40 protein-coding genes (1 of these 40 running past the window's edge) are annotated in these 57,671 nt (G+C 69.3%); 18 read left to right on the top strand and 22 right to left on the bottom strand.

Features of this window, described 5'->3' with window-relative positions; translation table 11 throughout:
• Nucleotides 1–346: 346 nt before the first annotated feature.
• Together nucS and B7R22_RS00525 are read right to left on the bottom strand one after the other, a co-directional pair.
• Nucleotides 347–1,042 (bottom strand): endonuclease NucS, encoded by a 696-nt coding sequence (nucS, locus tag B7R22_RS00520; RefSeq protein ID WP_116409884.1) that lies wholly within the window; start codon nt 1,040–1,042, stop codon nt 347–349.
• A 38-nt stretch (nt 1,043–1,080) separates the two neighbouring features.
• Nucleotides 1,081–2,409 carry an MFS transporter gene (locus B7R22_RS00525; RefSeq protein ID WP_116409885.1) on the bottom strand — a complete coding sequence of 443 codons (1,329 nt, stop codon included), beginning with the start codon at nt 2,407–2,409 and terminating at the stop codon, nt 1,081–1,083.
• A 67-nt stretch (nt 2,410–2,476) separates the two neighbouring features.
• Here B7R22_RS00525 and B7R22_RS00530 point away from each other — a divergent pair, with 67 nt between their 5' ends.
• Nucleotides 2,477–3,607, top strand: a complete 1,131-nt coding sequence (locus B7R22_RS00530) for a LacI family DNA-binding transcriptional regulator (protein ID WP_253258793.1) — start codon at nt 2,477–2,479, stop codon at nt 3,605–3,607.
• Between the two features lie 51 nt (nt 3,608–3,658).
• Here the strand turns inward: B7R22_RS00530 and B7R22_RS00535 are convergent, their stop codons facing one another.
• From B7R22_RS00535 to B7R22_RS00600, 14 genes are all read right to left on the bottom strand, one after another.
• Nucleotides 3,659–4,138, bottom strand: a complete 480-nt coding sequence (locus B7R22_RS00535; RefSeq protein ID WP_116409886.1) for an LpqN/LpqT family lipoprotein — start codon at nt 4,136–4,138, stop codon at nt 3,659–3,661.
• Nucleotides 4,139–4,193: 55 nt separating this feature from the next.
• Entirely contained in the window at nt 4,194–5,303 is a 1,110-nt protein-coding gene (locus tag B7R22_RS00540; protein WP_116409887.1) for a WXG100 family type VII secretion target, read from the bottom strand.
• A gap of 82 nt (nt 5,304–5,385) precedes the next feature.
• A complete protein-coding gene (locus B7R22_RS00545; protein ID WP_116281296.1) occupies nt 5,386–5,652 on the bottom strand; it encodes a WXG100 family type VII secretion target in 267 nt (88 codons plus the stop codon).
• A gap of 142 nt (nt 5,653–5,794) precedes the next feature.
• Nucleotides 5,795–6,001 carry a hypothetical protein gene (locus B7R22_RS00550; RefSeq protein WP_116409888.1) on the bottom strand — a complete coding sequence of 69 codons (207 nt, stop codon included), beginning with the start codon at nt 5,999–6,001 and terminating at the stop codon, nt 5,795–5,797.
• A 71-nt stretch (nt 6,002–6,072) separates the two neighbouring features.
• Nucleotides 6,073–10,632, bottom strand: coding sequence for an FtsK/SpoIIIE domain-containing protein (locus tag B7R22_RS00555; protein WP_116409889.1), 4,560 nt, complete (start codon nt 10,630–10,632; stop codon nt 6,073–6,075).
• A gap of 3 nt (nt 10,633–10,635) precedes the next feature.
• Entirely contained in the window at nt 10,636–11,394 is a 759-nt protein-coding gene (locus B7R22_RS00560) for a hypothetical protein (protein WP_253258794.1), read from the bottom strand.
• Nucleotides 11,391–13,016, bottom strand: coding sequence for a serine/threonine-protein kinase (locus B7R22_RS00565; protein ID WP_116409890.1), 1,626 nt, complete (start codon nt 13,014–13,016; stop codon nt 11,391–11,393). The genes B7R22_RS00560 and B7R22_RS00565 overlap by 4 nt, the downstream gene beginning before the upstream one ends.
• Nucleotides 13,013–14,506, bottom strand: coding sequence for an FHA domain-containing protein (locus B7R22_RS00570; RefSeq protein ID WP_116409891.1), 1,494 nt, complete (start codon nt 14,504–14,506; stop codon nt 13,013–13,015). The genes B7R22_RS00565 and B7R22_RS00570 overlap by 4 nt, the downstream gene beginning before the upstream one ends.
• 1 nt (nt 14,507) lies before the next feature.
• The gene (locus tag B7R22_RS00575; protein WP_116409892.1) at nt 14,508–15,374 is read right to left on the bottom strand and encodes a PP2C family protein-serine/threonine phosphatase; all 867 of its coding nucleotides are present in this window, start codon (nt 15,372–15,374) and stop codon (nt 14,508–14,510) included.
• Nucleotides 15,371–16,615, bottom strand: coding sequence for an RDD family protein (locus B7R22_RS19410; protein WP_216363341.1), 1,245 nt, complete (start codon nt 16,613–16,615; stop codon nt 15,371–15,373). Before B7R22_RS19410 ends, B7R22_RS00575 begins: the two co-directional genes overlap by 4 nt.
• A 62-nt stretch (nt 16,616–16,677) precedes the next feature.
• The gene (locus B7R22_RS00585) at nt 16,678–19,005 is read right to left on the bottom strand and encodes a transglutaminase-like domain-containing protein (RefSeq protein WP_172582127.1); all 2,328 of its coding nucleotides are present in this window, start codon (nt 19,003–19,005) and stop codon (nt 16,678–16,680) included.
• An 83-nt stretch (nt 19,006–19,088) separates the two neighbouring features.
• Nucleotides 19,089–20,630 carry a DUF58 domain-containing protein gene (locus B7R22_RS00590; protein ID WP_116409895.1) on the bottom strand — a complete coding sequence of 514 codons (1,542 nt, stop codon included), beginning with the start codon at nt 20,628–20,630 and terminating at the stop codon, nt 19,089–19,091.
• 126 nt (nt 20,631–20,756) lie between these two features.
• Nucleotides 20,757–21,734, bottom strand: coding sequence for an AAA family ATPase (locus B7R22_RS00595; protein ID WP_116409896.1), 978 nt, complete (start codon nt 21,732–21,734; stop codon nt 20,757–20,759).
• A 23-nt stretch (nt 21,735–21,757) separates the two neighbouring features.
• Nucleotides 21,758–28,015 carry an Ig-like domain-containing protein gene (locus tag B7R22_RS00600; RefSeq protein ID WP_116409897.1) on the bottom strand — a complete coding sequence of 2,086 codons (6,258 nt, stop codon included), beginning with the start codon at nt 28,013–28,015 and terminating at the stop codon, nt 21,758–21,760.
• A 157-nt stretch (nt 28,016–28,172) separates the two neighbouring features.
• On the opposite strand from B7R22_RS00600, the gene B7R22_RS00605 reads away from it, so the two are divergent.
• Nucleotides 28,173–29,045, top strand: a complete 873-nt coding sequence (locus B7R22_RS00605) for an MBL fold metallo-hydrolase (RefSeq protein ID WP_116409898.1) — start codon at nt 28,173–28,175, stop codon at nt 29,043–29,045.
• Between the two features lie 241 nt (nt 29,046–29,286).
• Here the strand turns inward: B7R22_RS00605 and B7R22_RS00610 are convergent, their stop codons facing one another.
• Complete coding sequence (locus B7R22_RS00610; RefSeq protein ID WP_116409899.1) at nt 29,287–30,618, bottom strand: MATE family efflux transporter; 1,332 nt, start codon at nt 30,616–30,618, stop codon at nt 29,287–29,289.
• A gap of 148 nt (nt 30,619–30,766) precedes the next feature.
• On the opposite strand from B7R22_RS00610, the gene B7R22_RS00615 reads away from it, so the two are divergent.
• Nucleotides 30,767–32,797 (top strand): M13 family metallopeptidase, encoded by a 2,031-nt coding sequence (locus B7R22_RS00615; RefSeq protein ID WP_116409900.1) that lies wholly within the window; start codon nt 30,767–30,769, stop codon nt 32,795–32,797.
• Nucleotides 32,798–32,883: 86 nt separating this feature from the next.
• Entirely contained in the window at nt 32,884–33,792 is a 909-nt protein-coding gene (locus tag B7R22_RS00620; protein ID WP_253258795.1) for a serine hydrolase, read from the top strand.
• Between the two features lie 158 nt (nt 33,793–33,950).
• Here B7R22_RS00620 and B7R22_RS19415 read toward each other — a convergent pair whose 3' ends face one another.
• Complete coding sequence (locus B7R22_RS19415) at nt 33,951–34,967, bottom strand: GNAT family N-acetyltransferase (RefSeq protein WP_216363342.1); 1,017 nt, start codon at nt 34,965–34,967, stop codon at nt 33,951–33,953.
• A 227-nt stretch (nt 34,968–35,194) separates the two neighbouring features.
• Nucleotides 35,195–36,553: a glutamyl-tRNA reductase gene (locus B7R22_RS00635; protein ID WP_116409902.1), complete on the bottom strand. Its 1,359-nt coding sequence runs from the start codon at nt 36,551–36,553 to the stop codon at nt 35,195–35,197.
• A gap of 169 nt (nt 36,554–36,722) precedes the next feature.
• Here B7R22_RS00635 and hemE point away from each other — a divergent pair, with 169 nt between their 5' ends.
• The 9 genes from hemE (at nt 36,723) to B7R22_RS00680 (ending at nt 44,633) form a co-directional block, all read left to right on the top strand.
• A complete protein-coding gene (hemE, locus tag B7R22_RS00640; RefSeq protein WP_437184121.1) occupies nt 36,723–37,874 on the top strand; it encodes a uroporphyrinogen decarboxylase in 1,152 nt (383 codons plus the stop codon).
• A 5-nt stretch (nt 37,875–37,879) separates the two neighbouring features.
• On the top strand, nt 37,880–39,607 hold the full coding sequence (locus B7R22_RS00645) for a protoporphyrinogen/coproporphyrinogen oxidase (RefSeq protein ID WP_172582128.1): 1,728 nt from the start codon (nt 37,880–37,882) through the stop codon (nt 39,605–39,607).
• 45 nt (nt 39,608–39,652) lie between these two features.
• Complete coding sequence (locus B7R22_RS19630) at nt 39,653–40,012, top strand: YtxH domain-containing protein (RefSeq protein ID WP_253258796.1); 360 nt, start codon at nt 39,653–39,655, stop codon at nt 40,010–40,012.
• A 12-nt stretch (nt 40,013–40,024) separates the two neighbouring features.
• Nucleotides 40,025–40,459: a phage holin family protein gene (locus tag B7R22_RS00655; protein WP_116409904.1), complete on the top strand. Its 435-nt coding sequence runs from the start codon at nt 40,025–40,027 to the stop codon at nt 40,457–40,459.
• Nucleotides 40,452–40,811: a DUF3618 domain-containing protein gene (locus B7R22_RS00660; protein WP_116409905.1), complete on the top strand. Its 360-nt coding sequence runs from the start codon at nt 40,452–40,454 to the stop codon at nt 40,809–40,811. Before B7R22_RS00655 ends, B7R22_RS00660 begins: the two co-directional genes overlap by 8 nt.
• A gap of 111 nt (nt 40,812–40,922) precedes the next feature.
• Entirely contained in the window at nt 40,923–41,651 is a 729-nt protein-coding gene (gene hemQ / locus B7R22_RS00665) for a hydrogen peroxide-dependent heme synthase (RefSeq protein WP_116409906.1), read from the top strand.
• Nucleotides 41,652–41,746: 95 nt separating this feature from the next.
• Entirely contained in the window at nt 41,747–42,910 is a 1,164-nt protein-coding gene (locus tag B7R22_RS00670) for a ferrochelatase (protein ID WP_116409922.1), read from the top strand.
• Nucleotides 42,907–43,854 (top strand): hydroxymethylbilane synthase, encoded by a 948-nt coding sequence (hemC, locus tag B7R22_RS00675; RefSeq protein WP_116409907.1) that lies wholly within the window; start codon nt 42,907–42,909, stop codon nt 43,852–43,854. Before B7R22_RS00670 ends, hemC begins: the two co-directional genes overlap by 4 nt.
• Nucleotides 43,851–44,633 carry a uroporphyrinogen-III synthase gene (locus B7R22_RS00680; protein WP_116409908.1) on the top strand — a complete coding sequence of 261 codons (783 nt, stop codon included), beginning with the start codon at nt 43,851–43,853 and terminating at the stop codon, nt 44,631–44,633. Before hemC ends, B7R22_RS00680 begins: the two co-directional genes overlap by 4 nt.
• A gap of 123 nt (nt 44,634–44,756) precedes the next feature.
• Here B7R22_RS00680 and B7R22_RS18985 read toward each other — a convergent pair whose 3' ends face one another.
• The gene (locus B7R22_RS18985) at nt 44,757–44,897 is read right to left on the bottom strand and encodes a hypothetical protein (protein ID WP_172582125.1); all 141 of its coding nucleotides are present in this window, start codon (nt 44,895–44,897) and stop codon (nt 44,757–44,759) included.
• On the opposite strand from B7R22_RS18985, the gene hemB reads away from it, so the two are divergent.
• From hemB to B7R22_RS00695, 3 genes are read left to right on the top strand one after another with little or no spacing between them, the layout of a single operon-like run.
• Nucleotides 44,896–45,897, top strand: coding sequence for a porphobilinogen synthase (gene hemB / locus B7R22_RS00685; protein WP_116409909.1), 1,002 nt, complete (start codon nt 44,896–44,898; stop codon nt 45,895–45,897). The two genes, B7R22_RS18985 and hemB, sit on opposite strands and share 2 nt — an antisense overlap.
• 34 nt (nt 45,898–45,931) lie before the next feature.
• Nucleotides 45,932–47,263 carry a glutamate-1-semialdehyde 2,1-aminomutase gene (gene hemL / locus B7R22_RS00690; RefSeq protein WP_116409910.1) on the top strand — a complete coding sequence of 444 codons (1,332 nt, stop codon included), beginning with the start codon at nt 45,932–45,934 and terminating at the stop codon, nt 47,261–47,263.
• Between the two features lie 4 nt (nt 47,264–47,267).
• Nucleotides 47,268–47,654 (top strand): hypothetical protein, encoded by a 387-nt coding sequence (locus B7R22_RS00695; RefSeq protein ID WP_116409911.1) that lies wholly within the window; start codon nt 47,268–47,270, stop codon nt 47,652–47,654.
• Nucleotides 47,655–47,711: 57 nt separating this feature from the next.
• On the opposite strand, the gene B7R22_RS00700 is transcribed toward B7R22_RS00695, so the two are convergent.
• Both B7R22_RS00700 and B7R22_RS19420 read right to left on the bottom strand, forming a co-directional pair.
• On the bottom strand, nt 47,712–51,119 hold the full coding sequence (locus tag B7R22_RS00700; protein WP_116409912.1) for a tetratricopeptide repeat protein: 3,408 nt from the start codon (nt 51,117–51,119) through the stop codon (nt 47,712–47,714).
• 77 nt (nt 51,120–51,196) lie between these two features.
• On the bottom strand, nt 51,197–53,290 hold the full coding sequence (locus B7R22_RS19420) for a hypothetical protein (RefSeq protein ID WP_116409913.1): 2,094 nt from the start codon (nt 53,288–53,290) through the stop codon (nt 51,197–51,199).
• Nucleotides 53,291–53,416: 126 nt separating this feature from the next.
• Here B7R22_RS19420 and B7R22_RS00710 point away from each other — a divergent pair, with 126 nt between their 5' ends.
• Both B7R22_RS00710 and B7R22_RS00715 read left to right on the top strand, forming a co-directional pair.
• The gene (locus B7R22_RS00710) at nt 53,417–54,925 is read left to right on the top strand and encodes an LssY C-terminal domain-containing protein (protein WP_116409914.1); all 1,509 of its coding nucleotides are present in this window, start codon (nt 53,417–53,419) and stop codon (nt 54,923–54,925) included.
• A 197-nt stretch (nt 54,926–55,122) separates the two neighbouring features.
• A protein-coding gene (locus tag B7R22_RS00715) for a PA14 domain-containing protein (protein WP_147305256.1) crosses the window boundary here: on the top strand, nt 55,123–57,671 show its 5' portion. Its footprint extends 4,396 nt past the window's final position; the window shows 2,549 of its 6,945 coding nt (coding positions 1–2,549); its start codon is at nt 55,123–55,125; the stop codon falls past the right edge of the window.

Raw genomic sequence — 57,671 nt, forward strand, 5'->3', positions numbered from 1 at the left:
CCGCAGCAGACGTCAACGACGACCCCGACGATACCAGGTCCAGAAACTCGTCCAAAACCACACGACTCACACGAACCATGCAACGCACCAATCAGATCAGACGTTGCAACGACCATATGACTCCACCCACCGTTTTAGGGCACAAATCGACTCCCCGAGGGGTTGGGTGGGGTGGCGCCGCGCTGGTGCCGAGCAGGGTCGGGTGGGGCGGCGGGCGGGGCGGTGCCGCGCGCAGCGGTATCGGGTGGTGGCGGCGGCGTGTATGTTGCCCCCACCGTCGGTAGGGGCCGAGCGTCAGCCGCGAAAGTACTCCCATGGTGCGCCGCAGAGGCGGCGGCGCACGAGACTAAAACAGCCGTGAGTCGCTGTCGTCGAGGCCGCGCATCGCGTCGTAGTCGAGCAGCAGGGTACGCATTCCGCGGTCGTGCGCGAGCGTGCGCGCCTGCGGTTTGATCTCCTGGGCCGCGAAGATGCCGGTGATGGGGGCGAGGTGCGGGTCGCGGTTCATCAGCTCGAGGTAGCGGGTGAGCTGCTCGACGCCGTCGATGTCGCCGCGGCGTTTCAGCTCGACGGCGACCGCGGCGCCGTTCGCGTCGCGGGCGAGGATGTCGACCGGCCCGATCGCCGTCATGTACTCGCGGCGCACCAGCACGTGGCCCTCCCCGAGGAGTTCGATCTGTTCGGCGAGGAGCTTCTGCAGGTGGGCTTCGACCCCGTCCTTCACGAGCCCGGGGTCGACCCCGAGATCGTGCGACGAGTCGGTGAACACCTCGTGGATGGAGACGACGAGGAGATCAGCCGTCTTCGCGTGGGTGACCTTCCAGAGTTCGGTGATGCCGGCGTCCCGCTGCTCGTCGTCGGGTTCCATCACCTGCAGGGTGCACGGCGGGCTCATCCAGTTCAGCGGTTTGTAGGATCCGCCGTCGCTGTGCACGAGGATGCTGCCGTCGTTCTTCAGCATCAGCAGGCGGGTGGCGAGCGGGAGGTGGGCGCTCAGTCGACCGGCGTAGTCGACGGCGCATCGGGCTATGACAAGTCGCACACAGCGAGTTTAGGCGTTACGCGTGAGCGCCGTGAGCGTCATCCGCGCGCGAACCGGCCGGAGCGCTCGCGGGCCGCCGGGGCGGCGAAGGCCGCGACGATCAGCAGCACCAGAATCACGTACAGGGCGTTCAGGATGCCGAACTGCTGCCCGAGGAATCCGATCAGCGGCGGGCCGGCGAGGAAGGCGAGGTAGCCGATCATCGCGACGGCGCTGACGCTCGCCGTGGCCTTCTCGGGGTCGTCGGAGGCGGCCGACATGCCGACAGGGAAGCCCAGTGAGGCACCGAGGCCCCAGAGCACGGCGCCGACCACGGCCATCCAGAGGCTCGGAGCGAGGATGAATCCGAGCAGGCCGATCGCGCCGAGCAGGGCCGACCAGCGGAGGATCGGTACCCGGCCGAACCGGTCGAGGACGGGGCCGCCGGCGACCCGGCCGACCGTCATCGCCGCGACGAACACGCCGAAGACGATGGCGCCGGTGGTGTTCGACTGGTGGTGACCGTCGACGGTGGCGATGGCGAGCCAGTCGTTCGCGGAACCTTCGGCGAAGGCCATTCCGAGCATGATCAGGCCGATCAGCAGGAGGCGGGTGTCGGCCCAGACGGCGAGGCTCTCGCGGAGACGCTGCTTCAGGGGGAGCTTGGCGCCCGCGCCCGCGCCAGTGCCAGTGCCAGTGCCAGTACCCGGGCCCGCGCCGGCCGCGGCTGCTGCTGGCGCGACCTCCGCCTCGGTCTCGACGTGCTGCGGGAGGAAGCGCACGGCGACGATGCCGATGAGGGCGATGAGCGCAGCGATCACGGCGAGGTGCCAGATGACAGGCACCGCGAGGGCGGATGCGCCGGCACCGAGGGCCGCGCCGGCCACCGTTCCGAGGCTGAAGAAGGCGTGCATCAGCGGCAGGAGGGTGCGCCCGATGGCCCGCTCGGCGGCAGCGCCCTCGAGGTTCATCATCACGTCCATGGCGCCGTTGCCGAAGCCGAGCACGGCCAGCGCGACCATGCCGAGGGCGAGCTCGGGAACGAACGTGGCGGTGATGCCGATGCCGGCGAGGCCGATTGCGACGAGCACCATGCAGAGCGCGATGCCCGCGCGGGGGCCGAGGAGGTGCAGCAACTGCTGCGAGGCGACGAGGCCGAGCACTGCGCCCACGGCGAGACCGAGGATGAGCAGGCCCACCTGCGAGGTGTCGAGGCGAAGGTCGTCGCGCACCGCGGGCAGACGGGAGACCCAGGTGGCGATCGCTAGGCCACTCAGCGTGAAGATGACGAACACGGCATTCCGCCAGGGCTTCAGGCTCACGGATGCCGTGGCCTGGCTGAGGGGAGCCGTGACGTTCGGCGATGCGGACTCGGCCGACGGTGACATGGGGTGAAGTTCCTTGCTGTGACGGGAATCGAATCGATTCGATTGCGATTCGACTACGCTAAGGGATGTGAGTGCAAACAATCAACCTCACCCCGATGGCGGACTGGATTCGGGGCCCTCGGAAGCTACGGCCGACGTATCGCCGGTCGAGCATCCGCGGGCCACGCTCGCCAACGTGGCGAAGCGGGCGGGAGTGTCAGCGTCGACGGCGTCGATCGCGTTCAGTGGGGTCGGTTCCATCTCGGAGGCGACACGCGAACGCATCCTGAGAGCCGCTGACGAGTTGCGCTACTTCGGCCCCGACCCTCGGGCGCGGTCGTTGCGGCAGGGGCGCTCGGGGATCGTCGGCGTTGTGCTGGAGGATCGCGTGATCCACTCGTTCCGCGACCCGATCACCATCGCGGTGCTCGACGGCATCTCCCAGGAACTCGGCAACGAGAACGGCGGGATGCTTCTGCTGACCTCGACGGGCATGGGTGAGTCGAGCATCCAGAGCGCCGTGTTCGATGCGGCGGTGTTCCTCGGCTGCAGCCCCCGGCTGACCCGGTCGATCGAGGTGATGCGGCAACGGAACATTCCGATGGTGGCGATCGAGGGGCAGCATTTCGACGGCGTTCTGAGTGTGGCACTCGACAATCGTGAGGCGGCGACCCGGCTTGCGCAGCATGTGTACGACCTGGGGCACCGAGATGTGGCGGTCGTGACGCTGCCGATGGATGCGGTTCGGGAGCTGCGCGCGCTGACCGAGGTGATCGTGGCCGACGCGACGACGGCGGTGTCGATGGAACGGCTGGCCGGTGCGCGCGAGGTTTACCCGAAGCTCGGCGGATATGTGGCGGCGAACTCGTCGAGCGACGATGGGTTCGCGGCGGGGCTGCTGGCGCTGGGCGGTGCGGGCGGCGGGTGGAGGCGGCCGACGGCGATCATCGCGCAGAGCGACCTGCTCGCGGTGGGGGTGATCCGGGCCGCTGAGTCGCTCGGGTTGCGGGTTCCTGGCGATCTGACTGTGGTCGGGTTCGACGGCGCGCGAATCGAAGGCCTCAGCGACCACGACCTGACGACGATGGTGCAGCCCGCGACGGAGAAGGGCCGGGCCGCCGGGCGTGCTGTGACGGAGCTGCTGGCGGGCGGGCATCCACCCGACGCCCACTTCACCTGCACCCTGCACCTCGGCACGACTTCCGCCCCGCCGGCCTGACCTGACCAGCCCCGCTCCGCGGCCCCCACCCTCCCCTCGATGAGCGCGGGGTCAGGGGTGCGGGAGGGCGGCGGAGGACTGGATGGCGCGGAGCTCGCCCCAGAGGGTGGTGGCCTGCTCGCCGGTGGCCGTCGCCGTGATCTGCACGAGGTCGGTGACGGGTCCGTTCTCGATGATGGCGATGCGCACGCCCTGCATGAGGGTGCCGACGCGGGCATCCGTGTAGCTGAACTCGATGCGGAAGCCCTCGCCTCCGAGCACGGGCAGGGTGTCGCGGCCGAGCTCCACGCCACCCTCGATCGAGGTGACCTGCGCAGTGACTTCCGCTGTGGCCTGCTCGAGCGTGTAGCCGGCGCCGAACCGGGAGACGGCGACGATCACGTTCGGGCGGAACTCGCCTGACGGCACGGCGCGTCCGGCGGCGAGGACCGCCCCTGCAGCGCCGAACGAGGCCCAGTCGTCGGGCAGCTCGAGGCTGATCGACGGGTAGGCGGGGGCGGAATCGCTGGGGAATACCAGGGTGGATGTCACGGTGAGACCTTTTTTGCGGGTGGACTGGGGAGCTGGGTGCCGACGAAGCGACCGGCTAGAAGCCGAAGACGTCGCCGACGTTGTCCACGATGTCCTTCGGACTGAAGGTGAGCTCCTGGGAGAAGCCGCCGCCGATGCCGAAGGTGACGCCGGCGTCCCAGCCGAGCTGGACCTTGTCCCAGGTGGCGTCGGCGTCGACGTTAGCGTGGGCGCCGATCCCGGTGCTGACCTCGTAGCCCACCTTCTCACTGATGCCGCCGGCGGTGATCGTGCCGTCTGCGCCGACTTTCGCGCCAGCGAACACTTCGCCGCCCGCGTTGACTCCCGCGCCCTGCGGTCCGATGGTTCCGCCGGCGTTTCCGTCGACGGCTGCGCCGCCAAGGGCGTTGATGTTGCCGCCAAGGCTGCTGAACTCGTTCAGCTTCACATCGCCCGTGGCGTTGAATTCCTCGCCGACCATTCCGCTGGCGTCGGACTTCGCGTAGTACTGGCCGTCCTTCGTGACGCCGGCGTGGGCCCCGGCGTCGCCCTTCACGCCGTCGAACCGGTCGACGCTGCCGCTGCCGACGATGTCTCCGGCGCGGAAGTTGCCGTGCGCTTCACCGCCGACGCCCCAGCCCCAGCCGGCAGTGGCGCTGTGGTCGGTGGCACCGTTCGGGCCGTAGGTGGTCTCTCGGTTCGCGTGGCCCTCGCCGTTCTGCACGGAGAGCGAACCGCCTCCGGTAGCGCCGTCGCCCTTGATGGGGCCGGTGGTTCCCCACGAGACCTTGTCGGGGGTGATGCGGATGCCCCCGGGCAGTGTGGCGGAGGGAGTACCCGATCCGGGGCCGGAGCCCGGCGCTGAACCCGATCCAGAGCCGGCGCCGGAGCCGCCGCCCGCCCCGCCCACACCGTCTGTCGAGGCCGCGTTCTGCTCGTCGGCGTTCCGCAGGAGATCGGCACTGCCCGCCGAGAGCGCGCGGATCGCGGACTTCAGGCTCGAGGTGTGCGAACCGTTCCAGTCGCTTCGGAAGCCCTGGGCATCCGGACCCTGCCAGGCGTGCGCAGCGTTCACGTTCGTCGTCAGAGTCGACGTCAGGCCCGCCAGGCGGGTCGCTGCCGTGTCGAACTGCTGTGCAAGGGTGCGGAGGGATGCGACATCTGCTCCGTAGAAACCACCGGCCATTCCAACCACTCCTTCTGTCTTTCGCCGAATCCGGAGACGACGAAGGCGGGGACCAACGATCGGTCCCCGCCTTCGGTCGGTGCTAAGCGTTCGAAGTTGCTTCCTGGTCGGACGCGTTCTTCGCCGACTTCTGCGACGCGTCTTCGAGAGCGGCGATGACCTGTTTCAGCGCGGCGGTGTGCGTGGTGTTCCACTCGCTGCGGAAACCTTCAGCATCCGGACCGGTCCACTGCACATTCTGAAGCGCGCTGGTCAGAGTGGTGAGAATCTGCTGCACCTGCTGCGACTGTGTGTTGAGCTGTTTGCTGAGTGAGCGGACCTGCTCGACGTCAAGACCCCATACGGCCATTTTTCTCTCCTTTGTTGGCGCGAGACCGGATGCTCCGGTTCCCCCTGAATCCTGTGAGGTGTTTCTCTCACGTTTCAACAGTATGGGAGGGCCGCCGTCTGGTCGATGGGGAGAACTCCCCATGCGCGGGGGCGCTGCTCGGTCAGAACCCGCCGGGCCCCGCACCGTTGCCGCCGCCGCGATGGATGCCCGCGTCGAACTCACGGCTGAGGGAGTCCTTGTGGCGGGGAAGGTCCCGCGGATCGAGCTTCTCCTGGAACTCCTTCGCCCGGTGCTGACGCACGAGCAGGACCACCACGAGCAACACGAACAGCGCTGCGAATCCGATCACGAACCAGAACAATGTCATGAGAACCTCCTCAGGATTCAGTTCAACGCTAGCCCGCCTGGCGAGCGAAGTCCACCGTGCGGGCCCGGGCCTCAGGCGTTCGCGAGGGCGATCTGCACCTTAGTGACGCGGCCCTGGTGCACGAGGAAGCCGCGTCCCGGCGGGAAGTCTGTGCGCTTGAAGCGGCCGAGCGAGGTGCCGAGCAGGGAGTCGCCGTCGAGTTCGCCGGGCACCAACAGGAGGCCGCGTTTGGCGGTCTTGAAGGGGCCGGCGAGAGTCCAGGCGCCCGACCAGGTCGAGGATTCGCTCTCGCCGATGACGAAGACGTCGTCGCGGAGGGCCCGCTTCACGAGGCGGTCGACATCGGCCTCGAGGGGGGATCCGTTCAGCTCGCCGATGTTCTCGAAGACGAGCACGAAGTCGGCCGCCGCGAGCGAGCCGGCGTCGAGCTGGGCGGCGACGTCGTCGGCGAAGGCCGAGAGCTGGGCCGGGTCGGAGATCGAGAGTGCCCAGAACGGCAGCTTCGAGAGGGTGGTGGGGCGGGGCGAGACGTGCACGAGCCGCACGGCGGGGCGGGCCCGGTGGATGGCGGTGGCGATGGTCGCGAGGGCGTTCGACCGGCCGCTGCCCGTCGACCCCGCGACCAGGAATCCGCCGCGCTGGGCGACTCCGAACGGGGCGAGATCCTCGTCGCGGAGGCCGAGGGAGGGGTGAGCGGATGCGCCGGGGCCGGCGAGCACAGGCAGTTCCGAGAGCGACACGGCGTCGGCGAGGCGGCCGACCGGGGTGGCGGGCGCGACGCCCTGGCGGCGCATCGAGTCGGCGAGCCGCGCGATCTCGCGAGCCTGGATGGCGATGTTGGAGTCGCCGCCGAGCACGGCGATCTGCACTTCGTTTCCGGCCATCAGGCCGCGGCCCGGAGGCGAGACAGCGGAGAGGGCATCCTTCGGCGCGCCGACGAGCGAGTAGTCGTCGGGGTTGGCCATGCGGAGCACGATACGGCGCTGGATGGTCGAGCCGAGCGAGGCGGGCACGGCGTTCGGGCGGTCGCCGGCGACGACGATGTGCACGCCGACCTGGCGTCCGTCGGTGGCGATCTGCGAGAACACGGTGAACCAGGCGGAGTGGCCGCCGAACTCGTACTGTTCGCGGAACGCGCCGATGCCGTCGACGAGCACGAGGATGCGCGGTTCGGCAGCAGCGCCGGGCTCCGACGCCATGGCGCGGTACTCCCCGATCGAGCCGGCCCGTACTGCTGCGTAGCGGGTGGACCGATCGTCCACCAGATCGCGCAGCATGCGGAGCAGTCGGATGACACGTTCCTGGTCGTCTCCGGCGATGATGGCGCCGACGTGTGGCAGTTCTTCGAGCATGGCGAGGCCGCTGGAGCCGAAGTCGAGGCCGTAGACGTGCACGGGTCCGCCGCGCGGGGTGACGGCTGCGGCGACGGCGATGCTCCGGAGGGTGGCGCTCTTGCCGGAGCCGCCGGTGCCGTAGACGGCCATGTTGCCGTCGCGGTCGGGCTCGTAGAAGACGGTCGGCTGGGCCTGGTTGTCGGGTTCGTCGATCACGCCGAGCAGCAGACGTTCGTCGGTGCGCGGGTTCGGCAGGAGCGAGAAGTCGTAGAGCGGGGCGAGTTCGTCGAGCCACGGCTTCCGGGGTTCGGGGATGCGCGCGAGGGCGGAGGCGGCCGTGATCGACGTGACCAGCCGTGCGATGTCGTTCGGCCCCTGGTCGGTGAGGGGGGCGGCGTCTTCAATCGCGGGGGCCTCCCACGCGACACCGGATCCGAAGTTCATCTCGACGATGTCGATGCGGGGCACGGGGGGTTCGTCGGTGGTCCAGCCCCCGGCGTAACCCGTCTGGAAGGCGGCGATGCGGCCGGGCCCGGTCTTGGCGGCGCCCCGACCTGGGATCGACTGGTCGAAGTAGGCGGCGCTCGGATTGCCGAGGATATCGCTGGAGTCGTCGGCGTCGGCCATCCGTAAGGCGATCCGGAGGTTGGTGTTGGCACGCAGGTTGTCCTTGATGACGCCGGCCGGGCGTTGCGTGGCGAGGATGAGGTGGAGGCCGAGCGAGCGACCCCGCTGCGCGACATCCACGACGCCGTCGACGAACTCGGGCACCTCGCTGACGAGGGCGGCGAACTCGTCGACGACGATCAGGAGGCTCGGCGGTGCATCCGGGTCGCCCGTCTTCTCGAGCGAGGCGAGATCCTTGGCCTTCTTGCTGTTCAGCAGGTGCTCGCGGTAGCGGAGCTCGGCCCGAAGCGACGTGAGCGCTCGGCGCACGAGGTGCGGCGAGAGGTCTGTCACGAGGCCGACGGTGTGCGGCAGGCCCACGCAGTCGGCGAAGGCCGCGCCGCCCTTGTAGTCGACGAAGAGGAAGGTCGCGCGGTCGGGCGAGTGCGCAGCGGCCATGCCGAGCACCCAGGACTGCAGGAACTCGCTCTTGCCGGCGCCCGTCGTTCCGCCGACGAGGGCGTGCGGGCCCTGGCTGCGGATGTCCAGGTAGAACGGTTCGGTGCCGGTGTGCCCCACCAGCGCACGGAGGTTGCCCTCCTTCGAGCGACGGATGTGCGGGGACCCGTCACGGCGGCTGATCGAGTTGCTTTCGCGCCACCGGTCGAGCACGGCATCCGGAGCCTCGGCGAGCTCGGTGCCCGCGAGGGCGAGGTAGGAGACCGACTGGGGGAGGTCGGAGGCGTCGTCGATGGGCGCGCCGACGTCGACGACGGGGGCGAGCTGCTTGGCGAAGCGGTGGGCGAGGGCTCCGTCGACGACCTCGCAGACGACAGGGAAGGTGTTCTCGCCGAGTCTCACCTGGCCGGCGGTTGCGCCCTCGGGCGACTGCTCGATGCTCACGAAACTGCGGCAGGCGGCGGGCAGGCTGCCGATCGCGGGGGCCGACCAGACGATATGGATGTTCGCGTCAGCGCCGCGCTCGACGAGGCGCGTGAGGCGGCCGCGGTCGACGGGCGCGTCGTCTTCGATGACGAGGATGACCGCCGGGACGAGGGGCGGAACCTGTTCATCCTGCTTCCGAGGCCCGCCCGCAGTGGCGCCGGCCGCCCGGCTGGAACCGATTGCGACGCCGCTGACGGAGCCCCCGGCCGGGCCGCCGGTGTCGACGGGACCGCGAAGCGAGACGGCGTTGCGGGTGCGCTTGGCGACGAGTTCTTCGAGCCGAGCGAGAAGGGCGAGGCCGCTGCCGGCGTTGTCGGTGAGGTGGTCGCCGCTCAGCGGGCTGTGCGGCGACGAGGTGTGCGGCAGCCACTGCAGCCACTCCCAGGTGGCGCGGGAGGTCGGCGAGACGAGGGCGCAGACGACGAGTTCGGCGGGCGAGTGGAGGCCTGCCAGCTGGGCGACGAGCGACCGGGCCACGCCGCCCCGCAGCTCGGCGGGGCCGGCGACGCCGAGGGCGCCCGCGCTCCGCAGCTCGACGACGACCGGCACGTCGTCGATCACCGCGAACTGCTCGGCGACCTCCTCGAGCTGCGCCCAGTACTCGGGCAGGGAGTCGTTGTTCGAGGGCAGGCCGACCCGGTCGCGGCTGAAGGCGCGGCCGATGCCGAGCCGCACGGTGAGGAAGGCGTCGTGTTCGGGCCGGTGCGTCCAGAGCGGTGACGAGAGGCGGAGGGCGGCCTCGACGGTGTCGGTGACGGCCGGTGCCTCGGTGAGGCGCACCGCCCGCTGCACGCGCTGGCGGTCGTGCAACCGGCCCACGTAGGTGTTCAGCGACTGGGTGAACGCTCTGATCGCGTCGCGCAGTTGCCGCCGGGTGGTGATGCGATGGTCGATGTAGGTGCCGATCATCAGCAGGGGGCTGAGGGCGACGAAGACGACACTCAGCAGCGACTGCGTGATGGCGAACAGCACCGCGCCCATGATGAGCGGGGCGATGAGGGCGATGATCGGGAAACGCTGTGCCTGCGGCCGGGTGGGCGGTGCGGGTGCCGGGTATTCGGCGCCCGGATAGCGCGCGACGACCCGCGGCGAACGGTTGTACTCGATGACCGGGGTGGAGGGCGCGGCTCCCCCGAGGCGTTGCAGCGGGATGACGCTCACCGCGGTGTCTCCGAGAACGACGACGTCTGCGGGGCCGAGCACGGTTCGGGCGACCTGCTCGCCGCCCATCAACAGCCCGTTCGCGGAGTTCAGGTCGATGATCTCGACGTTCTCGCCGATGTTGATGCGCGCGTGGCGTTTGGAGACGAGAGTGTCGCTGAGGCGCACATCGATGCCGCGCTCGCGGCCGATGTGGCTGGAACCGAACGGCAGCTCGAACTCGGCACCCGCGTCGGGACCGCTCAGAACGCGCAGGGTCGCTGCCGCGGGTCCTCGGCCCTGGCCGCTCGAGAAACTGTCGCTGAACTGGCGGAGCTCGACGACGGAGCCGGAACGGAACCCCGATTCGAGAAGGTTCGACTCGGGGTCGAGCAGGCGCGGCTCACCGGTGGGGCCTGTGACCTGGAGGGTGAGACGGCGGGGCCGGAGGGGAGTGGATGTCGCGGCTCCGGCTGCGCCGGCGTTCTGCGGGTCTGCGGCGAAGAGCGCATCCGCGATGTTGCTCACCCGCGTGGTGGCGTCGGCGGTCAAGGCGAGGTCGGCGGTGCTCCCACCGGGGCGCTGCAGGGTGATCTTGATTCGCACGGTCTACAGTCTCGCGTTCCGGTCGGTGGGGGTGGAGGATCCCGGTGCCTGCGGCTCGTCGAGCAGCGGAAGCTGGTCGCGCGTCACGATGCGGGAGAGCACGGCGTACTCGACGAGCCGCGCCCGGCGGTTCGTGGCAAGGGCGCCGACCCCGCCCCGCAAGCCGTCGACGCCCGAGCGAGCGAGCTTGTCGCACACGTTGTCGAGCTTGCGGTTGAACCGGCTGATCGCCCAGCCCAGCCGCTCGGCGGCCGCAGCCGACGAGGGGATCTCGCTGGTTCCCGATCCGTCGCGCTTCAGCATCGGTTCCGCCAGGGCGAGGATCAGCAGCCTCTGCGACGACGTGAACGCGATCGCACCGAAGGTGGTCGCGCCGTCCCCGTCGGGCACGGTCGAGGTGTCGATGAACGGGGGGAGCGAGGTGTGCACGGCGAACTCGTAGCTGGTCGGCCCCGCGGTGAAGACCACGGTGGTGAGCCGGAAGACGATCGGCAGTCGCGCCCCCGGGGCCAGCCAGGCCTGCACGCCGCCGGCGGAGTCCGACATCGACGCCGACAGCCGCGAACCCACGTTGTTCAGCCACCACAGGCCGTCGCTGAAGGTGATCTGCAGGAAGTGGCGGTGCAGGTACTGGTTGTCGTCGATGTCGAGGTCGGCATCCCGCCCCACGGTGAACGCGGTGTTTGGGTCGAGGCGATACCACTCGCCGCAGTACTCGACCGAGGCCTGGTTCGTGTCGGTCACCTGGTTCGTGTCGGTCACGGCTGGCACTTCGTCACGGGATCGGAGGCGCGGCCATCCGTTCGACGGATGATGACCTCGATGCAGACCTGGCCCGATGCCGCGGCGGGAACGGTGACCGTCGGGTCGGTGACGGGGGCGAGCTTCGGTTCGAGGCCCGGACTCACAGTGCCCCAGAGAAAGACATCGCCGTCCTCCGGTTTCGGATTCTGCCACGTGAAGACGATCCCGGCCGCTGACGTCTGGGCGGCGATGCCGCTCACGGCGGGCACCCGTTCGGCGGGCTGGATGTCCACCGGCGCGTCTGCGCTGGACGTGACCTGGGCGGCCGGACTTCCGCCTCCGGCGTTCAGGGCGAAGACGATTCCGAGAACGATGACGACCACGAGGAGGGCGGCGCCGCCGACGAGGAGCGGGAGACGCGAGCGACGGGCTGGGGCTTCGGGGAGGGGCGCACCGGCCCCGCCCGGCTGCTGATCGCGGCGCACCGTCTCCTCGACGGTCGGGGCCGGGGCCATGGCAGCGGGTGCCCGGCCGACAGCGGGTCCGGGTGCGGAGCCGAAGGGGGAGCCCACCGTGGGTACGGCGCCCCGGCGTTCGACCGTCTGCTCGAGCGTCGGCTGGGGCTGGGGCTGGGCCGGGGTCACGGGCGCGGCGGGAGCGATCGGGGCACGCGTCGTGGCGGGTGCCACCGGGTCGATCGTGACGATACCGCGGATGCGCGTGTTCCCGTCGTCCTCGTCTTCCTCCACCTGGGCGGGGAGCGCGTCGTCGAGCACATCGGCTGGCGTCACGCTGAGGCTCAGTTCGAGCTGCACCTTCTGAAGGGCCCGCGCGAATTCGAGGGCCGAGCTGTAGCGATCGCTCGCCCGCTTGCTCATCGAGATGGCGAGAACCTGCTCCAGCGAGTCGGGAACGTCGGCACGGCCCGTCAGCTCGAGCCGCGCGTTCTGGATGCGCGCGATCAGGTCGAGGCCGGCGTTCGACGCCCCCGTCTGCTCGAACGGCGACCGACCGGCGAGAAGGGTGTAGACCGTCGCTCCCAGAGAGTAGATGTCGGCAGCACGGCCGCTGGCCGGGGTCTGGTCGAACACCTCGGGCGGCGACCACGGGATCGACATTCCGACCGATTCCCGTTCGGCACCCCCCACAAGTGCGACGGATATTCCAAAGTCGGTGAGGGCGGGGCGGTTGTATTCCGTTGTGAGAATATTCGCCGGTTTGATGTCCCGGTGCAGGATGCCCGCCCGGTGCGACGTCTCCACAGCGCCTGCCACCTGGATTCCGATACGGAGCACCTCGGCCACACCGATCTTCTCGCGCCGGTACCGGGCTCCGAGGTTGGGACGGGGGCAATACTCCATGGCGAGGTACGGCCGGCCGTCGGCCGAGATGTCCGCCTGGTAGATGGTGACGATCGAGGGGTGGGTCGAGAGCTGCGCCATCAGGTTGGCTTCGGCGTCGAAGCTCGTGCGGGCGTTCGCCGACAGGGTCTCGGGCAAGAGCACCTTGATCGCGACGCGGCGGCGGGGCATCCGCTGCTCGTAGAGGAAGACGTCGGCGAACCCACCCGATCCGAGCAGTTCGACATAGCTGAAACCGGCGATCTCGGGCGGGAGCGACGGCGGGCGGCGTGCGCTCACGAGAGGCCTTCGACGGTGAGCGTGACGCCGTCGCCGATGTCGATGACGTCGCCTTCGAGCAGCAGCATCGGCTCGCGGGGGGTCAGGCGGGCCGGTGGAGTGCCCTCCCGGTGCAGCACGGAGCCGTTCGTCGTCTCGAGGTCGACCGCGAGCACGTGCCGACCTTCGATCCGTACCTCGAGGTGGTTGCGGGAGATGTCCTGCTGGGGGCTCGGAACGGTGACGAGCGTAGGCATCCGGTCAGCGTCGACGCGGTTGGCGCGCGGCCGCCTGCCGATGATGATCGTGCGGTCGAGGGTGACGGTGTCTCCGGTGGAGAGGTGGATGCTGCCGTGCGACGGATGGTCGGCTGAGGCGCTCGCGGCGGTGTCGGGGTCGTCGGTTGCGGCCGCGTCGTCGGTTCCGGATGTGGCGCCGCCGAGGCGGCGCATCGCGTCGAGTTCGGACACGGTGACGGTGAGTCCGTCGTGGTCGACGTCGACGTCGATGGCAGTGTCGCGGTCGGTCTCGGTCTCGGTCTCAGCCTCGATGGCGGATGCCGGGGCAGGCGCGCCGATGGCGGGCGAGAATCCGGGCACGCGGTCGATCAGGCCGGTGGCGGGCGGCGCCGTCCAGTCGGCGGGTGCGGGTGGGGTGGGCGCGGGCACGATCGGGGCGGGCGGAGCAACCGGAGCGGCAGGAGCGGAGGGTTGCGACTCAGGGGCCTCGGTCTCGTCTTCGTCGTCGATCTCGCGCACCGCAGCAGACTCGATCGACTTCACGACAGTCGCACCCCACAGATGGTCGTATGCCTCGTCGGGAATGTCGGTGCGGGTGTCCTCGATCGCGTCGGGAAGGGGCTCGTGGACTTCCTCGACCGTGGTCGGCTGGATCGGCTCGACCGGCTCAACCGTCTCGGAGGGTGACGACAGCGTGGTGGTCGTCGTTGCGGGATCGGGTGTCGTCGGGGGCCCGGAGGGGGCTGAGGGCGGGGGTGTTGCGAACGCTTCGGGGGCGGCCGCAGGTGCGGATGCCCCTCCGGGTGGCGGCACCAGTTGCACCCGCACGGACTCGGCGAGAACCACACCGCTCCGAATAACGAGGCCACCGCGGGACACCTCGGGGCGAACATCCGGAATCGCTCTTGCTGCACCCAACAGGAGCGTCTCCGCTCCCGTGACGACGCGCTCGCTCCAGGTCGTGATGTCTCTGCCCGACACCGTCAGCGGGGCAGCGCCAGGTTCGGCGACCGAGATGGCGAGGGTGCCGCGTACGGCAAGACGCACCTCGGCGCCCGAGAAGATCGCCACGGCGAAAGGTGGGATCGCGGCGAGGCTGGTGCCGAACGCCCCCGTCAGGGACTCGAGCACGGCTCCGAGTCCGTGGCCGCCGTCGAGTGCTGCCCAGACGGTGTCGGCGAGGTCGGCAGGGAGGTCGCCGGGCAGCATCGCCACGCCGTGGTCGCTCACGACAGCGAGCCAGGTTCCGGGCAGATAGGTCTGTCGGGGCATGTCAGGGTGCCTTTCCGGCGGAGAGCGGGGACCGCGGGACGGTGTCTTCGTCGGGCTCCCGGCGATTGTGCGTGTCGACGGGCGGGCCCGCGTGCCCGGGCTGCGGCGGAGCATCCAGAGTCGCATCGAACGCATCGATCACGATCGCCGTGAGATTGTCGCGGCCGCCGCGGAGGATCCCCTCGTGAACGAGCCGGTCTGCGGCCGCCTGCGGGTCGGCCTCCTCGGTGAGCGCCGCGAGGATGGCGTCGTCGTCGAGTTCGCCCGAGACGCCGTCGGAGCAGAGCAGGATCCGGTCGCCGGGTTCGACCGGCACGAGCCAATAGTCGGGCCGGTACACGCCACCCGCTCCGAGGGCACGGGTGATGATGTTCCGCCCCGGATGCACGGCCGCCGCCGCGCGGTCGATCTCGCCTTCGTCGACGAGTTCCTGCACGACAGAGTGGTCGACGCTGATCTGTTCGAGTGCGCCAGCGGCGAGGCGATAGGTGCGGGAGTCGCCGAGGTTGAAGACGAGCCAGTACGCCTCGCCCTCGATCTCGGAGATCGCGACGCCCGTGACGGTCGTACCGGCACGGCGCTTGCCGCCCGGGAGGATCGCGGCGATATCGGCGGCGGCCCGGTCGAACGCCTCGCGCACCTCGGCGGGGCTCGCCGACGGGGCGCCGGACAGCGCGCGGAATGCCTCGACGGCGAGAGCGCTGGCGACCTCCCCGGCATCGTGACCGCCCATGCCATCGGCCACGACGAAGATCGGTGCGCTGTCGAGCAGGGCGTCCTCGTTCGCCGCCCGGCGGAGGCCGACGTCGGTCGCCGAGGCCGAGTGGAGACCGAGGGCGCTGAGGGAGAGCGATTCCGAAGTCGTCATCGCGCCGGCACCTCCACGACGGTGAAGGATCGGGTTCCGACCCGCACGGTGTCGCCGGTCTGCAGGGTGGTGCGCGTGCCCGGGTGAAGGCGCGTGACGACGCCGCCCCGTTCGAGCCGGGTGCCGTTAGTCGAACCGCGGTCGCTGACCCACGGCGCAGGGTCCACGTCGAGGTGGGTCTTCGACACGGATCCGCTGTCTCCCGTCACCCGCAGCAGCAGATCGGCGGGGTTGCGGTTCGGTGACACGGGGTCGCGGCCGAGCACGCCGGGTCGGTCGACGGCGAGGAGTTCGCCGGTGTCGAGGCGGAAGGCGAAGGCGATCGCACGCGGGGCAGCAGGGGGGCTCAGGCGCGTGCTGTCGAGGTCGGTGTCGGGGAGGGCGGCGGGCTGGGGCTCGGCTTCGGGCACGGCAGCGACAGGTTCCGGTGGCGCGAAGCCCGGCACGGCGGAGATGATCGGTGCTGGTGCTGGTGCTGGTGCTGGTGCTGGTGCTGGTGCTGGTGCTGGTGCTGGTGCTGGTGCTGGTGCTAGTTCTGGTCCGGGCGCCGCGACCGGCCCCGCACCGACGATCTCGCCGTGCCCGATCCGCAGCGGGTCGGGCCCGTGCACCACATCGATCACCCGGGTCTTCGCGATCCGGTCGTGCCAGCCGCGGTTCTGCCCGGCAGGATCCCAGAGCGGCGAGAGGTAGACCACGAGGCGGCCGACGCCGAGCACGAGGGAGCCTGCTGCCACGATCAGGGAGCGCACGATCATCCGGAGCAGCCCGGGGGTGGTGAAGGAGTCCGAGCGCACCAGACGGAGACCAAGCATCCGCTTGCCGAAGGTGTAGCCGAGGAACGCCTGCATCAGCAGGCCGATCAGGGGATAGAGGAGGGAGCCGGCGACGACGACCACGAGCCGCCAGCCGTCGATTGCGATCGCGCCGGGGCGAGCCGAAGTGAAACCCCCGGTGACGGCGACCACCGTGACCACGATCAGGGAGAGAAGTGTGGTGAAGGCGGCGTCGACCAGGTAGGCGATCACGCGGCGGCCGTAGTTCGCGCTCACGATGGTCCCGGCGTTCAACGGTGCGACGACCGGGGTGGGGCGCCAGTCCGTTGCGGCCCCCAATGGCGGTGAGGCGGCTGGCAGGGAACCGGCTGCGGGCTGCACCGAATCGAGTCCCAGCGCGGTGACCCGCGTGCGCGACGACACGGGCGTGCCGCAGGTCAGGCAGAAGGGAGCGTTCGCGGGCACGGGCGATCCGCATTGGGTGCAAGGGAAGCTGCCGTCGGCCCGGGCCGTCGGAGTGACACCACTCACGACTGGTGCCCCCGGCGTCGGGCGGCACGTCGTTCGGCACGCCGGGCCCGGAACGAGGCGAGCGAGGTGCGTGCCCGGAGGCGTCGCCAACCGCTTCGTGAGCTCCCCATACCCTTGACGATAGCCTCAACTTCGGCCCAGAAACCTTCCACATCTGCCGGTGTCGGTTCACCGGGGCCGAATATGCCGTTGTCGGCACGTTCGGCGACGCCCACCACGCCGATGGTCGGATAGGCCTCGGCGAGAGTGCTCGCGGTCTCTCGGCGGGTCACTCCGACGGGCACGGGGGTGCCGAGGTCGCCGGCGCGGTCGACGATCTCGTCCCAGCCCCCGCTCAGCCGGTCTGCGGCCTGCTCCGCGTTGCGGCGGCGCTTCCGCCGGCGGAGTTTCAGCAGCCCGACCACGAGGAGGGGTGCGAGCAGCACGAGGAGCAGCAGCAGCGAGCCGCCGGCCACGTAGTACACGAAGACAGGGAAGCCGTCCTGCTGGGGCTGCTGGTTCTCGTCGGCATTGTCTGTGCGCACATCGGGGGGCAGATCGGCCGGTTCCTGCGGCGGGGGCGGCGGCTGCAGTACCTGGGCCTTCGGGTCGGAGCGCGGTTTGGGCGCCTCGGCCGTCGGAACCTGGTCTTTCGGCGGCGTCGGGTCGAACGGCACCCAGCCCGCCTTCTGGAAGTCGACCTCGACCCAGGCGTGCAGGTCGTCGCCGGTGATCTGCTGGGCAGCGGATGCTCCCGCGTACTTCTCCGGATAGAACCCCATCACGACGCGGGCCGGGTAGCCGAGTTCACGCGCCATGAGCGCCATCATCACCGCGTACTGCTCGTCGTCGCCCACCATCTGGGGCGCGGAGAGCATCGACGAGAGCCGCTCCTCGCCGTGACCCGCGCGGGACGGTGATTCGCCCTCCACGCCATGGCTGAAGAACCCGTTCTGGCTGAGAGACGTCGCGAGATTGCGGATCTGGGTGAGCGGATCCGAGGCGTCCCCGGCGTAGTTCGAACCGAGTGAGCTGACCGCGTCGGCCACGCCCGAGACCTTAGGCATGGCGACCGGAGCGATGCTGTCGGTCTTGAGGGCATCATCGCTCGGGATGACCGGGATCGAGACATCCATCGAGTAGGAGTCGCCCTTGGTGAGGCCGAGCGTGCTGAGGCTGACGCCCGTCGCCGCGTTGTAGTGCAGCGAGTTCGCCAGCTCCTTCGCACGTGCCGTGTCTGCGCTGAAGGTCACTGCATCGACGGAACCGACATCGGGCACCCACGGGCCGGTGAGGTCGCCGACGGTCACGTCGAGCGTGGCCGGTGTCGTCGGCACGGTGCTGGCGTTCGCGGACGACGGCACCTCCTCGCTGACCCGTCTGAAGTCTCCGGATGCCGCCGAACCGTCGGCGGCCACGTTGTAGACGATTCCGTCGTAGGCGTCGAGAGTCGCGAGCCTCACCCTCGCGTTGTCGGGGAGGCCCTGCACGGTGAAGAGCACGTTCTTCTTGTCATCGCGCACGTATTTTCGGAAGGAGACCAGCGGGCTGGCGTAGTCGTGGATGTCGAGCGGCGGCTCGATCTGATCGCGCAGAGCGTCGCGGGTGACGGGTTGCCCGGCAGCGCCACCGGCAACAGCACCGATGACCAGTGCGACCACGACGAGGCCGGCGCCACCGGCGAGGCGTGTTGTGCGGAGACTCCGGGCCGCAGAGAGCTGCGCCGGATCCGCGCCGGCCGCAGCGGGGCCCGAGCCGCCGCTGCCAGCCGCAGAGCCGAGCTGGTCCCGCCGGTCGGCCGCCAGTTCGGTACGCCGCACGGCCCACCAGCTGAGGGCGACGCCGATGAAGACCGCACCCTGCAGCACGGGGAGTGCGGCATCCCGCGTGCCGAAGACGATCGCGGCGATGAAATATGCCGCTGCAGGCATGAATGCCCAGGCCGCGCTGCGCCGGAACCGGAGGGCCAGGCTCAGGGTGAGAACCGATGCCACAAGGCTGAGGAGCAGCGGCACCACGAGCGTGCCCGGGAAGCCGCCGACCGGCGTCTGGAGGGTGAGCACGTCCTTCCAGGAGAAGATGATGCCGAGCACGAGCTGCCGGAGGGATTCGAGAGTGGGCACGACGCCCGCGATGGCGGCTGACGGCACCGCGAGCAGGGATCCGAACAGAAGGTAGGCGACCAGCGTGAGTGCGGTGAGAATGAACAGGTTGAGACGGAACCGTGCTCCCAGGGCGGCGATCACGGAGCCCAGAACGAGCCCACCGCCGGCCGCGAGCACGAAGCCGCTGCCGCCGAACGCCGGCGCGAATCCGACGAGCCCCGACACCAGGAGCGCGAGCATGGCCGCGCAGTCCAGCGCCGGCCGCCAGAACGGCCGGGGCCGCGTAGGCGCGGGTGCCCGGCCCTCCACCCTCCTGCCGGCCATCAGGCGTTCACCCGCCGGAGTGCGGGGGCGAGATCGGTGAGGTCACCGATCGTGAGGAGAGTGAGCTCCCCGATCATCCGCCGCCCGACCGGTGCGCCCGGTTGGCAGCGCACAGCGATGACCGTGACGCCGAAGGGGAGTTGCACGGAGGCCTTCCGCATCTGCGTGGGCGTGACGGACGCGCCGAAGAGCAGCACGGCGACCGAGGCGTTCGGCACCGCTTCGCCCGCCGTCTTCGCGAGGTGCACGATCGATTCACGGCTCTGCCGCTGCTCGATGCCGGAGAGATCGTCGAGCAGGCGCCGCCCGGTCTCTGTGTGCAGCGTCTGCGACTGCACCATCACCGTGACGTCCCGCTCCTCGATGAGAGCCTGGATGCCGAGCGATCCGCACGACGAGACGGCGAGTTCGAACTCGTCGGGGTCTCCGTAGTCGGCAGGGCTGGTCGAGAGGGCCAGCGCGAGGTGGGAGCGCCGGGTCTCCTCGAACTGGCGCACCATCAGGGTTCCCGTGCGGGCGCTGGTCTTCCAGTGGATGTTCCGACGGTCATCCCCGGCCACATACTCCCGAAGCGCATGGAACGAGACGTCGTCGTTCGAAAGGTCCTTGGTCGTCTGGCCCTCGAGGTCGCGGATGAATCCCGCCGACGATCCCTCCAGTCGAACGGTTCGCGGATGCACGTAGAGCTCGATCGCGTCGGTCCACCGGATCTCCCGCCGAAGCAGCCCCAGCGGGTCGCCGCGCACCGACTTCACCGGGCCGACGTTCAGCACGGCACGGCGCGCGGTCGGGATGCCGAAGAGGTCGTCGTGCGAGGCGCCCGGCACGAGGCGCGGCACATGGAACGATGCCAGTCCGGCACCCACGGGCAGTTCGATACGCGACGGCAGAAGCGCACGCGCGGAGTCGTTACCGATCACGATGCTGCCCACGGCGCGGGTGCCGACGACGACGCGGTTCGCCGCGAGGTTCAGTTTCACGGTGTATGCCGAGCGGCCGACCACGAAGACGACGGAGAGCGCGAGCACGGCAAAACTGGCGAACGCGATCACGAGGAGTTCCTGCCAGCCGAACGACAGGCCGGCGATGAGTGCCGCGACTCCGGCGGCGAGCACGACCCAGCCGAACGGCGAGACGACGGTGAGCACGGGCGAGAGCACGGGCCAGACGGTTCGGGAGGTGGCGCGCCAGGCCGGCTGCGCGGCCCGCAGCACCGGACGGCCGACGCGCTCGCCCACGACGTGACCGGCCCGACTCGCCTGCCCGCCGGCATTCGCTGCGGAAGCGCGAATGCCGGCCACACGGCCTCCGATGCCGGCCACGCGGCTGCTGCTCTCGGCCTCCCTGCGCCCGGCCTGGGCTGCGGCCCGGCGCCCGGCGCTGGCATCGGCGACGAATGGGCGGCCCTGCTCTGATCCGTCGCGAATAGCGCGGCGGTTTCGTCTGTGGCCGCCCGTTGCGTGATCCGCGTCGGCGTGGCCTTCGGGCGCGCCAGACGCCGGAGGCGCGCCTGCGGCGCTCTGCGGGTCAGGTGCGGTCATCGGGAGGGCCTGTTCGTCGGGGTGGGAGAGAGAGTGGTCTCGGGATGGAAAAAAGCGGCGGGGCGGGTGGTCGTCAGCCCCGCATCGCAGGGTGGGCGCGGCACGCCGGCCGTGCGCTCCGCGGGGCTAGACGGTCGCCGGCTGCCGCGCCTGCGGTGCCGCCACGTCAGCCAGCACGCGCGCGAGCACCTGGGCGGCGGTCGTGCCGGCGAACTCGGCCTCCGGGTCGAGCACGAAGCGGTGCGTCCACACGTGCGGCGCCAGCTCCTTGATGTCGTCGGGCAGCACGAAGTGCCGGCCCTGCGCGGCAGCCCAGACCTTTGACGCCCTGATCAGGGCCATCGCCCCGCGCACAGACACTCCCACGCGGCTCTCGGGCGCATCCCGGGTCGCCTCGGCGAGCTGCGCCGTGTACCTCAGGATCGCGCTGTCGACATGCACCGTCGCGGCGAGGTCGGCCATGTCGGCGACAGCGCTCGTCGTGATGATCGGCGTCAGCGCCGCAGACGAATCACGAATCGACGCCCCCGCCAGAATCAGTTCGGCCGACGCGAGGTCGGGGTAGCCGATCGACGTCTTGATCAGGAAGCGGTCGAGCTGCGCTTCGGGCAGCCGGTAGGTGCCGGCCTGCTCGATGGGGTTCTGCGTGGCGATCACGAGGAACGGGCGGCCGACGCTGTGCCCCACGCCGTCGACGGTGACCCGCGACTCCTCCATCACTTCGAGCAGGGCCGACTGCGTCTTCGGCGACGCACGGTTGATCTCGTCGGCCAGCACGATCGAGGCGAACACGGGCCCCTTGTGGAACTCGAACGCGTGGCTGTTCTGGTCGTAGATCGTCACGCCCGTGACATCCGAGGGCAGCAGGTCGGGGGTGAACTGGATGCGCTGGTGCGTGCCCTGCACCGTCGCGGCGATCGCGCGCGCGAGCGACGTCTTGCCGGTGCCGGGAGCATCCTCCAGCAGCACGTGCCCCTCGGCGATCATGGCCATGATCGTGAGCCGGATGACGCCCTGCTTGCCGAGAACGGCCTGCCCGACGTTGCCGACGAGTCGGTCGAACGTTCCGGCGAACCAGGTCGCCTGTTCGGTGGTCATGCTCAAAGTTGTCTTCTCCTCAACCCGAGTTACCAGGTGACGTGGTTGGATTCGAACGATCCGCTCGGGCCGTCGATGGTCGCGTAGACCGACGATCCGGTGAATCCGAAGTAGGCGTTGTTCGTGAGGGTGACGTTTCCGCTCGCCCCGACGTTGACCGTCTTGGTGAGCCAGGAGGTCTTGCAGCCGCCGCCGCTGGCGCAGTTGCTGCGGTAGGTCACCGTGTAGGAGCCTGGCTTCGCGTCGGTGATCCGGAGCTCCACGTAGGCGCAGCCGGAGGTCGAGCACTCCGAGTTCCGCACGGGCGCGCCCTTCGCCACGTTCACAGCAGTCAGGATCGGCTCGGCCCGGCTCGTCGCCTCCGCGGAGGCCGTTCCGCTCACCTGGCCGGCGTTGTCGACCGTGCGGGCGGCGATGGTGTGCCGCTGGCTGTAGCCGTCGCCGACCACACGGCTGCCGCCGGCTGCGCCCACGTTCTCCCAGCCGCCGCCGTCGATGCTGATCTCGATGTGGAAGTCCTGGCCGTTTCGCTCCGGTGCGCCCCAGGTCACGGTGACGCTCTTCGCGTTGTCACTCGCGCTCGCCGTGGGGTCGCCGGGTTTCCCGAACGGGCTGACCGTGTTGGATGCCCCGCTGGCAGGTCCCTGGTAGGACTCCCCGTCGAGCTGAGTGACTGCTCGAACCTTCACGCTGTACGAACCGTTGTTCGGCACGCCACTCCGGATGACCTTGTCCCCGGGCATCCCGATCCAGCCGCCGCCATTGACGCTGTACTGGTAGGCGAGTTCGCTCTGCCGGGCACCCTTGCCGTCGGCGGCCCCATACGAGACGGTGACGGTGTTGTCGCCGGCGCTGGCCTGCACGTTCGAGGGTGCGCCCGGGGCCACGAAGGCGCGGCGCGGCGCTGACTCGCCCGAGCTCTCACTCGTGCCCGCTTTGTTCCTGGCGGTGAGCGCGAACGTGTAGTTGGTCTCCGAGTAGTCCACAGGAATGGCCTGGGACGTCTCGCCCGCGCCCGGCGTGAGGGTGCGGATGACCGTACCCCCGCGAATCACCTGGAGCGAGTAGCCCTTGATCGGGTCTCCGTTGGCTGCTGGGGCCTTCCAGTTGACCTGCAACTGGGCCTGGTCGCCGACCGGGTCGAGGCGGGTGACGGTGGGTGCGGCGGGAGCGTCGGGCTTCCCGGCCGGGATCTCGGCAGCCGAGTACGGGCTGAAGTCGCTCGGGCTCGGCGCGCGGTTCACGGCCTGCACCCGCACCTCGTAGGGGGTGCCGTTGTCGAGCCCCTCCCACTTCACGGTGTTGCCGGTCACTCCGGTCTTCTGGATGGCGCCCTTCGCGGGCGCGGGCGAGATCTCGAGGTTGTAGGAGGTCACCGGCGAACCGGTGGTGTTCGGCGTGACCCAGTTCACCGTGATGCTCTTGTCTCCGAAGACGAGGGTCGGCGCCGCGGGGCGGTCGGGGCGGGCATCCGGCCTCGCCACCGCAGACGCGGGAGACGGATCGGATACGCCGACCGCGTTCGTCGCCGTGACGGTGAAGGTGTACTCCACGTTGTTGGTGAGTCCGTTCAGCGTGCACGTCGTCGAGGCGCACTGCTTGCTGTAACCCTGCGGGCTCGACACGGTGTAGCCCGTGATCGGGGCGCCGTTGTCGCTCGGCGGTGTCCAGGAGAGAACGACGGTCTTGTCCTGGATGGAGGTCACTGACGGGGTCGTCACGTTGTCGGGCCGGCCCTGCACGGTGAGCTGGATGCGGCCGTCGGCCTCGCGGGACGGATCGTTCGTGGCGTCGGAGATGCGGTACCGCACGACCATCGTGCCGACGAAGTCCGCGGCGGGGGTGACGTCGACCTGGCTGCCGTTGATGCGCGCGGTGCCGTTGCCGGTCTCGACGAACGTGTCGAGGATCTTCAGTGGGGTGTCGGGGAACGGGTTGAAGTCATTCCCGAGCACGTCGACCGTGCGCGTCTTGCCCTGGTCGGCCTTGGCCACGACGTCATCGCGAGCGAGCGGTGGCGGCTCGACGGTGTTCAACACTGTGACTGTCACGACGCCGGTGCCCGGCTCGCTCTGGCCATCGTCGGCCGAGATCTGCAGGCTCGAGGCACCCCGTGCGGCTGAGGCGCTCGCAGAGACCGTGAGGGTGTTGCCGTCGATCTTCGCGTCGATTCCGGATGCCGGGTCGTTCGTGATGCGATAGACGAGCTTGTCGAGGTCGCCCTTGTCGGCGTCACGCGACAGGGTACGCAGATTCAGTGTCTCCGGTTTGCCAGCCGCCGCGACGCTGAGCGGGCCGCCGATGAACGTCGGCGAGTGGTTGACCGTCGACACCACGGTGATCGGGATGACCAGGGTGGCCTTGTGGCCTTCAGGATCGTCGGGCCCCGTGCCGTCGGTCACCTCGAAGTTCAGGGCGTCGGGCCCGAAGTAGTCGGCGTTCGAGGTGTAGCTGAGGGTTGTGGCATCCGTCACCAGCGAGGTGCCGTTCGCGTGCGACGCGCTCACCTTGCCGGCCTCGGTGATGCGCACCGACTTGCCGGGGGCGACGAGCACGTAGTCGCTGAGCGCCACGCTCACGGTCTCACCGCTGTTCACCGTGATCGGCTTGGTGCCGGGCTTCAGAGTCGGCGCCTCGGTGTCGGTTCCGGGCGCGTAGACGAACGCCGACGCGGTCAGGCCGTCGACGTCGGTCACCGTGTAGGTGATGATCTGTGCCGCGGGCTGCAGGATGACCGTGAGTTGGCCATCGGCGGTGACGCTGGCGTTCGGGTCGGTCACCGAGACCTTCAGATCGTCGACGGTGCCGTCGGGGTCGTCGTCGTTCTCCCGTACTGGAACAGTCGTCGACGCCTTGCCCATCACGTCGGCGACGCCGATGATGTCGTCGCGCGCGATCGGTGCCACGAGCTGGGCGTTCGGATCGACGCTCACCAGCAGGGCGCCGACCGCCGTTGCCCCGTACTGGTCGACGACCGTGTACTGCACGGTGTACTGGCCGGGAGTCGACGGCGCCTTCACGACGACGCGGCCGCGCTTGATCTCGGCGGTCATCCCGTCGGGCAGCTGCAGGCCGTTGTCGCGAAGCGCGATCGGGTCGCCGTCGGGATCGGAGTCGTTCGCCAGCACGTCCACGGCGACGCTCCGGCCCGGCCGCACGCTCACGGCGTCGGGCACCGCGTAGGGGTTCTGGTTCGCCGCAGAGCTCGGCACGATCCCCACCTGCACTGTCGCCGTCGCCTCAGCACCGAGGCGGTCGCGCACGGAGTAGGTGAACGTATCGGTGCCGGTCGACACCGGGTAGGCCTCGTACTCGAGCCACGACTCGCCGACGTTCACGATGCGGCCCTTGCTGGGTGCGCTCGCCTGGCCGACCAGCTGCACGGAGTCACCGTCGGGGTCGATGCCGTCCAGCGTGATCGGAATGGGCACCGTCGTGCCCTGGAGCGCCCGAACGGTCACATCGCGCGGGCGGGGCGGCGAGTTCGCCCCGGCATCAGCGCCCACGATCTGGATGGTCACATAGCCGGCGTCGCGCTGGCCCTGGCTGTCGACGACCTCGTAGGTCGCGTACACCGTCTTCGCCGTGGGTCCGGCCTTGAAACGCAGGGTGTCCTGCGCCACGAACATGTCGCCGTCGGCCGGGTCGATCAGCGGGTCGACGAGCTTCGGCGCGAGCGTGATCGTGTCGCCGTTGGGGCTGTAGTCGTTGGCGAGAACCGGGATGGTCGCGACATCCCCTGCCCGCACGGTCACGCTGTCGTCGACGGCGACCGGCGGCAGCAGCTTCGCCGGGGCCGGCACGGGGATGATGTAGACCTCGCCGACCGCCGACTTCGAACCGTTCGTGACGGTGTAGTGGATGGTCGTGGGGCTCGTGATGCCGGGAACATCGGTGACGCGGAGCGTCTCGTGCTCCAGTACTTCCACGCTCACTCCGGAATCGGCGGGGTTGTCGATCGACTGCACGGCGAGGATGCCGCCGGCCGGGTCGAAGTCGTTGCCGAGCACGTTGACGAGCACGCTGTGGCCCTTGGTGAGCAGGGCGACGTCGCGCACGGCGATGGGTGCGGCATCCGTCGCCACGTCGGCGAGAACATCCACTCGCACCAGGTTCGTCGACGACTTCGGACCGTTCGTGACGGCGTAGGGCACGTAGTAGGTGCCGGGCGTCGGCGAGACGAAGCTGAAGGTGCCGGTGGTGTAGTCGGGAACGACCGTCGCGCCGGCGACCTCGTTCACCTTGGCGAGCCGGAGTTGCGTGCCGCTCGGGCTCAGGTCGTTGAGCAGCGGCGACGCGGTGACCTGCTGGTTCGGCCTCGTGATGTAGTGGTCGGCGTTCGTGAGGGGGGGCAACGTGCCAGCGGCCTGCATCTCGAAGTGGATCGTGCCCTCGGTCTCGGCCGTGCCGTCGGAGACGGTGACCTTCACGTCCTTCCGGCCGGGTTCTGCGTCGAGCGCAGTGAAGGTGATCTGGCCGTCGGCCCGGAACTGCACCTGGTTGGCGCCGTCGGCCGTTGCGCTCGTGACGAAGACATCGTCGCCGTCGGGGTCGATCCAGTCGGGCAGAACGTTGTACGACACTGTCGAACCCTGCTCGACGGGCACGGACGCGATGCGCTTCTCGGTCGGCGCGCTGTTCGTGCCGGTCGCGCTCACCGTCAGGGTGACCGAGGCCGTGTCCTGCCCGCCCCGGCCGTCGTCGGCCGTGTACGTGAACGTGTTGCCGCCCGTCGCGCCGGCCGGAACCGTGATCTGCAGAGCCGCCCCGTTCAGAATGGGCTCCACCGTTCCGAGCGTGGGCTGTGCGCCGGTGAGGCTCGCCGTCAGCACGTCACCGTCGGGGTCGGAGTCGTTGTCGAGCACCGGCAGGATGGTCGTTCTGCCCGCCCGCACGCCGAACTTGTCGTTCGCGGCGATCGGCGGATTGTTCTGCTCGGTGCGGTTGGGCAGCACCTGCTGCAGCACGTCTTCGGGGGTGTCGTCGTTGTCGTCCTTCTGGGTCTGGTCGGCGGGGGGAACGACGTCGTCCCAGTTCTCGACCTTCTTCATGTCCTGGTTGACCAGCCAGACGGCCCCACTGGTGAGGTCGTTCAGCACTACGACATCACGATTGACGCGGAAGAGCAGGTCGGCGTTGTCGCCCAGTCCGTCGATCGCCCGGGCGACGTCGTTCGCGCTGCCCTCGCAGTCGCGGAGGTAGGTGGAGACGCCCGACCAGGCCGCGTAGGCGCAGCCGCCGAGCTGCACCGGCGCTGTCGCGCGGCCCGCCGCCCCCGTGCTGCTCGGGGGCCCGTCGACCGTGGTGGCGTCGCTTCCGTCGAGCGGCTGTTCGATGAGCGCCGTCGGGGTGGCGATCAGCACGGTGGCCGACTCGGGGCCGTTCTGCTGCAGGATGCCGCCCTTGGCGCTGTCGAGCGTGACAGTCTTGCCGCCCGGCAGGAAGACGGTGCCGTTCACACTGTCGAAGACGACCGCATCGGTGCCGACGGTGGCCAGGGTGAGCTTTGCGTCGTCGGCGACAGCGGGCAGGGCGCTGGTGGTGATGTCGGGGCTCTTCGAGGTGGTGCCGGTGCGGGTGTCGACGGTGGGGGCGGCGCTCGCGGTCGGCGTGGGCGTGGCGGCGCTCCCGGCGGCCGGGGCGGTCGCTGCCGGGGTGGCTGCGTCGGTGGCGGGAGCGTCTGAGCTCTGCTCATCCGGGACCGGCGCGGCCTGGGCATCCGCCGGGATCGTCACGAGCGTGCGGTCGGTCAGTGAGAGGCCATGGATGCCGCCACTGCTGTCGACGGTGGCGGAAGCCCCCGATCCCAGGCGGTAGAGCGGCGCCTGCGGGGCAGGCAGGAAGCTGGCGAGCGACTCGGGCGACGTGGCCCAGAGCATCCCGCTCGCCGGGTCGAGCACCGACAGCGTGTCGGCCCCGAGCGAGACCTGCGCGTCGGTGGGCACGGCGACCGGGTTGCCGACAGACACCGTCGCGGGGTCGACCGTCTGCATCGTCGAGGAGGCCGGGTCGACCGCGATGACCGTGTCGCCGTTCTGCAGGATGCCGAAATTGCCGCTCGTCATGCGGAGGCCGCTGTCGAGCACCTGGGAGGGGTAGTTGAGGTGGCCGAGCAGGAGTCCGCTCGGCTTCGACACCCAGACGCCGCCGTCGTTCAGCTGCACGTTCGCCGTCGAGACGCCCTGGTAGAAGATCGCCATCGTGGTCACCGCAAGCGACACGGCAGAAACGGTCGCCACCGACGCAAACGTCGCCTTGTGGCGCCGAATGGCCTCGAAGAGCCTCACGTGAACCCCCGCTGTGAGATGAGACAAGCCGGACCATTCAAACATGACTTGTTGCCATCCCCTAAACAAGGGGTTGTTGCGTCCGAGTGTTCAGAGGTTTGCAACCGGTGGCGCGGCTCCGGCGGCGGGAGGGGTGCGCGGGCGGCAGGATGGGAGCATGCAGCTCACCGTGCTCGGCACCGCCGCCCCGTTTCCCGTGCCCGGTAATGCGTGCTCGGGGTACCTGCTGCGGGCGGGCGGGTCTGTGGCGGGGGGTGTCGCGGGGTCTGCTCTGTCGGGCGCTGATGCTCCGGCGGGCGCGGCAGCGCCAGCGGCGGTGGATGTCCGCCTCACCTCCCTCTGGATCGATGCCGGCACCGGCACCTTCGCCGAACTGCAGCGACACCTCGCGCCGGGAGACCTCGACGCGATCTTCGTCACGCACCGGCACGCGGACCACACCGCCGACCTCCTCGTGGCCTCCTACGCGTACCGGTTCAGCACGGCTCCGGCTTTCGGGGCCCGCGGCGACCGCCGCATCAGGGTGTTCGGACCGGAAGGGCTCGCCGAACGGCTCGCCTCCTTCCTCGGCCCCACGGCGCTCACAGGCGTGGAATCGGTCTTCGAGTTCACGGAGCTGCACGGCTGGGGCGAGGCTCCCGTGGGCGATCTCGACCTGTCGTGGGGCCCGGTCTCGCACGGAATGCCGGCGTTCGGGCTGACGGTCGTGGGGCGCGCCGCGGCGGGGCCGACGACGCGAGCCGGCTTCACCTACTCGGGCGACACCGCCCCCTGCATCTCGCTGGTCGAGCTCGCCGAGGAGTCCGCCACCCTGCTCTGCGAGGCAGGCTACGACGAGGCCCCCTCCGGCGAGTACGTGCACTGCACTCCTGAAGACGCGGGTCGGCAGGCGACCCAGGCGGGCGTCGCCACCCTCGTGCTCACCCACATCGCCGAGAATCTCGACCCCGCAGCGGCCGTCGACCGCGCCCGCTCCACCTTCGCGGGAGACGTGCGCGTCGCAGAGCCCGGCGCGACCTTCCTGGTCTGACGCCGCCGCGCCTCGCACCCCCCCGGACCTGCACCCCCTCGGACCCGCCCCCGCCCAACGAGGCGCCACCCAAACCCCGCCCCACAAGCATCACACCCCACCTGTGGCGCGTGCACAACTCAGGGTGGGCGCCTCGCCATCGACCATTCGGGCTCGGTGAAGCGTCTGTCCTGAATTGCGGACAAGAAGGGTGTGCGATGCGTCGCGGTGTCGGCCAGCACGATGGACGCAGCAGCAACCGTCAGGCGGGTGCTCCGGCGACCATCCACCGGTCGGTGCGGGCGCGGAGGCCCAGGGTAAGCGCCCTCGCGCCGATGTAGCCGTAGCCGAACGCCGCCCACAACCAGACGAGCCCTGCGTCGCCGCCGGGTGCGAACAGCACGACGAGGGCGAGCAGCGGCGCATAGACGCCCACGTTCACGAGCCCACTGAGCGCGAGATACCGGGAGTCGCCTGCGCCGATGAGCACACCGTCGAGCACGAACACGTAGCCCGCGAGCGGTATGCCGAACCCCATCGCGAGGGCCGTGAGGGCAAGTGCCGCCGCGACATCCGGGCTCGAGGTGAACACCGGTCCGAGCAGCCCGAGCGCCGCGACCAGCGCGATACCCGCCCCGAGCAGCGCGCCCACACCCCATCCCCACCGCACGAGCCGACGGGTGACGAGCCCGACCCGTTCGAGGTCGCCCGCACCGAGCCCGTGGCCGATCATCGACTGCCCGGCGATAGCGAGGGCGTCGAGCACGAATGCCAGCGTGGTGAAGAGGGTGAGCGCGATCTGGAACGCTCCGAGCTCCGCCGTGCCGAACGTCGCAGCGACAGCCACCGTCGCGAGGATCGCCGCCCGCAGCGAAGCCGTGCGCACGAACAGCCAGGCTCCGGATGTCGCGGCCGACAAGGCCCCGTCGAGCCCCGGTCGGAGCCGCGCACCGCTCTCCCGCACCGCGATCACGATGTAGACAGCGGCCATCGCCCATTGCGCGACGACGGTTCCCGCCGCAGAACCCGCGATCCCCCAGCCGAACCCGTAGATGAACACGGCGTTCAACCCGGCATTCGCCGCGAACCCGGCGACCGCCACGATGAGGGGGGTGCGGGTGTCCTGCAGGCCGCGCAAGAGCCCGGTCGCCGCGATCACCAGCAGCATGGCGGGCAGGCCGGCGAGCGAGACAGTGAGGTACGTCACGGCGTCGGCCGCGACATCCGGATCGCCCGTGAACAGCCCCACGACCGGCCGCGCGAACAGCAGGCCGAGAACGACGACGACCACACCGAGCCCGAGGGCCAGCCACAGACCGTCGATGCCGGCCCGGATCGCGCCCGTGCGGTCCCCGGCGCCCATCCGCCGGGCCACAGCGGGGGTCGTCGCATAGGCGAGGAAGATCAGCAGCCCGATCACCGTCTGCACGATGGCGCTCGCAATGCCGAGGGCCGCGAGCGGAACCTCGCCGAGATGCCCGATGAGGGCGGTGTCGGTCAGCAGGAAGAGCGGCTCCGCAACGAGCGCGCCGAGCGCGGGCACGGCGAGGCGCAGGATGTCGCGGTCGAGGCTCGGAGCGGGCGGTGTGGGCATCCACCAACCGTAGCCAGCACGGCCGACACGTGGCCGGCCCGATGCGAAGGTGAGACGCCCGCGCTCGCGTGAGATGGGCGCGCGCGTCTCAGGTGTCCGCCGCCGTCTCACTCGCTGCACTGTCAGACCGCGCGGCTATTCTGGACGCATGAGCGAAACCGGCATCGACACGACCGAACTCGACCCCGAGACCCGTGCACAGGACGATCTGTTCCGGCACGTGAACGGGCGGTGGATCGCGCGCACCGAGATCCCGGCCGACAAGGCGCGGTACGGGTCGTTCTACGAGCTCGCCGAAGAGGCCGAGAAGGCCGTGCAGCAGATCATCACCGAGGCGCAGGGGGCCGATGCGGGCACTGAGATGCGCAAGTTCGGCGACCTCTACACGAGCTTCATGGATGAGGAGCGCATCGAGGAGCTCGGCACGGCTCCGATCGACGCCCAGCTCGCCCTCGTCGACGCCGTCGCCTCGGTCGAAGACCTCGTTCGAACCGTCGGGCGTCTCGAACGGCAGGGCGTGGGCGGCTTCTTCCACCTGTTCGTCGACAACGACCCGGGAAACCCCGAGCGATACCTCGTCTTCGTCGAGCAGGGCGGTATCACCCTGCCCGATGAGAGCTACTACCGCGACGAGAAGTTCGCGAGCATCCGGGAGGCGTACGTCGCCCACATCCAGCGTATGTTCGAGCTCGCAGGAGCCGGCCCCGGTGCGTCGGCAGGCCCCGGCACCGCCGCCGAGCGGGCGCAGCGGGACGATGCCCACGGGCGCCGCGCGCAGCGCGTCTTCGACCTCGAGACGGCGATCGCCTCGAAGCACTGGGACAACGTGAAGACCCGCGACGCCCAGGCCACCTACAACCTGCTCTCCTGGGCCGACCTTCTCGCGCTGTTCACCGGAGCGGCAGCCGACGACTCGCCCGCCGGCGCGCTCACGATCTGGCGTGATGCCCTCGACGTGCCCGCCGGCGTGCTCGATGAGGTCGTCGTGCGGGAGCCGAGCTTCCTCGAGGGTATCTCGGGCCTCATCACCGACGACCGCCTCGCAGAGTGGAAGGACTGGCTCTCGTGGAAGATCATCCACGGCGCAGCTGCCTTCCTACCCGATGCCTTCGTCGCCGAGAACTTCGAGTTCTACGGCCACACGCTCACCGGAACGCCCTCGATCCGTGCCCGCTGGAAGCGCGGCGTCTCCCTCGTCGAGGGCTCGATGGGCGAGGCCGTCGGCCGGATCTACGTCGACCGCCACTTCGGCAGCACGGCGAAGGCCGCGATAGACGTCTTGGTCGCCAACCTCATCGAGGCCTACCGGCAGTCGATCACCGACCTCTCCTGGATGACGCCCTCCACCCGCGAGCGGGCACTGGAGAAGCTCGAGAAGTTCACACCGAAGATCGGTTTCCCGGCGAAGTGGCGCGACTACTCTGCGCTCGACCTCGACGCGTCGAGCCTGTTCGACAATGTGCGGGCGACGAGCGAGTTCGAGTTCCAGCGAGAACTCGGCAAGGTCGGCAAGCCGCTCGACCGCGACGAGTGGTTCATGACTCCGCAGACCATCAACGCCTACTACAACCCGGGTTTCAACGAGATCGTCTTCCCCGCCGCCATCCTCCAGTACCCGTTCTTTGACGAGGCACGGGATGCCGCGTCGAACTACGGCGCGATCGGAGCCGTCATCGGGCACGAGATCGGCCACGGTTTCGACGACCAGGGCTCCCGGTTCGACGGCGACGGACGTCTGACGGACTGGTGGACATCCGAAGACCGCGAAGCCTTCGAGAAGCTCACGGCCTCGCTCATTGCGCAGTACGACGCACTCGCGCCCGCGCAGGTGCCCGAGCACCACGTGAATGGCTCGCTGACAATCGGTGAGAACATCGGCGATCTCGGCGGACTCGGCATAGCGTGGAAGGCATACCTGATCTCGCTCGGCGGCGAAGAACCGCCGGTGATCGACGGTCTGACCGGTGCCCAGAGGTTCTTCCTCTCCTGGGCGCAGGCCTGGCAGCAGAAGTCGAGAGACGAAGAGGTGATCCGCCTGCTGGCGATCGACCCGCATTCGCCGAACGAGTTTCGCTGCAACCAGATCGTGCGGAACATCGGCGAGTTCTACGAAGCATACTCCGTCGGCGAGAGCGATGCGCTCTGGCTGGCTCCGGATGATCGTGTGAACATCTGGTAGTTTCGACGTTTCACCGCAGGGGTCGTGGGGCCCCGGCACCCGTGCATGTGACGTGGCTCCCGAGGCCACAGACGAAGGAAACAACGGTGGCACAACCGATGCGCAAAGACCGGCGGCGGGGCCAACCCGGCCTGCCGAGCGGGCGACGTTCGAACGCCCCGCACGACAGTGAGACGTTCAAGCGCGGTTTCGTCTCGCTGACCAAGCTTGCGCTCTCCGGCGTGCAGATCACCGCTTCGGCACTGGATGTCGGCACCGAGAAGGTGCTCTTCTCCATCGACGACCACCTGTCGGTGCCCACCGCGAGCCTCGGCAAAGTGCTGCTGCTCATCGAGGTCGCCGCCCGGCTGACCCATCGTGACATCTCGGCGCATGGGCTGCTCGACCGAACCGTCGTGGACTCGGCCGCCGACACCGGACTCTGGCAGCACCTGCAGGTGCCGACGCTGCCGGTCGCCGACCTCGCGGTGCTGGTCGGCGCGACGAGCGACAACCTGGCAACCAATGTTCTGCTGCGGCACATCGGCCTCGATGCGGTTCGCGCGCGCGGTGAGTCGCTGGGGCTGCACCGCACCTTCCTACTCGACAAGGTTCGGGACTTCCGCGGCCCCGACGACGCCCCGCACTTCTCGGTGGGCTCGGCGCGTGAGCTCGCAACGCTCTTCCGCAACCTCGCCGAGGGCAATGTCGTCGACGTCGCGACCAGCCAGCAGGTGCTCGCCTGGCTCGGCCTCGGCAGCGACCTGTCGATGGTGGCCAGCGCCTTCGGGCTCGATCCGCTCTCGCACGTGCACTCCGACCACGGCCTGCTTCTGATCAACAAGACGGGCTCGGGTGCGGGCATCCGTTCGGAGGTGGGCGTGCTGCGCGGCCCGCGGGCGAGCGTGGCCTACGCGATCACGATGCGCTTCAACGACGCGGAGCTGACGGGCCGGCTCGCGGTGCTCGAGGGCATGCGCACGCTCGGCACCGACATTCTCGAGTACGTGTACTGACGCTCGCGGCGGGTCGGTCTGGTCCGTGTGCGCAATTCAGGATGAGCGCGCCGCCGCGTCGGTATGCTCCTCGGCGACCGGCTCTGCCTGAATCAGTGCGCGAGCGGCGCCGAATGGCGCGTGTGGCGGCGATGGTGGGCGCAGCGCAGGGGGCGCCGTCAGTCGATGAGGCCGAGGGCGACGAGGCGGGAGAGCGTCTCGACGCCGGCGGGCGGGCAGCGGTGGGCGTCGGCCGAGCTCACCCAGTGCACCGAATCCACCTCCGAGGATGCCGTCGGCTCGTCGAGCGCCGTCGCGGCGAAGAGTTCCATCGCGACCATCCGCCCTTCCGGTTCGCCGTGTGCCTGCACGGTGACCGTGAACAGGCTCCGGATGCTCGCCCCGTCGAGCTCGACCGCGATCTCCTCGCGGCACTCCCGCACGAGCGCCTCGGCGGCAGTCTCGTCCGCGTCGATCTTGCCCCCGGGAAGGTAGAGCACGTCGCGGCCCCGCGCGGTGACCATGAGGACGCGCCGCCCCCGCAGTAACACCACGGCCGCGACCCGGATGTCCTCCATTCCGTCTGCACCGGCCGAAACGTCACCGTAGAGCGCGCTCGACCCGGCGGCGCGCTCCGCCGCCAGGATCCCGTAGACAGCGGTGTCGCCCCAGCCGCCCTTGAACCACAGGTTCTCGCGGAGCACCGCGTCGCGCGTCATCCCGAGCCGTCTGCACACGGCAGCGGACGCGGTATTGCGCGGGTCGAGGTGTGCCTCGACGCGATGAACGCCGAGGGTCGAGAAGGCCCAGTCGAGCATCCGGCCGGCCGCCTCCGAGGCGTAGCCGCGGCCCTGGAAGTCGGGATGGAACGCCCAGCCGATCTCGGCCTGGCCGTTCGAGACGCTGTGCAGAAACACGGTGATCTCCCCGATCAGCCGCGGGCGGGGCGGGGTGAGCCCTTCGCCGCCGCCGGCCAGCTCGACGCCGACGACCAGCACGTCGCCGTCCGCCTCGAGTGCCGTGGTCTGGAGCCGACGCGCGAGGTGCTCGCGTGTCTCGTCGAGCGTCCGCACCTCCCAGAACATGTACTCGACGACCTCGGGCAGCCGCTGGTACGCGTTGATGTCGTCGGCATCGCTCTCGCGCAGCAGCCGCAGCCTGAGCCGCTCGGTCTCGATCGGCGCAAAGAAACTCATGCTCCCACTCTGCCACCACACCCGCTCCGCCCGGGCCGGCCCGCGCGCTCCTCCCGCCCCGCCCACGTCGGCTGGCGCCCCGCTCCCGCCCGGCTCGTCCCTCTCCGCCTCGGCGCCTCGGCGGCAATCGAGTGGGCAGTTCCGTCCCTGTCTGCCGATTCAAGAGGGACCGAACTGCCCACTCGATCGGGTGTGCAGGGTCCACCGAGCGGCGGCCCCACGGGACGTCAGGACGCGGCGGAGGAGTCCGCGGCGCGGCTCGCGGCGGCACCGGCGGAGGGGCCGCCGACGGCGGGACGCGCGGCGGCACCGAGGTGCGCGATCGGCGCGACAGCCGGGGCCGGCTTCACGCCGAACAGCGACTGCAGAGCGGCGACAAACGACTCACCCTCTCCTGCACGGGCGAGCTCGCGGGCGCGCACCGAGGGGGTGTGCAGCAGCACGCCGACGAGGTGGCGGAGGGCCGCCTCGGTCTCGGGCGAACTGTCACCCCGACCCTTGGCGCGGCCGATCTCGGCGTCGAGCACGTCGAAGAAGTGGGAGCGGAGCGCGACGACGGCGGGGGTGACCTCCGCCTCGACGCGGGCTGCGCTGTATTCCGCCGCAGCCTCGTCCACCATCGCGCGGGCACTCGTGGTCGACGCGAACTCGTCGATGGGTGCGTGCAGGCTGATGGTCTCGAGGTCGAGCAGTTCGACGCCGGCGACCGACGAGACGGCAGGATCGACGTTGCGGGGCAGTCCGAGATCGATGACGAGGCGGCGCTCGAGGGCATCCGGAGCGGCCTGGGCGTCAGCGAAGTGGGTGGCTGTGAGCACGGCCACCGGCGACTGGCTCGCGGTGACGATCACGTCGGAGGCGGCGATCGCAGCAACAAGGTCGTCGGCCCAGATCTGGGGGATGCCGTGGCGCGCGGCGAACGGCGCGATTCGGCCCGAAGGGGAGTAGACGGAGAATTCGGTTGCGCCGCGCTCCTGCAGGGCGAGGAGGCTGACGCGGGCGTACTTGCCGGTTCCGACCAGCAGGATGCGTGTTCCCGACCAGTCCGTGACGCGGCTCTCGGCGAGGTCGAGCGCGAGACGCACCAGCGATCGACCGGCACCGCCGACCCCGGTCTTCGTCTTGACGTCGCGCGAGGTGTGAGATGCCCGCTGGAACAGTCTCTCGAGCGCCGAGGATGTGGTGCCCTCCACCCGCGCGGTCTGGAGGGCGCGCTTGACCTGGCCGGCGATCTCGTCTTCGCCGACGACGACCGACTCGAGGCCGCTCGACACCGAGAAGAGGTGCTCGGCCACGGCATCGCCCGACAGCACGCTCACGGCCTCGAACACATCGGCAGGGTCGACGTCGGATGCGCGGCTCACGGCCTCGATCACCTCACGTGCGGCGAGTGCGCTCCCGGCGGTCAGCGGCTCATCGACGTCGAGGTAGGCCTCGAAGCGATTGCACGTCGCGAGAACGACGGCGCCCTGGATGAAGTTGCTGTCATCGACCAGCGAGGGGGCCACGGACGGTGCGCCGATGGAGAGCTTCTCCAGGAGGGTGAAGCTCGCATTCCGATGACTCGCAGTCAGGCAGATGAGCACCAAACCATCGTAATCGAGATTGCCGGCGAACTACGACGTCTTGTAGAACTCACACCTGGGTGAAGCACGGCGCAAGGCACCGAACACCTGCCCCACCGAAAAGCTGTGCAGAACTCCGTCAAAAGGCCCATTGGGGAAAACAGGAGCAAACCCTGAGACACTGGCGTACGTGAGTCTTCCCACGATTGAGGCCGATGTGCAGGTGCTGCCGGCCGACCATCCGCTGCAGAGCGGCCGAACATCCACCAGCCCCCTCGTCACCACCTACCAGGGCACCCGCGGCGCGGTCACCCCGATCTGGATGATGCGGCAGGCGGGCCGATCCCTTCCCGAATACCGGGCGCTGAGGGTCGGCACGGACATGCTCGACGCCTGCCTCGACCCGGCAATGGCGAGCGAGATCACCCTGCAGCCCGTGCGCCGCCACGGAGTCGACGCCGGCATCTTCTTCAGTGACATCGTCGTGCCCATCAAGCTGGCGGGCGTCGACGTGTCGATCGTCGCCGGCAAGGGCCCGGTTCTGCCGCACCCGGTGCGCACGGCAGCGGATGTCGCGGCCCTCCCCGACCTCGACGAAGCAGCTCTGGCACCGATCTCTGAGGCGGTGGCACTCACCGTCGCCGCGCTCGGGGACACCCCCCTCCTCGGATTCGCCGGCGCCCCGTTCACACTCGCTGCCTACCTCGTCGAGGGCGGCCCGTCGAAGGACCACATCGCCGCCCGCACGATGATGCACTCCGACCCGGAGACCTGGCAGGGCCTCATGCGCTGGACGGCCACCATCACCGGCGCCTTCCTCCGCGCCCAGCTCATGGCCGGCGCCAGTGCGGCCCAGCTCTTCGACTCCTGGGCCGGCGCCCTCTCGCTCGCCGACTACACCGCCAAGGTCGCCCCCGCCTCGGCCCTCGCGCTCTCGCGGGTGCACGGCCTCCAGTACACGGCTCCGGATGCTCGGACCCGCACCGTTCCGATCGTGCACTTCGGCGTCGGAACCGGCGAGCTGCTCGGTGCGATGCATGACGTCGGTGCCGACGTCATGGGCGTCGACTACCGGATCCCGCTCGATGAGGCCTCGCGCCGGCTCGGCGGAACCGTGCCGCTGCAGGGCAACATCGACCCGGCGTTCCTCGCAGCTCCCTGGCCGGTGCTCGAGGCGCACGTGCTCGACGTGCTCGACCGGGGACGGGCTGCGCCGTCGCACGTGCTGAACCTCGGCCACGGGGTTCCGCCCGACACGGATCCGACCGTCATCACGCGTGTGGTGTCGTTCGTGCACGAGGTCGCGGGGGATGCCGTGGCCGCCGAGACCAAAACCTCCTGAGCGCCGTGCCCGTCGGCCAGAGCGTGGTCATCGTCGGTGCGGGAGTCGCCGGCCTCGTCGCAGCGCGCACACTCGCCCGAAAAGGGTTCCGTGTTACCGTTCTGGAGTCCTCCGCGACGCCCGGTGGCTGTGTCGCGACCCACGAGGTGGCGGGTGTCCGGCTCGACGCGGGAGCCGAGAGCTTCGCCACGCGGGGCGGCACCGTGGCGGCGTACCTGGCCGAACTCGGGCTCGGCGGCCAGATCGTGGTGCCGAACCCGAAAGGCGCCTGGGTGCAGCTCGAGGGCGACGCGGCTCCCCTCCCGAGGAACACGGTGCTGGGCATCCCGGGCGTTCCCCTCGCGGATGACGTGCGTCGCATCATCGGCTGGTCGGGGGTGCTTCGCGCCCAGCTCGACCGCTACATCCCGCTCGTGCGCGTCGGCAAGTCGACGTCGCTTGGCGACCTCGTGCGGAGGCGGATGGGCCAGAAGGTGCTCGACAGGCTGGTCGCGCCCATCGTCTCAGGAGTGCATTCCGCCCATCCCGACCTCGTCGACGTGGAGGCGGTGGCGCCGGGGCTCCTTGCCGCGATGGGTGTGCAGGGCTCGCTGTCGGGTGCGGTGATGTCGCTGATCGCCCGCCGCGGCAGGCCTGCCACGGGGGGCCGCCCCGATGTCGTCGGCGGGCCCGGTGCTAGGTCGGGGTCGGCCGTCGGCGGAATCGACGGGGGCATGTTCCGCCTGGTCGAGGCGCTCGTCGACGACTGCGAGCGGTTCGGCGTCGACCTGCGTCTCGGGGTCGGGGTGCGGGAGGTGCGACGCGTCGATATGTCGCATGCGGCCGCCGCCCCGGCGCCGACCGCTGAGGCCGCACCCGCTGACGCTGCAGCCGACCCGTCGAGAGGACCCGAAGTGCGGGAAAGCGACGCTACAACCGCAGATGGCGTCCTCTCGATTGCCGATCGGGGCGCGGCGAGCGCGGACGAGAAGCCGGCCGAATGGATGACCGTGCTCGACGACGGCTCGGTGCTGGGGTCGAACGGGGTGGTCGTCGCGGCCGGTTTCCGGGCGGCGCTCACGCTCCTCCACGGGATCGACGGGCTGCGCGAGCAGACCTCGGCCCGGGAGTGGCCCGGTTCGTCGGCCGTCACCCTCGCGACCCTCGTGCTCGACGCCCCCGAACTCGACGAGGCACCACGCGGCACCGGTGTGCTCGTGGCCGAGGATGTCACGAGCGTCGGCGCGAAGGCGCTGACGCACGCGACCGCGAAGTGGGGGTGGCTCGCGGCCGCCGCCGGCGAGGGCCGGCACGTCGTGCGCCTCTCCTATGGGCGAGGCGCCCCCACGGTCGCGGACCCCGAGACAGCCGACCCCGAGACAGCCGACCCGGCGACATTCGACCCCGAGACAGCCGACCCTGCAGCAGCTGACCCCGCGACATCCGAATTCCGAACCCAGACCCAAGCCCCCGTCGTCACCCGTTCCGACGCGCTCCGCGACGCCTCCGCGCTCCTCGGCCTGCCGCTCGCCGACAGCCAGGTTCGCGGCTTCGCCCTCGTCGAATGGCGCGACTCGCTCGCCTTTGCGACGGGCGGGCACCGCGCGCGAGTCGATGCGCTGGTCGAAGCCGTGCACGAGCATCCGGGGCTCGAGGTCGTCGGAGCCTGGATTTCGGGCACGGGCCTCGCCTACGTCATCGACGGAGCGAAGGTCAAGGCCTCCGAGCTTGCTGCAAGTCTCCTCAGTTCATAGGGCTACGATTTACCAACAGGCAATTCACGACTGATCGGAGTAATCATGCGCGGAAAGCTGCTTTTCGTGGTCGGCATCGGTGCAGGCTATGTACTGGGTTCCCGGGCAGGCCGCCAGCGGTACGAGCAGATCAAGGCCGGCGCAGACAAAGTCTGGCAGTCGCAGCCGGTGCAGGCAGGCGTCAGCCAGGTGCAGGGCTTCGCGAACCAGCGACTGGACGCCGCTTCGGGCAAGATCGCCGACGGCGTGCGCAAGGGTCTCGGTGCGGTCCTGCGTCTCGACAAGTCCGGCGCAAGTGCGCAGAAGAACTCCGCCCGAACCACCCCCGGTGCCCGTTCGGGCGCTTCGGGAACGGGCACCGGATCGGGTACTGTCGTTCCTCCGCTGACCGGTTTCGTCGAGTAGTCGGAGAACACTGTGGCTGATCCTGACGCGACCTACACGAACCCTCGCAACCCGAAGACGAGGCAGTCGCTCGCCGAACTGGTGACGGCGCTCCCGGGTCTTCTCATCGCGCTCGTCAAAGACGAGCTCACGCTGCTGAAGTCCGAGGTCGTCAGCCGTGTCTCGAAGCTCGGTATCGGTGCCGGTCTCATCGCAGCGGCGCTCTTCCTGCTGTTCTTCGTCTTCGCGGTGCTCGTCGCGGCCGCGGTGCTCGGTATCGCGACCGCCCTGCCGGCCTGGCTGTCGGCGCTCATCGTGGCCGGTGCGCTGCTCGTGGTCGCGATCATCCTGATCCTGGTCGGCATCGCCCAGATCAAGAAGGGTGTGCCGCCGGTTCCCGAGGATTCGATCACCAGCCTCAAGAAAGACGTCAACGCCGTGAAGGGACTGGGTGAGACCCATGAGTGACAAGAAGGGACTGAGTGCGGGTGCCCGAACGGGCGCGGCGTCCAAGTCCGCAGCAGCGAGCCTGAAGAAGAACCAGCCGCCGAAGCCGGACAAGCCCGAAGACACCCGTTCGCACGAGCAGATCAAGAGCGACGTCGCCAAGAACCGCGACAACCTCGCGCAGACCCTGGACGCGATCGAGTTCAAACTGAACATCCCGAAGCGCGCCAAGTACGAGACGGCGCAGCTCAAGGCGAAGTTCGAGACCCTCCGTGAGGAGAACCCGGCGGCCCTGGTCGCCGGCATCGCGGGTGTCGCGGCGCTCCTCGGCACCGGCATCTTCCTCGGCGTGCGCTCGGCCACGCGGCGCTGACCCACACCACCACAGCGCCGGGCAACACCAGCAGAGCGCCAGACCACATCGCCACAGCGGGGGGTTCCCACACGACCGGGCGCGGGGGGCGACCGCTTCAGAGAGTAGACAATGACAGACCCAGCCCCCACGACCATCGCTTCGACATCCGAGCCGATGGGCGAACTCGTCACCGCGTACACGCTCTGGGCGGTGTTCCGTCGAAACCCCGCCGCCCCCTTCGAGATCGACGGCTACGACGTTCCTTCCGTTGTCAGTGAACTGGATGACGCCGTGCTGAGCGTCGAGGGCGAAGACGTCACCGTGCGCGGCTTCTACGACGTCTCGGGGCTCCGCGCCGACGCCGACCTCATGGTCTGGATCCACGGCGAGACGCCCGAGACCCTGCAGTGGGCCCTTCGTCAGCTCCGCCGCACGACGCTTTTGAAGAGCCTCCTCCCGGTGTGGAACGCCCTTGGCGTGCACCGCGACGCGGAGTTCAACAAGCGCCACATGCCGTCGTTCATGCTGGGAAAGCCGCCGCAGGGCTGGGTGACGGTGTACCCGTTCGTGCGTTCGTACGAGTGGTACCTGCTGCCCGAGGAGGAGCGGAGCGCCATGCTCCGCGACCACGGCATGAAGGGCGCGGCGTTCCGAACGACGCTGGCCAACACCGTCGCGAGCTTCGCGCTCGGCGACTACGAGTGGATCCTCGCGCTCGAAGACGACGACCTGCTGAACCTGGTCGACATGATGAGAGACCTCAGGCAGACGGAAGCCCGCCGGCACGTCCGCGAAGAGGTTCCGTTCTACACGGGGCGCCGTATCGGCACCGCCGAGATCGTGGAGGTACTCCAGTGAGTGATGAAGCAGCCGCCGACCGTCCCGAACCGGTCGGCTCGGCCACCGACACCGCCCCCGCGGCGGAGCCGAACGCCTTCCCCGAGGGTGTCATCGTGCGCGCGGCGACCTCCGCCGCGGCATCCGGAGCCGAACACATCGAGGAGGCCGTGGCGTATGACGCCATCCTGCTCGCCTCATTCGGCGGGCCAGAGGGCCAGGACGACGTCATCCCCTTTCTCCGGAACGTCACGCGCGGGCGCGGCATCCCCGACGAACGCCTCGAGGAGGTCGCCCATCACTACCGGGCATTCGGCGGAATCAGCCCGATCAACGAGCAGAACCGCGAGCTGAAGGCGGCACTCGAGGCCGAACTCGCACGCCGCGGCATCGATCTGCCCGTGCTCTGGGGCAACCGCAACTGGGCGCCCTACCTGCCCGAGGCCCTCCGCGAGGCGAACGAGCGCGGATTCACGAAGCTCATCGCGATCGGCACCAGCGCCTACAGCTCGTATTCCAGCTGCCGCCAGTACCGCGAGGACTACGCCAAGGCCCTGACCGAGACCGGGCTCGAGGGCACTCTGCAGATCGACAAGATCCGCCAGTTCTTCGACCACCCCGGCTTCGTCGCCCCGTTCATCGACGGCGTCTCCGCTGCCTATGACGAGATCGAGGCGGCCCTGCCCGGTATCGACCTGGGCTCCGAGGTCGAAGTGCTGTTCTCGACGCACTCGATCCCGTCGACGGATGCGGACCGCTCCGGCCCGCCCGAACGCGGTTTCGGCCCGGGGGGCGCCTACCAGGCCCAGCACCTGGCGGTGGCCGAAGTCGTCATGGAGGCGGTCGGCGTCGGCCGGTCATCCATTCCCAACTGGCAGCTCGTGTTCCAGAGCCGCAGCGGCCCGCCCACCCAGCCGTGGCTCGACCCCGACATCAACGACGCGATCGGCGAGCTGCCGGCCCGCGGCATCCGTGCCGTGGTGATCGTGCCGCTCGGTTTCGTGAGCGACCACATGGAAGTGAAGTGGGACCTCGACAAGGAGGCCACCGACACAGCGAACGAGAATGCGTTGTACAGTGTTCGCGTGCCGACGCCGGGAGTACACCAGCAGTACGTCAGCGGCCTCATCGACCTCGTTCTCGAGCGAGTGAACGGTGTGCCGACCGCCGACCGACCTTCCGTCACACCCCTCGGGCCCTGGTACGACGTCTGCCGCTCGGGATGTTGCGAGAACGTCCGGCTCGGCTTCCAACCCGCCCTCGCCGGTTTGGCCCCATGACCCGAAAGCTCAGAATCGCCACTCGCGGCAGCGCGCTCGCCCTGGCCCAGACCGGGATGATCGCAGCCGAACTGACCCGGTTGACCGGCGTCGAGGTCACCATCACGGTGGTGACGACCGAGGGCGACACCTCCCGGGCGTCGCTTGCGAGCATCGGCGGCACCGGCGTCTTTGCAAGTGCGCTCCGGGCATCGCTAGACGAAGGCGGCTGCGACCTGGTCGTGCACTCGCTGAAAGACCTGCCGACTGCTGCCTACCCGGGGCTGGTGCTCGGTGCGGTGCCCCTTCGTGAGGATCCCCGCGACGCCCTGTGCTCTCGCGACGGGTTGACTCTGGATGACCTTCCCCAGGGTTCTCGCATCGGCACGGGGTCCCCCCGGCGGGTTGCGCAGCTGCTCAGTCTGAGACCGGATCTCCGCGTGATCGACATTAGAGGTAATGTCGACACCAGGCTGGCAAAGGTGTCGAGCGGGGAATTGGACGCTGTGGTGCTTGCTGCCGCCGGTCTCACTCGTCTGGGGAGACTCGACGCTGTCTCCGAATTCTTTGATCTCTCTGTCTGGCCGACTGCGCCCGGCCAGGGGGCGCTGGCGATCGAAGCGCGCGAGGAGGACAGCATTCCCGAACTGATCGAGATCCAGCACGACGGCACCCGCATCGGCATCGGAGCTGAACGGGCGGTGCTCGCCGCGCTCGAGGCGGGCTGCAGTGCGCCCATCGGCGCATCGTCGACCTTCGTCGGTGACACGCTCACGCTGAGTGCCGTCGTGTACAGTGCCGACGGATCGGCTGAGCTCGGCAGCACCCGGTCGGTGACGCTGGAATCTCCCGGCGACCTCGCGGCCGCGGAGGCCGCTGCGATTGCTCTCGGCTCCGCGATCGCCGCGCAACTCCTGTCGGATGGCGCGGGCGAACTCGCAGAACTCGGGGCGGGCATCCGATGACCTCGCACACCGCTTCACCGAAACCTCTTGCGGGCTGGCGCATCCTCGTACCCCGCGGAGGCCCCTGGGGTCATGGCGTCGCGTCAGACCTGAGGGCGGTCGGTGCAACGCCGATCGTCGCCCCGCTCATCAACTTCGCACCCACCGAAGACAGTGCCGCGCTCGAGAGCGCGCTGCAGCGTCTCGCGTCGGGCGCCTTCGACTGGCTCACGGTGACCAGTGCGACGACCGTTGACGTGCTCTCCGCCCACCAGGCACTCGTGCCGACGTCGACGCGCATCGCGGCCGTCGGCGAGACGACGGCCAGTGCGCTGATGTCGGCCGGCTACCGGGTCGACCTGGTGCCGCTCGAAGACAACTCGGCAAAAGGGCTGCTCAGCGAGATGAAACAGTTCGAGGAGGCGGGCGCTTCGCTTCGCATCCTCACCCTCCGGAGCGAGATCGCCAAGCCGGTGCTGAGCCTGGGGCTCGCCCAACGCGGGCACTCCGTGGAGTCGGTTGTCGCCTACCGGACCATCGGCGTGCCGGTCGACCCGAACATCCGTGAAGAGGTGATCGCTGGGTTCATCCGGGCGATCCTCGTCACGTCGGGGAGTGTCGCCGAGCAGGTGCAGCTGCAGCTGGGGCCGATTCCGGAGACCACCATCGTCGCCTGCATCGGCCCGGTCACGGCGCAGGATGCCCGCAGCTACGGCCTCCGTGTCGACCTTGTCGCCGCGGAACGATCGGCGGAGTCGCTCATCGAGACCCTGATCGAGGCCGCAGGCGCGCTGCACTGACGCTCGGCACGGGCCGCCTGACTCCGAGCACCTCGGACACGGATGCGGACATCCTCGGCAGATAATGCGGAGGATTCCCGAATCCGTGTCGGTTCCGGCGCGCTCCCGCCGGCTGGTTCAGCGTCAGGCGGTGGGCTTCGGCGCCTGGAGTTCCAGCGCGATGATGCCGGGGTCACGGAATTCGAGGATGAACCCCGACCCGATGTCCTTCACGCCACCGCGCGGACGGCGCCCGCCCAGCCGCGGAGCGTAGGGTTGATGCATGACTTCCCACAGGAACGGCGCGCCTGCCGATCTGACTGTTCGACCGCGCCGTCTCCGCGCAACGCCAGCGATGCGCCGCCTCGTCTCCGAGACGCGGCTGCACCCCGCAGACCTGATCCTGCCCCTGTTCGTGCGGGAGGGAACCGAGACCCTGCCCATCAGCTCGATGCCGGGCATCACGCAGCACACCACCGAGAGCGTGCGTGCCGTCGTCAACGAAGCGGCCGACCTGGGGCTCGGCGGGGTGATGCTCTTCGGTGTACCCGACACAAAAGACGCGATCGGGTCGGGGGCGACAGACCCCGACGGCATCCTGAACCTGGCCACGCGGGTCGTGGCCGCGGAGGTCGGCGACGCTCTCGTGGTGCAGACCGACCTCTGCCTCGACGAGTTCACCGACCACGGTCACTGTGGTGTGCTCGATTCGGAGGGGCGGGTGGACAACGACGCGACCCTGCTGCGCTACCGCGACATGGCGGTCGCCCAGGCCGAGAGCGGCTCTGAGCTGGTCGGGCTGTCGGGCATGATGGATGGCCAGGTTGCCGCTGTGCGTGACGAACTCGATGCGCGGGGCTTCCAGGACACCGCGATCCTGGCCTACTCGGCAAAGTACGCGTCGGCGTTCTACGGACCGTTCCGCGAGGCGGTCGGTTCGACGCTGAAGGGTGACCGCAAGACCTACCAGCAGGATCCGGCGAACCGTCGTGAGGGCATGCGGGAGACGCTTCTCGACCTCGAGCAGGGTGCCGACATCGTGATGGTCAAACCTGCGATGAGCTACCTCGACGTGCTCGCCGATGTAGCGGCTGTGTCACCCGTGCCGGTCTGGGCCTATCAGGTGTCAGGGGAGTACGCGATGATCGAAGCCGCTGCCGCCAACGGCTGGATCGACCGTGAACGGGCCGTCTTCGAGTCGGTGACAGGCATCCGCCGGGCCGGAGCAGACGCTGTGCTGAGCTACTTCGCGCCCGAGATCGCCCGCATCCTGCGCGAGCAGTGAACATATACCTCCACAGCTTTTGAAAGGCCATCTCGTGTCTGAATCCGACGTTCTCTTCGCCCGTGCGAGCGTTTCCATCCCGGGCGGGGTCAACTCGCCGGTGCGCGCCTTCGGTTCGGTCGGCGGAACCCCTCGGTTCCTCGTCTCGGCCAAAGGCCCGCACGTCACGGATGCCGACGGGGTGGAATATGTCGACCTCGTCAACTCCTGGGGTCCGGCCATCCTCGGCCACGCCCATCCCGAGGTCGTGCAGGCGGTTCAGGATGCCGCGGCCAGGGGCCTCTCGTTCGGGGCATCGACCCCGGGTGAGACCGAGCTCGCGGAGGCCATCAGGGCGCGGGTCTCTGCTGCGAGCCTGTCGCCGGTCGAGAAGGTGAGGCTGGTGTCGACGGGAACAGAGGCCACGATGACGGCCATCCGCCTGGCGCGCGGGTTCACCGGCCGCGACCTGCTCGTCAAGTTCGCCGGCCACTACCACGGTCACTCCGACTCGCTCCTCGCCGAGGCCGGTTCGGGGCTCGCAACCCTCGCGCTGCCCGCATCGGCCGGAGTGACGGCCGCGAACGCTGTCCAGACCCTGGTACTGCCCTACAACGACCTCGACGCGGTGCGGGAGGTCTTCGCTGCCCACGAGGGTCGCATCGCCGCCGTCATCACCGAGGCCGCCGCCGCGAACATGGGTGTCGTCGCCCCCGATCCCGGCTTCAACGCCGCACTCGCCGACATCGTGCATGAGAACGGCGCCCTCCTCATCGTCGATGAGGTGCTCACCGGTTTCCGCGTGGGTCCCGCCGGATGGTGGGGGCTGGAAGTCGCCGCCCTGCCCTACCAGCCCGACCTCCTCACCTTCGGCAAGGTCGTCGGCGGGGGCATGCCTCTCGCCGCACTCGGCGGACGAGCCGACGTGATGGACCACCTCGCCCCCCTCGGCCCGGTCTACCAGGCGGGCACGCTCTCCGGCAATCCGGTGGCCGTCGCAGCGGGCCTCGCCACCCTGCGGCTTGCCGATGCAGAGGTCTACCGGGCGCTCGACTCCATCGCAGGCGTGCTCTCGAACGCCGTGTCGGATGCGCTCGCGGCAGAGGGTGTCGCCCACTCGGTGCAACGCGCGGGCAACCTGTTCAGCTTCGCCTTCGGCGACTTCGCCAGCGGCGGGCCGCGAACATATGCGGAAGTGCAGGCTCAGGAATCGTTCCGATACGCGCCGTTCTTCCACGCCATGCTCGACGCGGGGATCTCCCTGCCGCCCTCGGTGTTCGAAGCGTGGTTCGTCTCGGCAGCGCTCGATGAGAACGCAATCGACCGCATCGTCTCGGCACTCCCGGGCGCGGCACGTTCCGCCGCCGAGGTTTCCCCGGCAGACTAGGCGCATGGCAGTTCTGTTCGTGCATCCCGATCGGCTCGAGATCCGGTTGACGCGAGCCGAAAAGCTGATGTCGCTTCGGCGGAGCGACATCGAGGTGCCACTCGACAGCATCCGTTCGGCCGTTCTGACCGAGGATCCGTGGATCTGGGTTCGCGGCATCCGTGCCCCGGGCACCGCAGTGCCACTGACTCTCGCTGTCGGGTCGTGGAAGTTCCACGACGGCAAGGACTTCCTGCTGATCAAGGGCACCCGCACGTCGGTCGTCATCGACATCGACGGGGCCGAGTTCTCGCGTGTCATCGTGACGACGCGGCACTCGCTCACGCTGCTCCGGGCGCTCAGGCTGCCACCGGCCGAGGCCGCCGCGGTGACCGAGATCGCCGCGAACTAGGAATCCGACCCGCATTCCGGCTGGGGTCGACGTCTGTCGTCGTCTGGGGCACCCGTCTCACGGGGCGGAGTCAGTAAGCGGTGGAGTGCTCCGACCAGCACCGATCGCCACGAGGCTCGCACGCACAGTCTGCCACTCCTGCAGGGCCAGTTCCACGACGGGAGTGTCCGGCGGCAGCATGTCGAGGCTCCGCCGGTAGACGGGAAGGGCTTCCTCGTGGCGGCCGAGCGTCACGAGGAGCCGTGCAGTGAACAGGTGCGACCGGCCAGCGGATGCCCGGTCGCACAGTCGTTCGTACAACCGGGCTGCACAGGCGGAGCTGACCAACGCCTCGGCTTCGAGGCCCAGATCGGCGAACGCCCGTGCCCGCGACTCCGCGATCTCTGCGATGAGTGCGTCGATGTCGAAGGCGGTTCGCGCTGCGAGATCGAGGGCGCCGTCGAGCGTGTCGAGACCACTCGCGTCGCCGAACGCGCACTGGGCGATGCCGAGGAGGTGCCGTGCGTCGACCTCGGCGGAGGGATCGTCTGCGAGGAGCCGCGCCTGGTCGAGTGTGTGCTTCAGCACGTCGAGGGCGTCCGGATCGTCGTCGTCGAGCAGCAGCCGCCCGAGGGCCAGGCCGGATCGCACGGCACCCCGGGCATCCCGTGCAGCGGAGGTGAGGCGCAGGGCGAGACTCCACGATGCGTAGGCGGCCTCGTCGTCGTCTGCGAGCCGCTGGGCGTGCCCCAGCCAGAAGAGGATCTCTGCGTGCCCGACGGTGGTTGGCGATGATTCTGCGTCGCCCGGAACGGTGTCGCCCGGCGCCCCGCCGACGTCGGTCGGCGATTGGTCGTACAGGCGGAGGAGCTCCGCCGTCGCCTCCGCACCCCGCTCGGCGGAGACCAGGGCCCGGGCGAGCCTCAGCCGCAGCATCCGCAGATCCGGGTGCTCGTCGAGCTGCTCGGGGAACGGATGACCGGCCATGGCCCGTCCCGCGGAGTTCTGAGCCTCCGTCACGGCCATTCGCCACGCCTCGACCACACCTGCTCGAATGCCGAGTTCCTCGAGCAGCGAGGCAAGTGTTGCGCAGGCATCGACTACACCCTTGCTGTAGCGGAGTTCCAGGTGAAGTGAGAGTGCCCGATCCGCATCGTCGAGCGCCACACGGAGATCCGCGGACTGTTGGAGCACCCGCGCCCGCATCAGGAGCGCCCTCGCTCGCATCGCCCGGTCGAGGTCGTGACGCAGCAGCCGGTCGAGCGTCGCTCTCGCCCAGGCGGGCTGCCCGGCGTTCAGCTGGGCGTGTGCGAGCAGGGCCAGAGGGCGTTGCACGATGGTGCTGTCGGGATCGTGGCCGCACAGGGCGACAGCGGCGAGCAGATAGCCGATCGCCTCCTCGGATCTCCCTTCCCTGAGACGCAGCTCACCGAGGGCGTTCAGCACGCCCAGCTCGGCATCCGCGTCGAATTCGCCGTCGCGTAGAAGGGTGAGCGCGCGCTCGAGATCTCCGCTGCGGCGCTGGGGAGGCACGCCGAACACCAGGAGCCCGAGTTCGAGTTCCACGTCGGCGAGATCCTGTCGGCCGTCGGCGACCAGCAGTTCGACGCGGGAGGCGGCGAGTCTCTCGGCGAGAGTGAGGTCGCCCTGCTCGATGGCGAGCCGGATCTCGAGGTCGAGGAGCGCACATCTCGTGCCCGAGACGGAATCGCCGACGCTGATCGGCCGGGAGCCGCCGGTTGCGCCGGCGGTGCCGATTGCGCCAGCGATGCCGATCTCCGTGCCGGGGTCGGAAGCACCGCCCGCAGAGCCCCGGCCGATCATCGCGCCGGGCCGGGCGGCGCCCGTGACGAGGTCGTCGAAGGCCGGGTGCTGCGAGCCATCCACCGCTGGGTGCCCCCGATCGAGGGTTCGAGGGCTGCCACGCTGCGATCTCCGCCGCGCACGCGCAGGGCCTCGAAGATCAGTCACGGCCGGGAGACTGCGCTCCGCCTCTTCGCGGTCGAGCAGGTCATGGGCCTGTCGGAGTGCGATCTGGGCCCCGACCGGATCCTCGACGCTCGCCCGTTCCTTCGCGACCTGCAGCCAGTCCGCCCCCGTCAGGGTGCTGCGATCCTCACCCCACCAGGGTGTCGTCGCGAGGTCGAGGCCCGCGGTGCTCCCCGTCGGCTGTGACGGCGATGGCAACGGTGCAGTCTCGCCGCCCCCATCCTGTCGCGCCAGAGTTTCGCAGCGGATGTCGCTCCGTGCCTCGGCGCGCGCCAACAGATCATCGAAGGAGCGGTTGCCGTTCCTCGTGTCGAAGGCGGCGGCTCGCTGCCCGGCAGCTCTCCAGCAGGCATCCCCCAGCGCCTCTGCCGTGACCGGGGTGACGAGCTGCCCCAGCACGTCGACGAGCGCCGGATGCTCCGCCGCAGCGATCCGTCGGTCGGCGCCCGTCGTGCCGGGGCCTGATGCGGCGGAACCTGGTGCGACGGTGCCGGTCGCCGCCTCGCAGATGGCGTCGAGGAGTTCACCGATCACCAGCAGCGCATCAAAGGAGGAGCGCTCGTCGAGCGGATCTGCGGCGAGCCAGTGCAGGTGCCGTTCCGCGAGGAGGAGCCCTCGCTCGAGACTGCCGCTCTCGAGCAGGAACCGGAGGTGGAACACGAGGGTACTCAGCTGACCAGGTTCGTCCCGCAGCATTTCGTAGCCGCGCAGATGCTCGAGGTACGCGTCGGAGAGCTGGCCGCGCGCGAGCAGGGGCAACAGTGACTCGCCGATCCGCCGCGCAGGGGAGAACGCTCCACGCACCCGGAGGAGGGGGTGCTCGGCAGGGTGACCCGCGTCGACTCCGCCGTCGGCGCCGCTTCCGCCGCCGGCCGTCCCGCCGGCAGTCGCCGAGGTGGCTCCCGGGTGGTCTGCACCGCGGGAGGTCGCTGTCGTGTTGTGACCCCGAAGGAGCCGCATCAATCGTGCCCGCTGCTCGCTCGCCTGCCGCTCCCGGCCGCAGCTGTCGAACGCCTCCGCCCTCGCCGCGGTGAGCAGGATGTCTCCCTCCCTCTGTGACTGCTCGGTGTGCGGCATCCGCTCGACGCGTTCGATGAGGAGCTCCCGGAGCTCATCGAGTGACTCGTCGATGGTCTCGAGGGAGTGAACAGTGCTGGAAGCGAGCGCCGGCGGCACAGCCGCAAACTCGACGCCCAGGTCGACGGTCATCCCGGTTTCGATCGTGGATGCCCCAGCACTTCCGGGCGCGGCCGGGAACCGGTCCGAGTCTTCGAGATGCCTGTCGAGACACCACTCCATGTGCGCGAGGAGGTCTCGGGTGTTGCCTGTCCGGGCGGATGACGCGACGATCCGGAGTCGAGCGCTGTAGAGCAGGGACTCGTCGTCGGACAGTCCCGCGACGCGCGTCGCCTCGTCGAACAGCGCGCGCTGAAGGGCGCCTCCGGGAAGGCGATCACCTTCGCGGAGGAGTCGCTCCGCGTGCTTTTCGTACTGCATGGAAGGGGGTGTCTCACCCGGCTTTCGTACTCAGGATGGTCGGGCAGATGAGTGTAGCCAATGCCGTGGCGTGGATCTCAGTAGGGGAGTCGGCCGAGGGACTGGCCCGAGTTCCAGCGGGTGCTGGGAGGCACGGTCGGTTCGGCACCGCCGGGTCGGGCGCCGAAATCGCCGGGTCGGGAGCCCACGGATGGGACAGGGCTCGGTGAAGAGACGGCAGGCACCGTCTCCCGTTCGTCGCGAGGTTCGGGTGCGGGCACGGCGTCTCGACGCCGGCTCCGTTGCGGCTTCGGCGGCGCGCTGGTGCGGCCCGGCATGCCCTGCCTCTGGCGCGCGGGCCGGCGTGGTGTGGATGCTCCACCCCGGGCTGCGCGGTCTGCCGGCTCGGCCGGCTCTCGGCTGTTGTCGCTGACGGTGCCATCGCTGCGTGCGGCCGCCACGGCCACAGGCGGGGGCTGTTTGAGTGAGAAGCGAACCCGCGGCTCAGGAACCACCTCGGGCAGCCGGTCCGGCTCGCGTCGCGGTGCGTCTCGGTCGCCGAACGCCAGAGCGGGAGACGGCGACGGGGCAGGAGCGGGAGCCGGGACAGGCGCGGGGGAAACCGCCCGGGCCGGGGTGTCCGGCTCCGTGGTCTCCGGCGCGAAAGATGACCGCCGGAGAGGCTGGGTCGACTTCGACTTCGCGTCCGATTCCGACTCCGCGACACCAGCGTCGAACGGCGCTCGCTCCGAGAGGGTTCCGGCCAGAGCGACGACCCGTTCCACCGGTCCGTTTCCGAGCAGGGCTCTCCAGAGCGTGGCGAGCAGGGCGGCAGAGGCCAGCACGGCGGCAAGCGCCAGTACCGTTCCGAACTCGGCCGACACCCCGGAAGCGCGGGAGGTGAGAAGAGACCAACCGTCGTCGACCGCCCTCGGTGCGAGCAGGAGTGCGGCGAAGAGCGCTGTCGATGTCGTCAGGGCGAGCGAGCCGAGCGCACTGAGGGGGAGCGTGATCCAGCGGAGCGGCCGCACGAGAAGCACGCAGAGGGCCACCAGGGTGAGCGCGACTGCTGCGGCCCCGAGAATGTCGACGGCCCCCGGAATGTCGACGCGCACAGGAGAGACCGCCGTCGTCGGCGCGGAAGGGAAGAGCGAACCGAGGATCTGGTATCCGCGGCTCCCCGGGTCGAAGCCGCGGTCGACGAGAAAGGAGCCTCCCACAGCGAGTGCGAAGCAGACCCCTCCGGCAGCGAGCAGCGCGAAGGGCCGCCACAGGCGACCCTTAATCATCCGGCCGATCGCCAGCCCCGCGAGGAACGGAGCGCACCAGGTGAGCACAGGGAAGGCGCCTGACGCGATCAGCAGAACGGACTCCCGGAGGAGGCCGGACAGGTTCTGGCCGCCGATTCCGTCCTGGCTGGCGGCCCACGCCTGGCTGGCGGCACGCGTCGGACTGGTGGCCCAGAGCATCAGTGCGGAGTTGCAGGCAGGGAGAACGAGGATGCCTGCACCAGCGATCACGAACAGGCTCCGTGCGCGTGGTGTCCGGAGGAAGAGGGAGAGAAAGGTGAGCGCTCCGAGCATCTGCAGCATCACCGCCGGCTGGGTGACGATGCGCTCGGCAGGCGCGCCGTCGACGCCTGCAGCACCGCCCACGATCGCGCCGAGCGCGAAGAGCACACCAGCCCGAACGGCGACACGCAGCGACCCTCCCGGACTCCCTGCCATCAGCCGGGAGGCAGAGACGCCGGCAACCAGCACGAACAGCGCAGTCGTGACGAGCGCGAGCAGCTCACCGATGTGGACAGCCCCGGCATCCAGAGCACGGGCATTCACGGCCCCGGCATCCACAGCACCGGCTGCCGCGTCGCCGCCGTTACCGAGACCTGCGCCGAGACCTGCGCCGAGGGCCGGCACGAGCACGCCGATCACGAGCCCGGCAACGGCCAGGCCACGAGCCGCGTCGACACCGATCATCCGCCCCTCGCCGCCGAACAGGCGCACCGGAGTGCGCCGCAACCAGCCGTCGCCCTCGGAACGTTCAGGGCGTTCAGGGCGCTCCGCGCGTTCCGGGCGCTCCGCGCGTTCAGAACGTTCCGCCCGCGGGCGCACAACGGCCACTCCGACGGAGTAGGCGCCGGTCTCCGGGTTGCGGTGCTCGCGACCCCCCGGGCGCGTTGCGGTGCTCGACATGCGGGTGTCCTTCTTCTCGTGATCTGTCCCACTGCTGAGGCTAGGGGAAACACGAGTCTAATCTGACGTTTACTCAGTTGTCTCTCAGTCGTGGTCGCGGAAGCAGCGGTGCTTTACGGTTGAGGCATGACGCAGATCGAGACGCCGCAGACGGAGAACTCTCCCGCGCCGTTCGTGCCGCGCTCCGCCAGAGCGCTCCCCCTTCCCGAGCGTCGCCGGGCGTCGTTCGAAGTGGTGCTCGACAACGTCTTCTTCTTCCTCGGCGCGGTCGCCGCGGGCTGGCTCGCCTACCTGGTGCTCTCGGAGACCTTCAGCCGGGGGTTCCAGTACGTCTGGTTCCTGCTCGTCTTCTGGTTGTTGCTCGCGTATCTGCTGCTGCCGCGCATCCACAGCATGCTGACTCTCATCTATGTGCCCGACTACTTCATCGGGCGGGCCCGTACGCACGAGGGACTGCTCGGCGATCCGGTCAACCTCGCTCTCTTCGGCGCAGAGGCGCAGCTGCACACCGCGATGCTCGCCGCCGGATGGCACAAAGCCGACGAAGTGGGATTCCGCAGCGCGCTCCGCATCGTGTCGTCGACGATCTTCCGCCGCAGCTACTCCGATGCGCCCGTGAGCCCGCTCTACCTGTTCGGAAACATCCAGGATTTCACCTACCAGCAGGAGGTGGCGGGCAACCCCGCCAAGCGTCACCACGTGCGGTTCTGGAAGACCCCTCCCGGCTGGTTGCTGCCCGGCGGGTACTCGGCGGAGTGGATGGCGGCGGGAACGTATGACCGCAACGTCGGGCTCTCCCTCTTCACCCTGCAGGTGACCCACCGGATCGAGCGCGAGACTGACATCGAGCGCGACCACATCGTGACCACGCTCGAACAGGCGAACCCGCGGGGCGTCTTCACGGTCATCCGCAATTTCTCCACGGGGTACCACGCGGTGAACGGCGGTGGTGATGCGATCACGACAGACGGCGACCTGCCGATCATCGACCTGCGCGCGGTGGAGCCTTCGGCCGAGGGTGCCCAGAGTGCGGCCGAGGTCGATTCGACGGGCATGCCGGCAGATGCCCTGCTGCTCGGCCAGAACGTCATCCAGACGGCGCGCGACTCCGGATCGTCGAACCGCGTGAAGCGGCCGATCTCGATCTACGTGAGCTACCTGCTGATGGTGGTTCGCGGTGCGATCGGCGTGGGTTCGGTGGTGGCGGTGCTCACGACGTGGGCCGACTCCATCAAGACGGTGACGATCGACCTGCCCGTGGGTCCGGACATCGACTCGCGCGACCTCGCGAACATCGTGCTCTGGATCGTGATCGGCAGCGCGATCGTCGCCTACGTGGTCTACCTGTTGCTCGCCCAGCTGGTCTTCGCGGGGTTCAACTGGGCGCGATTCCTGGTGCTCGGAGTGAGCCTGCTGGGCGCCGGAACTGTGGCGATCGACTACTTCACGAACGGTACGGCGATCACGCTCACGACCGGGCTCGTCAACCTCTCGTTCGACATCCTCGTGCTGTTCTCGCTGTCTTCCGCTGACGCCCGGGTCTTCGCGCGCCAGCGTCGCATCCGGCGGAGGGCCGCGCGTGAGGCGCGCCTCGGTGCGGCCGTGGTCGTCGGTCGCGAGGAACTCGCCGCCTGACCGCACCGATTTCTTAAACTGACGATACCTCAGTAGTCTTCCCCTAGGGGAAAGGATCTGAGGGCTTCGGCCAGTTGGGGTGTGCGGTGCTGTCGACGCGGTCGGTTGTCTCGGTTTCGTTCGCGGTCGCGCTGGCGGCCATCTTGCTGGTCGGGTCGCCAGTTCGAGCCACAGCGGCCGGTGCGGGTGCGCCGGCCATGACTTCCACGGAGTCGGAAACAGATCTGCCCCTGGAACCGTCTGAGACGCCTGTGCTTCCTGTCGCACAGACACTGACGCTGTCTGCCGAGGAAGCTCCTCCTCTCGATCTCACCCCAGCCGTCGATGCTGAGTCTGCTCCCGTCGCTCTGCCTCTGCCCGCCCACGAGCGACCGGACTCGAGCGACGACTCGCTCGAGGGTTTCGATCCTCAGGGTAGGCCGGTCGTGGCCAAGGACGAATACTCCGACACCTACGCGGGCCCCGACGGATCGCGGATCTCCGCAGTGTCATCGACCCCGATCAACGTGCAGAACTCCGGTGGAGCGTGGGTGCCGATCCGCACCGAGCTCCAGACCGTCGGCCCGATGTCGATGTTCGGGCAGGGCGGTGCGAAGGTCGACGATCATCCACTGCATCCGGAATTCGCCGAGCATGCTGACGACCAGAACGTGCTGAGGCTGACGAGAGACGGCAGCACCATCGGATTCACCCTTCGGGGAGCGGCACCCTCCGTGTTGGAGCGAGACCTTGCGCCGTGGTCCCAGAGCAAGAACCACCTGGAGTACCGGGAGGTGTTCCCCGCTGTCGACCTCGTCTACGACGTGCAGAAGGCGGGCCTGAACGAGGTCTTCCGCGTCAACCGGAGGCCGGAGAGCTCACCGACCTGGAGTTGGGAGGTGGATGCCGGCAGCCTCACTGGAGCAGTGGATCCCGACGGCGGGATCACCTTCTCGACACTCTCAGGGGAGTCGACGTTCTCGATACCCCCGCCTGCCATGTGGGACTCCTCCGGCTCGGGCATCGGCGACTCTGCCTCCGGCCCCGTGCGTCTCGGCCTCCTGCACCAGAACGGGCGCCTTGTCGTCACCGTGCAGCCCGATGCCGCATGGCTGTCGGATCCCGCCCGAGTGTTCCCCGTCTCTGTGGACCCGGCGGTGGGATCGAGTGACAACGACGAGGAGATCGCCTACCGGAGCAGTGACGGACGAACTGCCAACCTGACGAACACCAACGCAGGCGTCTGGGCTGGCAACTCGAACGGCCACGGCATGTGGCGCACCATCGTCCACTACAACTACGAGCAGTTCTTCGGCAAGCAGGTACTTCGTGCCGCCATCGGCATCACGGGCGTCTATCCGGGCTACAGCGCGGACCCGCACCCCATCAACGTCAACGACATCACTTGCACAGGATTCGCGTGCCCGGGCGCCGGTCTCGGAACGATTCCGGCTGACAACGTCACCGGCGGGCAGACAAACCCCGACGACACCCGGCTGCAGTTCAAGCTCGCCGACTGGATCCGGGGCAACAACTCGGGTTGGCGGTTCATGCTCGGCGGTGACGAGACCCCTGGCCAGTTCACGCTGAAGAACGTCGAGACCCGCCTCTACGTGCAGTACATCGACTATCCGTCCACCGGGAACAGCCCGTCCATCGCCACCGGCTCGAAGAACGAGGGCTACACACCCAGGTTGAGTGTCGGCGGTGGATCATCGCCCGATGGTCTGCCGCTGAACCACCTGTTCCGACTCAGCACCAATCCGAATCCCGATGTCGACACGGTGTTCGACTCCCTCTGGCAGGGCACCGCAGATTCAGTGACAGTACCCGCGGGTCGGCTGAGGCCGAACACGACGTACTACTGGCAGGAGCACGTCTACAACGGATACTTCAACGTCTACCCGGCCTACCCGGTGTGGCCGGGTAGCAACGTCTACTCGTTCACAACGAACAATCCTGCGGTCACGTCGCAAGCGAGTGCCTCTCCTGTCGACAAGGCCGTTGTCGCTACGACGACGCCGGATTTCCGTGTCTCGCCGACGACGCATCCCAACGGGCTCGGGTTCACCTATGATTTTCGGATCGCGACGGGCACGGATGCTGTCACGGGCGCGGTTCTCGACTCGGGCTGGCAGTCCGGTACGACGTTCACCCCCGCGGATCCTACTTCTCTCCAGGATGGTGGCACCTACAGTTGGTCGGTTCTCACCAAGGACTCCAGCGGTGTGTACGGTCCGGGCTGGGTCAGCACGTTCACGGTGAACAAACGGCTGGGCGTGGGCGGTCCGTCGCCGTCTGACACTGCAGGTCCGGTCTCGGTGAACTTGGCCACTGGCAACCTGACGATGCAGGTCGCCTCGCCGACGGTTTCGACGGTGGGCGGCCCGATGGGAATGTCGTTCACCTACAACTCCCAGGCACCCTCGAACGCAGGCCTGAACGCCCGGTACTTCAACGCGCTCGCTCCGGGGGCGGCCTCGCCGAACTTCGACATCGACGCCGCGACGTCAGTGATGTCCCGTGTCGACCCGCAGATCAGTTTCAACTGGGGCGTGGGCTCCCCGGCGGCGGGCGTCGACCCGGACTACTTCATGGCCGAGTGGCAGGGTTTCGTGCGCTCGCCCGACGACGCAGCCACTTCGTACCAGTTCGGCTGGACCAGGGACGATGGAATCAGGGCCAGGATCGGTGGCACGGCCGTGATAGACCAGTGGACGACGAGCGCCGGCAGCGGATGGGGATCGTCCACTTCCCTGTCTCGCAT

The organism is Subtercola boreus (genome assembly GCF_003399635.1).
In the GTDB taxonomy this organism is placed as follows: domain Bacteria; phylum Actinomycetota; class Actinomycetes; order Actinomycetales; family Microbacteriaceae; genus Subtercola; species Subtercola boreus_B.

Bases quoted from the DNA above. Each gene is read 5' to 3' on its own strand.
- B7R22_RS00525 (WP_116409885.1), bottom strand. From the start codon at position 2,409: ATGTCACCGTCGGCCGAGTCCGCATCGCCGAACGTCACGGCTCCCCTC.
- B7R22_RS00540 (WP_116409887.1), bottom strand. From the start codon at position 5,303: ATGGCCGGTGGTTTCTACGGAGCAGATGTCGCATCCCTCCGCACCCTT.
- B7R22_RS00545 (WP_116281296.1), bottom strand. From the start codon at position 5,652: ATGGCCGTATGGGGTCTTGACGTCGAGCAGGTCCGCTCACTCAGCAAA.
- B7R22_RS00550 (WP_116409888.1), bottom strand. From the start codon at position 6,001: ATGACATTGTTCTGGTTCGTGATCGGATTCGCAGCGCTGTTCGTGTTG.
- B7R22_RS00570 (WP_116409891.1), bottom strand. From the start codon at position 14,506: ATGCCCCGACAGACCTATCTGCCCGGAACCTGGCTCGCTGTCGTGAGC.
- B7R22_RS00575 (WP_116409892.1), bottom strand. From the start codon at position 15,374: ATGACGACTTCGGAATCGCTCTCCCTCAGCGCCCTCGGTCTCCACTCG.
- B7R22_RS00585 (WP_172582127.1), bottom strand. From the start codon at position 19,005: ATGCTCGCGCTCCTGGTGTCGGGGCTCGTCGGATTCGCGCCGGCGTTC.
- B7R22_RS00590 (WP_116409895.1), bottom strand. From the start codon at position 20,630: ATGACCGCACCTGACCCGCAGAGCGCCGCAGGCGCGCCTCCGGCGTCT.
- B7R22_RS00605 (WP_116409898.1), top strand. From the start codon at position 28,173: ATGCAGCTCACCGTGCTCGGCACCGCCGCCCCGTTTCCCGTGCCCGGT.
- B7R22_RS00610 (WP_116409899.1), bottom strand. From the start codon at position 30,618: ATGCCCACACCGCCCGCTCCGAGCCTCGACCGCGACATCCTGCGCCTC.
- B7R22_RS00615 (WP_116409900.1), top strand. From the start codon at position 30,767: ATGAGCGAAACCGGCATCGACACGACCGAACTCGACCCCGAGACCCGT.
- B7R22_RS19415 (WP_216363342.1), bottom strand. From the start codon at position 34,967: ATGAGTTTCTTTGCGCCGATCGAGACCGAGCGGCTCAGGCTGCGGCTG.
- B7R22_RS19630 (WP_253258796.1), top strand. From the start codon at position 39,653: ATGCGCGGAAAGCTGCTTTTCGTGGTCGGCATCGGTGCAGGCTATGTA.
- B7R22_RS00660 (WP_116409905.1), top strand. From the start codon at position 40,452: ATGAGTGACAAGAAGGGACTGAGTGCGGGTGCCCGAACGGGCGCGGCG.
- hemQ (WP_116409906.1), top strand. From the start codon at position 40,923: ATGACAGACCCAGCCCCCACGACCATCGCTTCGACATCCGAGCCGATG.
- hemC (WP_116409907.1), top strand. From the start codon at position 42,907: ATGACCCGAAAGCTCAGAATCGCCACTCGCGGCAGCGCGCTCGCCCTG.
- B7R22_RS00680 (WP_116409908.1), top strand. From the start codon at position 43,851: ATGACCTCGCACACCGCTTCACCGAAACCTCTTGCGGGCTGGCGCATC.
- hemB (WP_116409909.1), top strand. From the start codon at position 44,896: ATGACTTCCCACAGGAACGGCGCGCCTGCCGATCTGACTGTTCGACCG.
- B7R22_RS18985 (WP_172582125.1), bottom strand. From the start codon at position 44,897: ATGCATCAACCCTACGCTCCGCGGCTGGGCGGGCGCCGTCCGCGCGGT.
- B7R22_RS00695 (WP_116409911.1), top strand. From the start codon at position 47,268: ATGGCAGTTCTGTTCGTGCATCCCGATCGGCTCGAGATCCGGTTGACG.
- B7R22_RS00700 (WP_116409912.1), bottom strand. From the start codon at position 51,119: ATGCAGTACGAAAAGCACGCGGAGCGACTCCTCCGCGAAGGTGATCGC.
- B7R22_RS19420 (WP_116409913.1), bottom strand. From the start codon at position 53,290: ATGTCGAGCACCGCAACGCGCCCGGGGGGTCGCGAGCACCGCAACCCG.
- B7R22_RS00710 (WP_116409914.1), top strand. From the start codon at position 53,417: ATGACGCAGATCGAGACGCCGCAGACGGAGAACTCTCCCGCGCCGTTC.